Source organism: Nocardia camponoti (genome assembly GCF_014646135.1).
GTDB classification, from domain to species: Bacteria; Actinomycetota; Actinomycetes; order Mycobacteriales; family Mycobacteriaceae; genus Nocardia; species Nocardia camponoti.
Map to the genome: position 1 here is coordinate 285,815 of NZ_BMMW01000004.1, position 57,671 is coordinate 343,485.

At 64.7% G+C, this 57,671-nt stretch carries 53 protein-coding genes and 1 pseudogene (1 of these 54 cut by a window edge); 27 read left to right on the plus strand and 27 right to left on the minus strand.

Annotated elements, in window-relative coordinates:
* Positions 1–659: the 3' portion of a DUF8176 domain-containing protein gene (locus IEX78_RS19880; RefSeq protein ID WP_188830534.1), read on the plus strand. It extends 118 nt beyond the left edge of the window; the window shows 659 of its 777 coding nt (coding positions 119–777); its start codon lies beyond the left edge, outside the window; it ends in the stop codon at positions 657–659.
* Between the two features lie 13 nt (positions 660–672).
* Positions 673–948, plus strand: a complete 276-nt coding sequence (locus IEX78_RS19885) for a hypothetical protein (protein ID WP_188830535.1) — start codon at positions 673–675, stop codon at positions 946–948.
* 204 nt (positions 949–1,152) lie between these two features.
* Here IEX78_RS19885 and IEX78_RS19890 read toward each other — a convergent pair whose 3' ends face one another.
* The 3 genes and pseudogenes from IEX78_RS19890 to IEX78_RS24390 form a co-directional block, all read right to left on the minus strand.
* A complete protein-coding gene (locus tag IEX78_RS19890) occupies positions 1,153–1,746 on the minus strand; it encodes a phosphoribosyltransferase (RefSeq protein WP_188830536.1) in 594 nt (197 codons plus the stop codon).
* A gap of 189 nt (positions 1,747–1,935) precedes the next feature.
* A complete protein-coding gene (locus tag IEX78_RS19895; RefSeq protein WP_188830537.1) occupies positions 1,936–2,910 on the minus strand; it encodes a DNA-processing protein DprA in 975 nt (324 codons plus the stop codon).
* Between the two features lie 202 nt (positions 2,911–3,112).
* A pseudogene (locus tag IEX78_RS24390) lies at positions 3,113–3,214 on the minus strand (polyketide cyclase); the annotation flags it as partial.
* Between the two features lie 294 nt (positions 3,215–3,508).
* Between IEX78_RS24390 and IEX78_RS19900 the strand changes: the two are divergent.
* Positions 3,509–5,419, plus strand: a complete 1,911-nt coding sequence (locus tag IEX78_RS19900; RefSeq protein WP_188830538.1) for a hypothetical protein — start codon at positions 3,509–3,511, stop codon at positions 5,417–5,419.
* 106 nt (positions 5,420–5,525) lie between these two features.
* On the opposite strand, the gene IEX78_RS19905 is transcribed toward IEX78_RS19900, so the two are convergent.
* From IEX78_RS19905 to IEX78_RS19915, 3 genes are read right to left on the minus strand one after another with little or no spacing between them, the layout of a single operon-like run.
* Positions 5,526–7,229 (minus strand): hypothetical protein, encoded by a 1,704-nt coding sequence (locus IEX78_RS19905; RefSeq protein ID WP_188830539.1) that lies wholly within the window; start codon positions 7,227–7,229, stop codon positions 5,526–5,528.
* The gene (locus IEX78_RS19910) at positions 7,226–8,851 is read right to left on the minus strand and encodes a relaxase/mobilization nuclease domain-containing protein (RefSeq protein WP_188830540.1); all 1,626 of its coding nucleotides are present in this window, start codon (positions 8,849–8,851) and stop codon (positions 7,226–7,228) included. Before IEX78_RS19910 ends, IEX78_RS19905 begins: the two co-directional genes overlap by 4 nt.
* Entirely contained in the window at positions 8,848–9,171 is a 324-nt protein-coding gene (locus IEX78_RS19915) for a MobC domain-containing protein (RefSeq protein WP_229684121.1), read from the minus strand. Before IEX78_RS19915 ends, IEX78_RS19910 begins: the two co-directional genes overlap by 4 nt.
* Positions 9,172–9,781: 610 nt before the next feature.
* Here IEX78_RS19915 and IEX78_RS19920 point away from each other — a divergent pair.
* The 5 genes from IEX78_RS19920 to IEX78_RS19940 all read left to right on the plus strand — a co-directional run bounded on the left by IEX78_RS19920 (position 9,782) and on the right by IEX78_RS19940 (position 12,796).
* The gene (locus IEX78_RS19920; protein WP_188830542.1) at positions 9,782–10,312 is read left to right on the plus strand and encodes a hypothetical protein; all 531 of its coding nucleotides are present in this window, start codon (positions 9,782–9,784) and stop codon (positions 10,310–10,312) included.
* Positions 10,313–10,400: 88 nt separating this feature from the next.
* The gene (locus tag IEX78_RS19925; RefSeq protein ID WP_188830543.1) at positions 10,401–10,724 is read left to right on the plus strand and encodes a hypothetical protein; all 324 of its coding nucleotides are present in this window, start codon (positions 10,401–10,403) and stop codon (positions 10,722–10,724) included.
* Positions 10,725–10,987: 263 nt separating this feature from the next.
* Positions 10,988–11,311, plus strand: coding sequence for a hypothetical protein (locus IEX78_RS19930; RefSeq protein WP_188830544.1), 324 nt, complete (start codon positions 10,988–10,990; stop codon positions 11,309–11,311).
* Between the two features lie 203 nt (positions 11,312–11,514).
* The gene (locus IEX78_RS19935; protein WP_188830545.1) at positions 11,515–12,054 is read left to right on the plus strand and encodes a hypothetical protein; all 540 of its coding nucleotides are present in this window, start codon (positions 11,515–11,517) and stop codon (positions 12,052–12,054) included.
* Positions 12,055–12,139: 85 nt separating this feature from the next.
* Positions 12,140–12,796, plus strand: a complete 657-nt coding sequence (locus IEX78_RS19940; protein WP_188830546.1) for a hypothetical protein — start codon at positions 12,140–12,142, stop codon at positions 12,794–12,796.
* Between the two features lie 331 nt (positions 12,797–13,127).
* On the opposite strand, the gene IEX78_RS19945 is transcribed toward IEX78_RS19940, so the two are convergent.
* The gene (locus IEX78_RS19945; RefSeq protein ID WP_188830547.1) at positions 13,128–13,721 is read right to left on the minus strand and encodes a hypothetical protein; all 594 of its coding nucleotides are present in this window, start codon (positions 13,719–13,721) and stop codon (positions 13,128–13,130) included.
* Between the two features lie 638 nt (positions 13,722–14,359).
* Here IEX78_RS19945 and IEX78_RS19950 point away from each other — a divergent pair.
* Positions 14,360–15,964: an ISL3 family transposase gene (locus IEX78_RS19950; RefSeq protein WP_229684122.1), complete on the plus strand. Its 1,605-nt coding sequence runs from the start codon at positions 14,360–14,362 to the stop codon at positions 15,962–15,964.
* 719 nt (positions 15,965–16,683) lie between these two features.
* On the opposite strand, the gene IEX78_RS19955 is transcribed toward IEX78_RS19950, so the two are convergent.
* The 3 genes from IEX78_RS19955 to IEX78_RS19965 form a co-directional block, all read right to left on the minus strand.
* On the minus strand, positions 16,684–17,613 hold the full coding sequence (locus IEX78_RS19955) for a CHAT domain-containing protein (protein ID WP_188830548.1): 930 nt from the start codon (positions 17,611–17,613) through the stop codon (positions 16,684–16,686).
* A gap of 813 nt (positions 17,614–18,426) precedes the next feature.
* The gene (locus IEX78_RS19960; protein ID WP_188830549.1) at positions 18,427–18,795 is read right to left on the minus strand and encodes a hypothetical protein; all 369 of its coding nucleotides are present in this window, start codon (positions 18,793–18,795) and stop codon (positions 18,427–18,429) included.
* Between the two features lie 193 nt (positions 18,796–18,988).
* Positions 18,989–19,261, minus strand: a complete 273-nt coding sequence (locus tag IEX78_RS19965) for a hypothetical protein (protein WP_188830550.1) — start codon at positions 19,259–19,261, stop codon at positions 18,989–18,991.
* A gap of 482 nt (positions 19,262–19,743) precedes the next feature.
* On the opposite strand from IEX78_RS19965, the gene IEX78_RS19970 reads away from it, so the two are divergent.
* The 6 genes from IEX78_RS19970 to IEX78_RS19995 all read left to right on the plus strand — a co-directional run bounded on the left by IEX78_RS19970 (position 19,744) and on the right by IEX78_RS19995 (position 26,558).
* Positions 19,744–21,423, plus strand: a complete 1,680-nt coding sequence (locus IEX78_RS19970) for a DNA cytosine methyltransferase (protein WP_188830551.1) — start codon at positions 19,744–19,746, stop codon at positions 21,421–21,423.
* 420 nt (positions 21,424–21,843) lie between these two features.
* Positions 21,844–22,290: a hypothetical protein gene (locus IEX78_RS19975; RefSeq protein WP_229684123.1), complete on the plus strand. Its 447-nt coding sequence runs from the start codon at positions 21,844–21,846 to the stop codon at positions 22,288–22,290.
* 339 nt (positions 22,291–22,629) lie between these two features.
* Positions 22,630–23,355, plus strand: a complete 726-nt coding sequence (locus IEX78_RS19980) for a hypothetical protein (RefSeq protein ID WP_188830553.1) — start codon at positions 22,630–22,632, stop codon at positions 23,353–23,355.
* Positions 23,356–23,832: 477 nt separating this feature from the next.
* Complete coding sequence (locus IEX78_RS19985) at positions 23,833–24,762, plus strand: DEAD/DEAH box helicase family protein (RefSeq protein ID WP_188830554.1); 930 nt, start codon at positions 23,833–23,835, stop codon at positions 24,760–24,762.
* Entirely contained in the window at positions 24,759–25,295 is a 537-nt protein-coding gene (locus tag IEX78_RS19990) for a restriction endonuclease (protein WP_188830555.1), read from the plus strand. The genes IEX78_RS19985 and IEX78_RS19990 overlap by 4 nt, the downstream gene beginning before the upstream one ends.
* Positions 25,296–26,006: 711 nt before the next feature.
* Positions 26,007–26,558 (plus strand): type II toxin-antitoxin system PemK/MazF family toxin, encoded by a 552-nt coding sequence (locus IEX78_RS19995; RefSeq protein ID WP_188830556.1) that lies wholly within the window; start codon positions 26,007–26,009, stop codon positions 26,556–26,558.
* Positions 26,559–26,579: 21 nt separating this feature from the next.
* Here IEX78_RS19995 and IEX78_RS20000 read toward each other — a convergent pair whose 3' ends face one another.
* The 3 genes from IEX78_RS20000 to IEX78_RS20010 are packed head-to-tail and all read right to left on the minus strand — an operon-like array spanning position 26,580 to position 30,026.
* The gene (locus tag IEX78_RS20000) at positions 26,580–27,422 is read right to left on the minus strand and encodes a transglutaminase family protein (protein ID WP_188830557.1); all 843 of its coding nucleotides are present in this window, start codon (positions 27,420–27,422) and stop codon (positions 26,580–26,582) included.
* The gene (locus IEX78_RS20005; protein WP_188830558.1) at positions 27,419–28,399 is read right to left on the minus strand and encodes an alpha-E domain-containing protein; all 981 of its coding nucleotides are present in this window, start codon (positions 28,397–28,399) and stop codon (positions 27,419–27,421) included. Before IEX78_RS20005 ends, IEX78_RS20000 begins: the two co-directional genes overlap by 4 nt.
* A 4-nt stretch (positions 28,400–28,403) precedes the next feature.
* Positions 28,404–30,026, minus strand: coding sequence for a circularly permuted type 2 ATP-grasp protein (locus IEX78_RS20010; protein WP_188830757.1), 1,623 nt, complete (start codon positions 30,024–30,026; stop codon positions 28,404–28,406).
* Positions 30,027–30,334: 308 nt separating this feature from the next.
* On the opposite strand from IEX78_RS20010, the gene rpsT reads away from it, so the two are divergent.
* Complete coding sequence (gene rpsT / locus IEX78_RS20015; protein ID WP_056821462.1) at positions 30,335–30,595, plus strand: 30S ribosomal protein S20; 261 nt, start codon at positions 30,335–30,337, stop codon at positions 30,593–30,595.
* Between the two features lie 79 nt (positions 30,596–30,674).
* Positions 30,675–30,917: a hypothetical protein gene (locus IEX78_RS20020; protein WP_188830559.1), complete on the plus strand. Its 243-nt coding sequence runs from the start codon at positions 30,675–30,677 to the stop codon at positions 30,915–30,917.
* Here IEX78_RS20020 and IEX78_RS20025 read toward each other — a convergent pair.
* The 4 genes from IEX78_RS20025 to IEX78_RS20040 all read right to left on the minus strand — a co-directional run bounded on the left by IEX78_RS20025 (position 30,914) and on the right by IEX78_RS20040 (position 36,706).
* The gene (locus IEX78_RS20025; RefSeq protein WP_229684124.1) at positions 30,914–32,194 is read right to left on the minus strand and encodes an LCP family protein; all 1,281 of its coding nucleotides are present in this window, start codon (positions 32,192–32,194) and stop codon (positions 30,914–30,916) included. The genes IEX78_RS20020 and IEX78_RS20025 overlap by 4 nt on opposite strands.
* A gap of 95 nt (positions 32,195–32,289) precedes the next feature.
* Entirely contained in the window at positions 32,290–33,261 is a 972-nt protein-coding gene (holA, locus tag IEX78_RS20030; protein ID WP_188830561.1) for a DNA polymerase III subunit delta, read from the minus strand.
* A gap of 9 nt (positions 33,262–33,270) precedes the next feature.
* Positions 33,271–35,769 carry a ComEC/Rec2 family competence protein gene (locus tag IEX78_RS20035; RefSeq protein ID WP_188830562.1) on the minus strand — a complete coding sequence of 833 codons (2,499 nt, stop codon included), beginning with the start codon at positions 35,767–35,769 and terminating at the stop codon, positions 33,271–33,273.
* Between the two features lie 22 nt (positions 35,770–35,791).
* The gene (locus IEX78_RS20040; RefSeq protein WP_188830563.1) at positions 35,792–36,706 is read right to left on the minus strand and encodes a ComEA family DNA-binding protein; all 915 of its coding nucleotides are present in this window, start codon (positions 36,704–36,706) and stop codon (positions 35,792–35,794) included.
* Positions 36,707–36,887: 181 nt separating this feature from the next.
* Here IEX78_RS20040 and IEX78_RS20045 point away from each other — a divergent pair, with 181 nt between their 5' ends.
* On the plus strand, positions 36,888–37,850 hold the full coding sequence (locus IEX78_RS20045) for a DUF2332 domain-containing protein (protein ID WP_188830564.1): 963 nt from the start codon (positions 36,888–36,890) through the stop codon (positions 37,848–37,850).
* Positions 37,851–37,861: 11 nt separating this feature from the next.
* On the opposite strand, the gene lexA is transcribed toward IEX78_RS20045, so the two are convergent.
* From lexA to IEX78_RS20095, 10 genes are all read right to left on the minus strand, one after another.
* Positions 37,862–38,512 (minus strand): transcriptional repressor LexA, encoded by a 651-nt coding sequence (gene lexA / locus IEX78_RS20050; RefSeq protein ID WP_188830565.1) that lies wholly within the window; start codon positions 38,510–38,512, stop codon positions 37,862–37,864.
* 51 nt (positions 38,513–38,563) lie between these two features.
* Positions 38,564–39,406 (minus strand): DegV family protein, encoded by an 843-nt coding sequence (locus IEX78_RS20055; RefSeq protein WP_188830566.1) that lies wholly within the window; start codon positions 39,404–39,406, stop codon positions 38,564–38,566.
* 3 nt (positions 39,407–39,409) lie between these two features.
* On the minus strand, positions 39,410–40,165 hold the full coding sequence (gene octT / locus IEX78_RS24810) for a diglucosylglycerate octanoyltransferase (protein WP_188830758.1): 756 nt from the start codon (positions 40,163–40,165) through the stop codon (positions 39,410–39,412).
* A 1,168-nt stretch (positions 40,166–41,333) separates the two neighbouring features.
* Positions 41,334–42,002: a histidine phosphatase family protein gene (locus IEX78_RS20065; protein ID WP_188830759.1), complete on the minus strand. Its 669-nt coding sequence runs from the start codon at positions 42,000–42,002 to the stop codon at positions 41,334–41,336.
* A 26-nt stretch (positions 42,003–42,028) separates the two neighbouring features.
* Positions 42,029–42,445, minus strand: coding sequence for a ribosome silencing factor (rsfS, locus tag IEX78_RS20070; RefSeq protein WP_188830567.1), 417 nt, complete (start codon positions 42,443–42,445; stop codon positions 42,029–42,031).
* Positions 42,442–43,089, minus strand: coding sequence for a nicotinate-nucleotide adenylyltransferase (gene nadD / locus IEX78_RS20075; RefSeq protein ID WP_188830568.1), 648 nt, complete (start codon positions 43,087–43,089; stop codon positions 42,442–42,444). The genes rsfS and nadD overlap by 4 nt, the downstream gene beginning before the upstream one ends.
* A gap of 11 nt (positions 43,090–43,100) precedes the next feature.
* Entirely contained in the window at positions 43,101–43,979 is an 879-nt protein-coding gene (locus IEX78_RS20080) for a hypothetical protein (protein ID WP_188830569.1), read from the minus strand.
* Between the two features lie 132 nt (positions 43,980–44,111).
* A complete protein-coding gene (locus IEX78_RS20085; RefSeq protein WP_188830570.1) occupies positions 44,112–45,491 on the minus strand; it encodes a vWA domain-containing protein in 1,380 nt (459 codons plus the stop codon).
* Between the two features lie 5 nt (positions 45,492–45,496).
* Positions 45,497–46,369 (minus strand): AAA family ATPase, encoded by an 873-nt coding sequence (locus IEX78_RS20090; protein WP_188830571.1) that lies wholly within the window; start codon positions 46,367–46,369, stop codon positions 45,497–45,499.
* A gap of 4 nt (positions 46,370–46,373) precedes the next feature.
* Complete coding sequence (locus IEX78_RS20095) at positions 46,374–47,639, minus strand: glutamate-5-semialdehyde dehydrogenase (protein ID WP_188830572.1); 1,266 nt, start codon at positions 47,637–47,639, stop codon at positions 46,374–46,376.
* 110 nt (positions 47,640–47,749) lie between these two features.
* On the opposite strand from IEX78_RS20095, the gene IEX78_RS20100 reads away from it, so the two are divergent.
* From IEX78_RS20100 to IEX78_RS24560, 9 genes are all read left to right on the plus strand, one after another.
* Positions 47,750–48,580 carry a ribokinase gene (locus tag IEX78_RS20100; protein WP_188830573.1) on the plus strand — a complete coding sequence of 277 codons (831 nt, stop codon included), beginning with the start codon at positions 47,750–47,752 and terminating at the stop codon, positions 48,578–48,580.
* Between the two features lie 71 nt (positions 48,581–48,651).
* Complete coding sequence (locus IEX78_RS20105) at positions 48,652–49,863, plus strand: RtcB family protein (protein ID WP_188830574.1); 1,212 nt, start codon at positions 48,652–48,654, stop codon at positions 49,861–49,863.
* 39 nt (positions 49,864–49,902) lie between these two features.
* Complete coding sequence (locus tag IEX78_RS20110; RefSeq protein ID WP_188830575.1) at positions 49,903–52,029, plus strand: RecQ family ATP-dependent DNA helicase; 2,127 nt, start codon at positions 49,903–49,905, stop codon at positions 52,027–52,029.
* A gap of 105 nt (positions 52,030–52,134) precedes the next feature.
* A complete protein-coding gene (locus IEX78_RS20115) occupies positions 52,135–52,530 on the plus strand; it encodes a hypothetical protein (protein WP_229684127.1) in 396 nt (131 codons plus the stop codon).
* 65 nt (positions 52,531–52,595) lie between these two features.
* Complete coding sequence (gene ligD / locus IEX78_RS20120; protein WP_229684128.1) at positions 52,596–53,552, plus strand: non-homologous end-joining DNA ligase; 957 nt, start codon at positions 52,596–52,598, stop codon at positions 53,550–53,552.
* 12 nt (positions 53,553–53,564) lie between these two features.
* Positions 53,565–54,515: a D-isomer specific 2-hydroxyacid dehydrogenase family protein gene (locus IEX78_RS20125; RefSeq protein ID WP_188830577.1), complete on the plus strand. Its 951-nt coding sequence runs from the start codon at positions 53,565–53,567 to the stop codon at positions 54,513–54,515.
* An 83-nt stretch (positions 54,516–54,598) separates the two neighbouring features.
* Positions 54,599–55,324 (plus strand): ESX secretion-associated protein EspG, encoded by a 726-nt coding sequence (locus IEX78_RS20130; RefSeq protein ID WP_188830578.1) that lies wholly within the window; start codon positions 54,599–54,601, stop codon positions 55,322–55,324.
* Positions 55,325–55,347: 23 nt separating this feature from the next.
* Positions 55,348–55,713, plus strand: a complete 366-nt coding sequence (locus IEX78_RS20135) for a hypothetical protein (protein WP_188830579.1) — start codon at positions 55,348–55,350, stop codon at positions 55,711–55,713.
* Between the two features lie 29 nt (positions 55,714–55,742).
* Positions 55,743–56,774, plus strand: coding sequence for a hypothetical protein (locus IEX78_RS24560; protein WP_268240918.1), 1,032 nt, complete (start codon positions 55,743–55,745; stop codon positions 56,772–56,774).
* Positions 56,775–57,671: the final 897 nt, after the last annotated feature.

Sequence of the window (57,671 nt, forward strand, 5' to 3'; positions counted from 1 at the left end):
CGCCAGACACCAGCAACACCGACCCCGAGCCGACGCGTCGACCCCGGCACCTGATTCTGGGGGTCTCGGCGGCCGTGGGTGCGCTTGGTCTCGGCGCGCTGGGGTTGGGGCTGAGCGCTGCAGGGCCGACGCACACCGCACTTCCGGTCCTGCCGAGTACTCCCCCACCGGTGGTGACAACGACCCCGGCGAACTTTCTGTCAGGCGGTCCTTGCCCGAATGCCGTGGAGGGCCACATATATCGCGGCAACGGGCCCGGCGGCACGGCTGGTGGGGTTGCGGCGATCTTCGCCTTCCAGCACGCGTACTACGGCGCACGCTCGGGTGATCAGGTCCGGGCCATGGTGCTCCCGGAGTCCCCGGCGTACTCGGCGGCGACGATCCAACAGGGCATCGACACCATCCCCGTCTCCACGGTCTACTGCCTGACAATCACCCAACAGCAGCCCACCCACTACCTTGTCGACGTGTTCGAGCGTAGGCCCTCCGGCGAGACGAAAACCTACCGCCAGAACGTCACGACCATCGACCGTCACGGGCGTACGTTCATCAACACCATCAGCAGCGCCGAAGCCGAGCTCCCCCAGGTGAAGCCGCAACCGATTCCCCTGCTCGAAGCAGCCATGAAGCCCGCTCCGACACCCGTTCCGCGACCTTGAGGATACTGAGATCATGAGCAGCCCGACCTCCCTGCACGACGATGTCATCGCCTACGCGGCCACCCGTACCGTCGACTCACCCGAGAAGATCTCCGAAACCGTCGAAGCCCTCGTCGAGGAATGCCAAGAGCGCGCCCGCACCGCCGCAGCCGAAGAGACCACGCTGACCGGTAGCATCTTCGCCCCCACTGTCGTCGGCATCGATCACACGATCGTGCCGACGCTCGCAACAACGATCGAGTATCTGATCAGTGTCGTGGTGACCATCGAGTTCCGCGCGATCTTGTGACTGCCCTTAGGCACGAGGTCGCACCACGGTCGCCGCGAAATGCCCACCGGATTCTGACAAGTATCCGGTGGGCATCTTTGTGTACTCATTGTCCAAGGGAGACGCACGTCCCGGATTCGCGATGTTGGAGCTCGAGCACATGGTCGTCCTCGCTCACGAGACCGAAGTCGCGGAGCACGAAACTCGCCGCCACCGCGGACGGCACTAGGGGCAAACTCCCCCAGTGACGGGACAGATATGCGGATCATAGTCTGCGGTGAGTCGACTGGCGATGAAGGCGCTATTGTCTGCGTACTTGGGTTCGATCCAGCGAGCCCCGACCATCACCGAGACATGCTCAGCGCCAGCAGCTCTGAGTCGCAGCACGGCGGACTGCGTGCGAGACCCAGTAGTCCAGGTGTCGTCCAGCAGGAGAACGTGTTGTCCGTCAAACCGTGAGGATTCTGGTTCGATGGCGAATCTGTCAATTGTCACCTCGCGAGAGCCAACCGGGATGCCAGTTCGACTCAGGGCAGGGCTCGCGGTCACCGCCTTCAATTCAGAGGCGATGCGGAAGAACGGGTGAACCCCCTGCCGTCCGCCGGACGACGGAATTGTCAGCATTTGAGTAATCGGCTGGCCGACCAGGCGGCTGATGCAGCGCTGGTGCAGGTTGATTCCGACGGCAAGCAGCCACGACAAGATGAGTGCGTGGCGCTCTCGAACAGCGGCACTAGAATCATCCTTGTACTGGCGCATCATCAGACCAGACTGGCTGCCCGCGATGCCATACGTCAGTGGAACGACGATGTCGGCCATTCCGTTTGAACGATTCGCGCAGGCGTAGCACCGCTCATAGCAAGGCTCGATCGGGGTCGTACATGTCGAGCATGTCAACGAGGACTCACGGATGACGTTGCGCAGGAACCCGCCCGCGAGCAAACGAAGAATCCGCACTTGACCATCGACATCCGGTTGCATTGATGCGAGTCTCTGCTCTCAGGCTAGCTAGGCAAGGACAGGTCGGCCAGGCGCGCTCGCGAACGCCGCGAACTTGTCGATCAGCTCCATCACCTGGGCCGTACTCGATGCCTGATAGACCCCTGGCCGGTCAAGCATTTGGCGCCCCCACCGCGTGGCGTTTACTACACGATCGGTGAGGATGACTGGGCGTCCGTGCCCGATAGCGACTCGGGCTTGGATGCGAGCTCCGCTGTGCTCGCCAGCTTCGACAATGACCGAGGCAATACCGAGCCCGGACATGGTCGCGTTACGCATGGGAAAGCTGTGTTTAGTAGGTGGTGCGTCGGGCAGGAACTGGGAGATGAGCGCGCCGTGGCGCGCGACTTCGTCATGCAGTCCCCGGTTGGCGGCTGGGTACACCTTGGTGATTCCGGTGCCGATCACACCCACTGGCCGCCCGCCTGCATCGATGGTCGCGCGATGTGCGGCGGTATCAATGCCTGCGGCCAGGCCAGAGAGGACGGTGATACCGCGGTCTACAAGGCCGCGGGCGATGTTGGCGGCGATGCGTTGACCTTCAGATGTAGCGTCCCGCGACCCGACGACCGATACAGCCGTTTCGCCGTTTTTGAGCTGTCCACGTGTGAACAGCAGGGGCGGGACTTCGTGGATGCTTTTGAGCGCTGCTGGGTAATGCTCATCGAGAACGGTGATGATGTCGAAGTTGCCGCGTTCCGTCCACTGCTTCCATGCCTGCTCGGCGTCTTTTAGGGCGCGGCACTCGGTGGTCTCCAGATTCTCGACTTCGAGCGCCAGAGGGTAGAGCTCGTCCCATAGGGTGCGGGCCGATCCACGGAGGGCGGCTTCGCAGGCGACCTCGGGCCAGCTCATTCCGTTGGGCTTGAGTTTGAGCATGGCGAGCAGTAGTGCGCATTCGGTGTCGTTGGTGTTCATGCGGTGCGCATCCCATTCTCCTCTCGAACGCGTGTTTGATACCATCATCGCATCCGCGTATGACAACTTAGCCCAGGAGCCGCAGGACTGTCATCCTATGCAGCGTGCGCTAAGACCTGCCGATCGCCGCCCTCCAGCGTGTCTTCAGTGCCTGCTGTGTAGCCGGTGACCTTGTCGTAGGCCCGTGCAGCCCACCTGGTATCGCCGATGTGCGGTATGCCGTTCGTCCTCGCTGGGCGGTTCTACGCCGATCAGCCGGGACAGATCATCAGACTGCCCAGGGTGGGGTGATGGCCTTTGCCCGCACCTGACGCAGCTCGTCGTGCAGTTCGGTCCAGTCGTAGGTGTGGGTCACCCGGGTGTGGGCGTCTCGCGGCGATAGATTCGAGGCGACGGGCCTGTCGTGCAAACTAACGCAGATCGGTTCATCGAACGCGCCCGCCGCAGATCACGCGAGACCAACAGCGATCCTGCGTATCGATGCGACTGTGACAGCTACGGATGGCCGCAGGACTTGGGCGTTGGCAGCAGATCGACACTTCTGTTCACTGATGCTTCCCGGAGGAGTCTACGACCTCTGCGTATCGCGCCAGCTCAAGTCTCGGGCGTTGTCGAATCGGTCAACATCGCTGTGGGGGAATGGTTTCGGTGGCAGGCTCCTTCCGTGACCGGGATTGAGGCCGCTGCCGCACGCGTAGCGGCGGGGGCGAGCGTGCCAGTAGCGAAGAGGCTCTATCTATGGTGGCGGCCGAAGTCGGACTGGGCGTCGATAGCAGGGCTTGCCGACGGCCTCGCCGCTGCGGTTGACCAGGCTGAACAACAAGTTCAGCAGGAACTGCGTGCGGGACCGGGCGCATTCATGCCCGTCCGATTCACCACCGCAGCGCATCAGCAGCGAGACGGGATCAATTCGGCCGAGGTCAACGAGATCGCCACATATTTCGACCTGCTCGACCAGCCACGGCGGCTGGTCGTGCTCGGCGAGCCGGGCGCCGGTAAGACCGTGGCCGCTACCTATCTAGTACGCGGCCTGATTCAATGCCGCAGCGAACTGGTCGCCGTAACCCGACGCGCTGCTGAACCGGTACCAGTCCGGGTCAACACGGCCGGATGGGACGGCGGACAGGAGTTCTCTGCCTGGCTGGCCACCCGGTTGGAACTGGACTATGACCTGCCAGGCAAAGTCGCCGCGAAGATGGTCAAGGCCGGGATCATCCTGCCCGTGCTCGACGGCCTCGACGAAATGGACGACGACACCACCAACGGAGAACGCGCCAGAGCGCTGCTGGACAGGCTCAACGAACGCGAATGGGCGCTCCGACCTGTCGTCGTGCTATGCCGCACCAGCCACTTCCACCACCTCACCCAAGCCGGCGACGACAACGGCCTGCACGGTGCGGCTACGGTCGACCTAGACCCGCTCGCCACAGACCAGCCCGCCGACTACCTAGCCCGCTACCAGTGCCGGATCGGCGCCAAACACCCCGCCTGGGACCGGATCACCGCCCACCTGCGCGAGCACACCGACACCTCCATGGCCGTTACCCTGCGCAACCCGTGGATGCTTGGTCTGACATCCACCACCCTGCACCGGACCCCGCACACTGCTGCTGCCCTGCTCGACTGCCGCACTCCCGATAGTGTGCGCACCGAACTGTTCGCCGCGCAGGTTCCCGCCGCGCTCGCTGGCACCGAGGACATCGAGCAGTTCCGCGACTACACCCCCGACAACGTCGAAAAATGGCTTCACACCCTGGCGCAGCACCTAAAACATCGCCGCGATACCGACCGCAATGGCACCGGCATCCGCCTCGACGAAATCTGGGAAATCGCCGGCGCCACCCGAACCCGCCTCCTTCACATCCTGGCTGTAGCACTCATGAGTGGACTCGCGACCGGGCTCGTATTCGGGCTCAGGTTTGGACCTGTACTCGGGCTTAATCTCGGGCTCGTAGGTGCGATCGGGTTCGGCGTCATGTTCGGAGTCATCGTCTGGCTCTCGAAGCCCCCCGGCGCCAGCCGCATCGCCTGGAAAGTACCCACCCGCACGCGGTGGCCTACCGGGCTGATATTCGGGATCATTGCCGGATTCATGTTCGGGATCATGACCGGGACCGGGGCCGGGTTGGTAGCCGGGCTAGGGGTCGGGCTCGGCGTCGCGCTCGTGTTCGGCCTCACGCTTGGACTATCCGCCAGTCGCACCGATCAACTAGCTATGGGAACCAATGCGCGGTGGCTGATTCGCCATGATCTTCGAGCAGCGGCGTTCGGCGGTGCTATGTACGGGCTCGGGTACGGCCTCGCATTCGGCGCATCAGACCGTCTAATCGGGCTCCAGATCGGGCTACTCTCCGGGTTCCTGACCGCGCTGATGTTCGGGCCTGCGAGTGGCCGGTTCTTCGCCTCCACACTCTTGTTCAAGATCACTGCGGACTTCCCCAGCCGCCCTGCAACCTTCCTCAACTGGGCCCGCGAAAGGGGCCTGCTCCGCGTCAACGCCACCGCCTACCAGTTCCGACACCAGACTTACCAACAATGGCTTCTTCACCGTCCCGACACGGCAAACCCGGGGTGAGGCAGGTGCTGGCCCGTTCGTTTGCGCCGATAGGCGCGCCCGCAGACGCCAGCATGCAAGCCTCGCTCCCACTTGACACCCGCCCCGAGTCCTCGACGCGTCCGACCTAGTGCGTCCGGCCTCTGTTGTGGGTGGGCGCCGGAGCAGGCTTGGCTGGCGGTGGGGTGCGCCGATGGGACCTGGCGTTCGCCTTGTCCTGCTCGGGCGGGGTCAGCGGAGCTTGGGCCGCCGCTGGCGCGGCAAGCACCACCTCGTGCTGTTGGTCGTCGATCACGGTGTCTTCCTGCGCGGTACCGGCGCTGTGGTCGGCCGCGTCCTCAGACGTTCCAGCCTGCCGTTTCGGTGCCTCAGCAAACTTAACGGTGATGGCGGCGCCCTCCCTGTCGACGGCGAACACCCTGCTGCCGCTCGCGTCGGCGAGTTGCGGAGCAGTCGCGTCGTGAAGGGAATGCTCGTAATCGTCGGTGGAGGTTGCGTCGTGCTGATCCGCCTCTGCCCGCGCCTGGTCGGCGTCGCCGTCGAGGATGCCTGGATACTTGCGTGCCAGCAGGGCATCGAATTCGTCGTTGATCTCGCCTACCAATTGGGCCGCGCGCGCTCGATCGAACGGAGATTCGGGGTCAGCGGTGGTGAGCCATTCTTCGGCGACCAAACGGCGGGCGTCGTCCTCGGTGCGCGCGTGCGTCCTGGAGGCATTGCCCTTCTTCGCGGCTTCCCGCATCGTCCACGCGGCGAACCCGCTCGGTGCGCGGACCTGTCCGCTGTCGAAGTCGATGGTGGCGACCGACTCGATCAGCATCTCCGGGTCGACCCCGTGCGCGGTGAGCACTGTGTACTGGTCCTCGGCGACGTGCCAGCGTGGGTCATCGAGAATCTGATCGGGCACACGGCCGCGCAGTCGGTCCGCCAGAGGCGTCGCGGTGCGCTGATTCTGCCGATCGCTGTCTTGTTCACCGGACTCGGTCGTCGCCTTGCCGCTGTCGGTTCCGCGCCCGCGGCCCGCAGGAGATTGCGAGCGCCAGCGTCGGACTGCTTCGTCCTCGAGACTGCGGCGGCCGTCGCGGGTGTCGCAGTTCGCATACTCGGTCTCCCAGTTGTGTGCCCATTCGGAGTCGTGCTGTTTGAGCCATCGCCGTGCCACACCCACGGCTGTCCCCGTCCTGCCACCTGTGGCGTCGACCCATTTGCGGATGATCTCGTTCTCATCGAGGCGTCGACCGTCGATGGTGTCGGCAGCGGCGTAACTCTGCTCCCACCAGCGGTACCAGTCCGATTCGTGTTCCTTGGCCCACGTGCGCGCCTGGGCCAGCTCGACATCTCGCAGGGTCTGGTATCGGCGAGGCCGGGAGGTGGCGTGTAGCTCGTCGGCGTTGCGCCGCAGATCGTCGACCGCTTCGGCCGAGCCGGTGTTGCGCAGCCAGTCGACGACTCGGTCGGCGAGTTCTTCGGACCCGAACACGGCCTCGGCGTGGTTGTCCGTCCAGCCGGCCTGGACGCCGAATCGCCCGTGCGAGAGCGAAGAGACCCGGATGGTCATTCCGGTATCGGGGTGACGTTCGGCGCGAATGCGCCCCTCCTTCTCTGCAGTGTTCCATTCGTCGGCGTCGAGGTGGCTGAACTTGGTGACCGCGTGGCGATCGAGGACCGCGGTCTTGCGGGCGACGTTTTCGGCGTCGTCCCACGCGGAGCGGCCACGCTGCTCGCGCAGTTGGCGGAGCACTCCCGACAGCGTGCGTGCTGCCAAGGCAATACGCATGGTGTCCTCGCGGGGGATGCCCATCACAGGCGGTTCAATGACCGGCTGGTTCATCGTCGGTGTTCCTTTCTTGGTGGGTGATGCGGTGATTCACGGACCCCGCGTACTGCGGGATGTTCGGGGCGGGCGCCCGGTCGGGCAGCCGGGCCGGGCTGTGGCGCGGTGGAGGCGTGCGAGGTGCTCGCCGGTACGCGCTGCGGTGGGAGTTGACCGGGGACGGTGCCGGTGGCTTCGCCGTGGGCGCGGACGAGGTCTGCGGCTTGGCGGGCGCTGCGGGCGGCGGTGACGCGCCGGTTCTGTTGATGCCATGCCGCGATCTCGAGCAGCAGGTCGGCGACGGCAAGGCCGAGCTGCACAGTCGGGTCTCGTTGCAGACCACGCCCGGACAACATCCGAACTGCTGCGAGGTCGCGCGAGATCGCACGGAGTTCGGCGGCGAGGCGCCCAGCGGGGACGGCGGTCAACCCATGCCGAGTGCGCGCCGCGCGGTCGAAGGCCCACGTCGCCTGCGAGAGAGGGCCTTGGCGCGCGGCGCCATCGGCGATGGAGGCCCAACTGCCGATGACGTCGTGCAATTCGCGGGCCACCGTCGCGATATCGGATCGCTCGCCGCGCACGGCAGTAGCGACCTCTCGCACGCGTTCGGCGCTGTCGGTGAGCACCGTGTGCGCCTCGCGGGCTGTCTCGGTGATGGTTGCGCCGTCTGCGATGCCGGAGGGTGCGGGCGGGGTCGTCGACCAGCGGGCGGTGACTCGTGGCCAGGACATGTCGGCACCGAGGTGTCGGCTCGGTGCGAAGTAGATGGGCTGCCCGGTCTTGGCCGACACGTCGCCGGGAGCCGCGACGGCCCATCCCGTGATCTGCCCGGTGCCGTCGTGCTTGAGGTCGACGAGCACGCCCGCGTCGCGGAGCCGGGCGAGGAACTCGTCGGAGGTGGTCGCGACAGCGGCCGACTCGGTGATCAACTGGCGTAACTGGGTCCGCGCCGCGGCACCAGGTGTCGCGCGCAGCATGCCCTCGTCGCCGGCGGCCTGACGACGCTGGGCCTTCTCCTGTTCGCCGCGCGTCGGGGTCGGTACCGCCATCGGATCGTTGATGGCGGTCAGCCGCAACCCGAGCGCTTCTTCCCAGCGACGGGCGACTCGGCGTACGGCTTTCCAGTCGTTGTCGGGATAGAACCGTTTGCCGGTGTCGGCTCTGACCATCACGGCCGCGATATGGATGTGGTCGTTGCCGTCGACGGATTTGCCGTGGTGCACCGCGATCCACCGGCACGCCCCGGCGTCGCCCGCTTTCGCGATCCCGGTCTCGTGCAGCATGTCCTCGGCGATACGACGCCAGGTCTGTTGGTCGAGTTCGCCGTCCTCGGCACCGATGGCGACAGGAAGGTGCCAGATGTAGCCGTGCTTGGTGTAGCCCGATTGGCCGGGCTCGGGCTGTTGGGTGGGCAGCCCGATCGCCTCCGAGAGCGCGGTGACCTGTCCGGCGAGCTTGCCGATCTCGCCCGGCGCGAAGTCGCAGTCGCCGGGCCCGACCCACAACGGTTGTAGGGCGTCGGGGTCGGACTGCCACGCCGCGATCACCCGGGGATTGGTGTGCTCGTTGTGCGTGCCCGGTGAGAACAGATACCGGACAAGTCGCCGCCCGTCCCATCCCCGGATCGCTTTGCCGATCACACCGCACCGTGCCGAAGTTGTTCAACCAACCAGACATCGATGCGGCTGTTGATCTTGCGGGTGTAGGTCAGCACGGCGTCGGCGTTGTCGCCGAGTTCGCCGGTGGAGTTTGCGTGGCGGGCGACATCGTTCACGTTGCCCGCGACGTTGCCGAGCAACCGGCGTAGCTCGCGCACCTCGGCGATGAGGATCTCCACTTGGCCGCTGGTGCGAACTGTCGCTCCGTTGCGCTGCGCGGCGAATGCCCGCGCCGCGCCGACGGCAGCCTTGGCGATGAACGCGCCGGGCCGCAGTCCGACCGTGGCCGCCGCGGCGGTCACCAGCGCCCATTCGGCCGGCGCGTACGTCGACCGTCGACTGATCGATCGCGGCTTCGCCGCGTGGGGCCGGTGGCCCTGCCCACTCTTCGGAGGCACTTCTCGTCCCTTCGCCTACCGAGCGCCCAGCGGCGCTCTCCGGTCCGGCAGCCCCCTGCCGGACCCGCCGATGTCTCCACCCCGCAGGGATGGAGACATCAGAGCCTCTAGATCCTCTAGAGGCTCTCGATACATTCGAACCACTTCGAGTGTGTCTTGCGCCCACCCCTGGGCGCAACCCAAAAGTGGCCACTTTTGGGATATCTTGCTCACCCGAATCGCTGGCCATCGGCCCAGCGGCTCACGATGAACGCCCCAGCGAACACACCGACACTCGCGGGCGGGAACGGTGCGCGACAGGACTGCCTGCCTGAGCACCTCGGCCAGGTCAACCCACGCCGCCCGGTTTCGACTGCACACCAGCCCCCCAACCAAACAGGCGGCAAGACCGGCCGTCGACGCACACCCTCCGGGCCACTTTTCGCCTGTGACATCCAGCTTTCATCTTTCGATACTTTCGATACACTAGGGGTCATCGGTCCATTAGCGATCACCGAGCAAGGAGGCACCGCCCATGGTGAAGAAGACAGCCACCCACGCCTTGACCGCGTATCGACGCGTGGTCATCGACGACGACATGGAGACCCGCATCGGCGAACTCGCGGTAAAGGTCGGCGAATGGCAGCGCGCATCCGAGAACCGCGAGGCCGAGACGGCACGGCTGATCGCCGACGAGGAGTCCGCCGAAGCCGCCGTGGCAGCCGCCTACGCGGCGGCTACAAACGCTGGCGCCGAACCGGACGCCCTGGAACGGATCGGCCTCAAGCCCACCGCCGCCATCCGCGCAGTATCCAAGCGAGCGAAGACCAGACCTCAACCCCGCCCGTCTCAGACATCAACCACCGCCGCCAAGGCGCCCTTGACTCCGCCATCGACAGAGAACGTCGACACCGGGACCGTCTCGCTAGAGGTTTCGGCCGCACCCCGCGCCACACCGCAATCCGATCCGCCCCCCAGCGGTTCCGGGGGTCGGTCCGCCGACACCAAGCCGACGCGGGCTGCTGCCGACACGAATACACCGTCCGGCACCCGGACACGGAGTTGACGAATGCGCCGTACCGGCAACCGCTCCCAGGCGGTCCGGTACGGCGCATTCGAGCGCTCGACACTCACCAAGAAGGAGAACCCTCATCATGGCGCGCATCACCTACACCCACTACACCGACGACGGAACCAAGCTGTTCGGGATGTTCAACAGCGAGGCCGCCGACGAGTTCGAAGCGCTCGCACCGCTCGTGGATGGCCGAACCCACCCCGAGTGCCTGTATCACAATGACACCGTCGGCTGGATTCTGAATCGCGTTCTGACCGACGAAGGTGGCGCGGACCACAGCGTCTACGAAACCGTCTCCGAGGGTTTCGCGCGCCGGTGGCTCGCCGACAACAATTTCCGCGACGAAGCGATGCGCTGGTTCGGCCCCTCACCGAAGGACGATCCTCAGTCGTTCCCTCGATGAGAAGGTCAGCCTCCCCCTTCCCGATCCGCGCTAGCACTCCGCCTCACACGGCGACACCGCGGCGCTCTCGATCGACGGCATTCGGTATCCAACCGTGCAGCAGCCCGACTACCCACCTTGCATCCGCCAGCAAATCAGGTAATATATGACATAGAAGGGTTCGGGCCCGGACACCCCGACCTCTTCGATCCCACTCGCACAGCATGAAAGGCATTCCGATGTACCCACCCCTGGCAGCAGTCGCAAATCACGATCGCTTCTACGTGAACTTTTCCTACGTCCCGCCCGCCTCGAGCCGTGAGCTGCTCGATGAGCTCGGCTTCACCTCCGAGGACAACGCGCGTGACTGGGCGGCAGAAGAGGTCACCTCCTCGGCACAGGAGTGCGGCTCTGCGTGGGACTTCCGCGCCGAACTCTGGCTCATCCCGGCGGGCGTTCGCCTCGACAAGAACGACGAAAAGGAGCGCGTGCGAGGTCTCGCGCACGCGACCTGGGACCACCGCGCCAATGCCGTGGTGTGGGCCGATGGCGTCCCCGACGACTGGGACAACGACGACGAGGCAGACGAGCCCGAGACCGGTCACTGACCTCGCGCACATCACCACGCCGGGACGGCAACCGGATACTTCCGTACCGGCGTTTTCCGACTCGCAGCCCTGGAGGGCTTTGCCTGCTTTCATCACCCGCAACAATCTGATCCCCGCCGCCGTCGCCGTGCTCAACGTCGGGCTGTATGCCTACGGATTCGTCGACACCGTGCAACGCGGCGACTGGCTCGCGGCGGCGGGGAATGGCACGGCGTTGTGCGTGCTGTACTTCCCCTTCCGCTGGTGGCGGCGCGCGCCGGGCGTGGTGGTGGTCACCGGAATATCAAACTCGGCACACCGATTTCGTCGATCGACTGACCCGACTCACCAGCAGCGGCCCCTACATCGCCTGGAACATCCGCACCCGACAGTGGATCGCTGTCATCGCGCGTACCCCGCCGTGGGCTAAGCCTGGATCGGGTCGCTGGTACTTCGAGGTCCTCGTCGAAGACTCCTCGGAACCATCATTCGCACCTGGACGAGGCACCGAGTTCGACTTCGTCACCACAAGGCGGTACGGGGTTTACCGCAACAGTCCTCGCGTCGACATCGACGTCACCGCTGAACTCGTGGACCCCCACACCGGCGACAGACATCCGATGACCGACGCCCAACAGAACTCGAACCTGCGCGCCTTGCTCCGCCACCTACGAACACCAGCCGCCGCACGACTGGCGGGCACCAGGGATATCGACGCTCTGCTCGACCTGCTCGATGAGGCCGAACCACGCGGGGGCAGATGATCGCCGCAACACCGTGAAGTCCCGGCGGGACCGGACGCCCCGCCGCTTCACTCCCACTCGCAACCCCAAGAGGAAGGGAACAGCTATGCCCTCCGCCAACTTCGACGCCCTCGTCGCCGAAGCACAGACACGATACGCACCCAAGTTGATCGCCTTGGCCGAGCTCGGCTACGACGCACAGATCCGCGTGGTCGGCCACGTGAATATCTACCTGCCCGGCGGCGAAGTGCGGGGCGTGCCCGTGGAACTGCTCGTGTGCAACGGCGACGGCCTGGCGCTCGGCGAGGACTGCTGCGCTGACACCACCGACTGGTGCGCCGCGGTCTACTCCCGTCTCGACGGCTCTCCGCTCGACATCTTCTGCTACGGCGATACCGCCGTAGCAGCCGTGCAGGCCGCCACCGCGCTGTTGGACGATCCAGTCCGCATCGCGGCTCGTTCCCTCATCGGCAGCTGGCACTTCGCGATGCTGCCTGCCGCAGCGCTGGGCGACCCGAACCGCGAGGCGGCCTTGCTCGCACCGCTCACCTCCGACCGACTGATACCGACCAACGTGATAATTCTCGAGGACACGCCCGCTTGGACTCAGGGCTGCTCGACACATTCAGGCTGCTACCCGATCGAACGCGAGGCGGCAGCTTTCACTCATCGTGATTGCGCGCACGACCGACTCGCGCACTGGAGCGAGTACGGTCTCGGCGGCGACTGGTGGGCCAGCTGGACCAGTGGAGGGCCGGTGTGATGTCCGGCAACACCGGTGGTGCGCGGGCGTGGTTGTCCCTGCCCGATGGTCACTAGCGCGGTGAGCACCGAACGCGCCCGGAGCCGATGACCGGCCCTGGGGCGAGTGCGGCTCTGCGCACACAGTTGGCCGCAAACGAACCCGCACCGAGAGTGGTGCTGTCCTATGGATCGCGGATGCGGTCACCGTTCCAGCCAACACCATTCGGTCAGCGGCTGTCGGACCACATCCGGGACCGGCGAGAAATGACACGGGACCGGCGATGCGGTGACGCAGCAAGAGACCCTCGGCACTGGGATCCAGTTTCGAGGGTCTCTCTATCTGCCAAGGGCTATTCGGCGTTCAGGTACGCAATCGGGCCGCCACTGGAGACCGAGATGCGGCTCGACATGATCTGCTCGGTGCGCTCTTTCAGGCGCGGGTCGATATCCGGTGTCAGCGGCTCGCCCCAGCGGGCCAGTAGGTCGCCGGTGAACCTATGACGCGTCTCGACGTCGCCCTGCTCTTGGTAAGGATCTCCCAGTGCCGAGATGGCGTAGACCGCGACAGGTATCGTTGCGACAGTTACCGCGAACAACTCGTTGTCGAGGACGCGCTCCGGATCGCATCGCCACCAGCGCAGTGCCGCTGCCGCAAGCACGGCGTCACTAAAACCGACGGAGAAGCCGATCCAGTCGCGGTCTGGCTCATGCGAAGCGGCCGGGGCCGCAGTCCTCAGCACCGTCAGCTCGCCGGCGGCGACGCCGAGCCGCGGGCGGTTCGCCAGCGAACCGATCTGGTCGACATCGATCGGTGTTGGAACCACTCCGCAGGCGATGAGCTTCTCGAAGGAGCCTCGCGAGATCTTCAGGGCAGCGGCAGCAGCATTTATGTTCATCGATCGAGGTGTCGCAGGCGGTTGTTGCGCGAAGGTGGGCAGAGGCATGTTTTGCATCCCATCGGTTGGGTTAGGCCGTTGCGGCCCTTCGAGTTCCACCAGACCGAATCCGGTCCCGTGCATTGAACCGTGCGTTGGTTCAACGCATGGTAACTCTACACGCTTGGCCGGTCAACAACAATGCGTGTCAATCTGGATACCGCACAAGCCAGTCCGAAAGCAGGTCCGTGCTTTCACAACCTAGGTACTCACATGCGGCTTGCGCGCCGATACACACCAGCGACATCGAGGTGCGCACGAGCTGTCCCCATTCGCCGACATTGGCCCGATAGCGGATTTCAACATGGTCACCGCAGTTGACGCGCTCAGACAGAGACGACACCGCGACGATATTGGGATCCGAGTGCAGCGACAGCGCGCCGTACAAGCCAGACGTGCCGGTGGTCTCATGCGCGGTGAAGGCTTTGAATGTCTTCCCTAGTCCCGCATACGGTTCGCCCCCTACCGTCCAATCCGGCTCGTGGGCAGGGTCGTCCCAGGTCGTGTCAGCGCCGGGAAAGCGTTCTAAAAGATCCGTGTCGACGCTCTTCGAAAACCGGTTCTGGCACAGTCTTCGTGATTGACCCAGCTCGGGATCTGCTGGGGCGCTTGATAGTTGACGAGATGCCGGGTGCTCTGATCTTGGAGTGCTGAGGATCTTGTTTCCGCACCTCGACGGGCTGGAGATCGGTGCGGTTCGTGCTGCCGGTTCCACGGTCCGGATCGACGCGGCCACTGCCGAGGAACTGGCGAGGTGTCCTGGCTGCTCGACGCCGTCGCGGCGTGTTCACAGCCGGTATCAGCGGCGGTTGTCCGACACCTCGATCACGGGCCGGGAGGTCGTGATCGTACTGCGGGTCCGCCGGTTGTTCTGCGACAACTCCGACTGCGGGAAGAGGACTTTCGCCGAGCAGGTTCCGCAGCTCGCCGCCCGCTACGGGCGGCGGACGCTGCTGTTACAACGGATGTTGTGCGCGGTCGCGCTGGCACTGGGAGGTCGACCTGGCGCCAGACTGACTGGACACCTTGCCGCGAAGGTGAGTCGGATGACCCTGCTCCGGCAGATCCGAGCGCTACCCGACCCGGAACAGGTCACGCCCAGCGTGCTGGGTGTCGACGACTTCGCGCTGCGCCGCGGACACAACTACGGAACGATCCTGATCGACATGACCACCCGGCGGCCGGTCGACGTGCTCACTGACCGCACCGCCGACACCCTCGCGGCTTGGCTCCGCCAGCATCCGGGTATCGAGATCGTATGCCGCGATCGCGCCGGCGCCTACGCCGAAGCTGCCGCGAAAGGCGCACCGCAAGCGATCCAGGTCGCGGATCGATGGCACATCTGGCACAACCTCGGCGAAGCCGTCGAACGCACCGTTGCCCGGCACCGAGCCTGCTTGACCGTCGCGGTCGACCTCGATCACGAGCCGAAACTTCCTGACATCGCAGACGTCGCGGCCGGTCTGCGCCACGGGCCGAGCGAACCGCCGCTGCGGCAGGACCGCACTGCGGTCCGCACCCGCCAGCGCTACACCAACGTCCATGCGCTGCTTGCCGAAGGCGAGACCATCCGGGGCATCGGCATCCGGCTCGGGCTGGCGCGCGGCACGGTCCGCCGGTTCGCCCGCGCCGATTCCCCGGAGGAATTGCTGGTCAACAACCGAACCGGCTACCGCGCAGGTCTGCTCGACGAATTCAAGCCCTACCTGCACCAACGGTGGAACGAGGGCTGCACCAACGCCGCCAAGCTGTTCGAGGAGATCCGCTCACGCGGCTACCAGGGCCAAGCGAACATGGTCCGCGCCTACCTCCAGCCATTCCGGACGACCGCGCACATCCCGGCACCGCCACCGAAACCTCCGACAGTCCGGAAGGTCACCGCATGGATCATGACCGATCCCGCCAGCATCGACCCCGACGATCAACGACGGCTCGACGCGATCCTGGCCTACAGTCCCGAAATGGAATCGCTGACCGGCCACGTCCGAGGGTTCGCCGCGATCATGACCGAGCGCCGCGGCCGGGAACTTGAACAATGGATGAGCAGCGTCGACGCCGACGATCAGCCGGCACTGCACTCCTTCGTTCGCGGCTTGCGCCGCGATCAGGATGCGGTCACAGCTGGCCTCACCATGAGCTGGAGCAGCGGAGCGGTCGAGGGGCACGTCAATCGGATAAAGATGCTGAAGCGGCAGATGTTCGGCCGCGCCAAGCCGGACTTGCTGAGGAAGCGAATCCTGTTGAGTAGCTGACTGACACGGCGATCGGGCTCACGAAATTTGGGCTAGAACCGGTTTTCAACGAACGCTGACAATCCGCGCGATACTGTTCGCGGATCATCTTGACAGTCTTGATATTTGGCTTGCTCGCCGTCCACCGAGCGCGATGGGCTGCGGCTAACCTTGCCATCCATCGCCGCGCCATTCGGGCTTGCGGGGTAATTCCTGGCTCGATCAGCCACGCCGCGTGCGCGATGTGCTCGGCGAGCGCACGCGTGAGCGGCCACGGAGCCAGCGTCATCGTCCGACTGTCCACCAGCGCCTTCAAACCAAGCAGATACTGTGCGCCAGCGTCGATCATCTGCACCGCGTCGAACCCGGCGCCGCTCCCTTCGGGCCGGGTGAGGTTCGGGCACTCAGCGGCGAGAACTGCATCCCCTGTGCAGCAGGCGAATTCGGCCGGGCTCCACCCGTGAACTGCCGGTTCGTTGTCGTCCACGCGATATACAGGTCGCCCAGTTCGGCACTCCACTGTTCGAAAACGGCCACGGCTGCGTCGGCGATTGCCATGGACGCAGGCTATCTCGCCACGGGCAAAGCAACCGCAGCGGCGAACCGAACTCTGACTTCGGCCCTGTCCGCGAGCGCGCGGCATCCAAGTCAGCCAACGACTTGGCGACCAGTCGGGGCACTCAGGGATTTGCTAGTGCTCGGGGCCCTACCCCCGCAGCTGCGCACCGAGCTGGGGCCGCTCAGCCACGCTTGTCAGGAACGGCCACGAGTTTCATCGACCTCGGCTCGATACCCACCGCAGCCGCCAGACAGGGAGCTTCGTGATCGCCGCCCTGCATCTCTACGCCCGCCCGGCCAGCCGAGAACGCGGCCCAAACCGAGTGACCGTTAGCTACCGACGAATAGAAGCTGGTGGCAAATATCATCGCATCGACATCATCCACGCTGCCCTGCATCCCTATTGCCATGGGGGCGAAATGCTCAACGAGTGCCGCTGCTGTCGCATCCGAGTCACAAGCGTTGAGTACTATCAGTTTCGGCGGCTCGTCGGTCGCCGCACACGCCGCCGCAAATGCACTTTCGGTAACCGCAACTCCCTCGTGTTGCTCGTCCAAGTCTCGTTCGAGCGCGACTAGCTTCTCTCCGCCGTGTCCAGCGAAGTGCACTACGTGCGGGCGGAATTTTGCGATTCCTTCCTGGAGGTCCGAAGCCGTCGCGGAAAGCCTTACGTCGAACTCGATGAGGTCACGGTGCAAGGCGGTTTCCACTGCCTTGCGGATCCGGGTATGTTCTCGCGTAATCCGCAGGTCTCCCTCGGGGGAAGCGCCCAGCATCAGGATTCGGAGCTTCTCGACTTGAGGTTCGGATGATCTGAAGGCGGGGGTGGTCTTGCCTGAGATCACGTCGTACTTCGCGCCAGTGTGATCGAGTGTGCTACTGCCGAAGGGACTTTGAAGTACGTGGACCTCCCGTAGACGCATTGTCTTCAGCTTGCCGTTCGGCAACGTGTCCGTCACCTCGTCGCCGTCTTCGACGTCGGCATCTACCCTGAAAGTGATTCCATGCTGGGGGCCGAGGTCCATGGCCTCGATTTCGAACACGGTTGCAGTGCCGTCGTCTGCGACGCGGCGTAGCTTCATCTTCTTGCCCTGCTTGTTCCGCGGAACCATCCGAGCGAGCCCCTTCTACGTCGCCTTCAGCTGCCAGCAGTGTAGCCATGGACCTGGCGGTTGTTGGAGAAGTTACGACCCACGCGGCCATCGGATTTCGGTAACAGCAGCTTGAGAAGTTCCCACTGGTTGTCCTCAGAATCTGATGCCGATCACCGGCAGGCTCCGCCTCGGCGAACATGATGCCCGACCCGACGGCCTACCGGTCGTGACCGGAAATCCGATTGGGAGACATGACCTAGTGCGGAGGCCGTCTGGTCGTGCAGGATTAGGCCTACGCCCTACCGCGTCTCACTCGGTGCATGCCTCCTGCCCCAATTCCGGTATCACGCTCACGCTGGGCGGCGCTGCTGCACGCTTTGCTGCAGTACACCTTCCGGCGTCCGCTCCGCCGTGGCTGCTCAAACCTGCACGGGCACATCTGGCACTGTGTCCACGAACGCAATCCGGCAAGCCTTCCATGCTTTGTACACCAATCCGAATCGAGTTCTGGCGATTCGGTTCCGTCTCCCTCCTCGCGGAACGCCTCAATACGTGCGAAGTCGCGATCAACGAACTCCTCCAGCCCACGCACATTGCGGAGCAGATGTATCGCCTCGTTGTAGATCTGGCGAGTTCCGCTCTCTGAGTAGCCCACTTGTTGGGCGATGACGGCGAAACTTTCGTCATCGAACAATCGTCTGCGCACGACGGCGGCGGCCGTAGGACCCAGGAACTTCAGCATCCGCTTCAACTCCCGTGAGAATTCCTGGTCGATCAGGTGGTCCATGACCAATCGCGACACAGGATCCGGTGTCGAGCCTCGTCGACGGCTCATGCCTCCTCCTTCTCCTCAATCGGAGCGATAGGGTCCTCGCCTGCCAGTTCAGCAGAACCAGCTTCTGCGGAAATAGCCTCCACATCGCCTGGCGGATCATCCTTGGCGCAGTTACGGCCGTGGTGAATGCCGAACGCTGCGGCGTACGCGGCGAACACCACAGGAACATGCTCGGGCTTGGCACGCAGCAAGGCGACGACTGTCACCGCGCCAATCAGCCATACACCCGAGGTCAACAACGACCCGACATCCATCGAATTCTCCTTCTGGGCAACAAAAAAGCCCCCAGCGCTGTGCGCTGGGGGCTTCGAGAACGACAACTGGCGTGGAAACGAGAAAAACCCCAGCCGGTTGGCCAGGGTCACTCGGAGACACAACTGTCCCCTCGATCGGCGAGCTTATCACAAAGATTCAGACCGCCAGTAAAAGGCAGGTCTGCGCAGGTCAGCCCAGCGATCGCCCGAACCACGCCACCGTATCGCAGTCGCGTCGCCCCCTCGAAAACCTGGACCCCAACATTGTCTCCGCAGGTCACAAGCGTGAATTATCGGACGTCAATCAGCGGGATTTCGCCCCGCGCGCCCCGGTCATCCAGCGCTTCGGCCGCCGAGGCGGTTTGGCACTGATGTCGAGCGCCAGCGAGGAATCGAACGCAACCGCACCCGAGCCGCGATCTCGCGGGTGCGGCTGCAAAAGCTCACAGGCGGCGAGTTTCGGCGCGGCCATGACCTGCGAGCCATCCGCGATCTGATCAGCAACATGTCCGCCGGATCGCCGCAGGCCCTGATCGACTACGTCGCGTCCATGGCTGCGCAGCACGGCGTCCCGCACTCTGTCACAGGCGAGCTACAACCCTGGCCGCGACGACTGATCGACACCCTTCCCACCCTTGAACTCTGACGCCCACAGGGCCGATCCCGAAGACAGCAGCGACCCGATTTCGCGAGATGGGGTAGGGCCGGACCTCTGAAATGCGCGGGCGTGGCGATACTTAGAAAGCCCTCACCTGCCATCGCGGCGGGTGAGGGCTTTCTGGGTATCGGAAGGCTCGACGTTGGTTGATTGCTTCCAACGCGGAGTGTACGGGAGCCGGGACATGGAGCTCCCGGCCGACCGCATTCACGTCCCCACCGCCAGAACCAAGTGCACACAATTCAGAACCGAAAGCCGTTGAAATCTGGTGCTGCACAGTGGTTTTCACTTCATCCGCCTTGACCCTGAACCAATTATCGGGTAATATATGATATAGAAGATCGCGGGACCGGACACCCCGCCCTCTTCGACCCCACTCGCAAGTCACGAAGGGATTTCCCATGCTCGAATTAATGGATTGGTTCTGCGGCGCTGGCGGCTCTACGCAGGGCGCGGCGAAGGTGCCCGGTGTGCGCATCACCCGTGCGGCGAATCACTGGGGCAAGGCTGTCGAGACCCACATGGCCAACTACCCCGATGCCGATCACTTTCTCGGCGACCTGAGCACTGAAGAGGCCAAAGAGAAGATCGCGAAATGGCCTGCCGCCGACCTGTTCTGGGCCAGCCCGGAATGTCCCCAGTGGTCCTCGGCGCGTGGCAAGAAGCGCGACTTCCACAACACCATGCAAGGCGACCTGCTCGACCTCCAGCGCGACGAGGAAGCCGACCGCAGCAGGGCTCTTATGGAGGAAGTCCCGATGTACCTGCGCGGTGTGATCGAGCGCGGGGGCCGGGTCCGCGCCGGGGTCGTGGAGAACGTGGTCGAGGTCCGCCAGTGGGACCAGTGGAACCGTTGGATCGGCGAGATCCGAGCCCTGGGCTACGGGATCAAGGTCATCGCCCTGAACTCCAGCCACGCCCAGCCGGTTCGCACTCCGGTAGCCCCGCAATCCAGGGATCGGTTGTACGTCGCCTACTGGGATCTCAAGCTCGGCCGCGAGCCCAACTGGAACAAGTGGTTGCGCCCACGCGCCTTCTGCTTGGCCTGCGACGAATGGATCAACGCCCTTCAGGTCTTCAAGAAACCCAACGCCGACATGGGCCGCTACCGCACCCAGTACGTGTACCGCTGCCCGCGGGTCAGCTGCCGCAACTCGATCGTCGAGCCGCCCGTGCTCCCGGCAGCCGCCGCGATCGACTGGACCCTTCCAGGCACCCGTATCGGCGACCGAGACAAGCCCCTGGCCGACAAGACCATGGAGCGCATCCGCGTCGGCATGCGCCGCTACGCCTCAGCCATGCCGATGATGGTTCCCGCCGGAGGTACCTGGCGCGACGACGCCACCCAGGTCACCGGGCCGATGGCCGCCCGCACCACCCGCGAGAACGACGGCCTGGCGATCCCGCAGCCGTTTCACGCACAACTGCGCTCAGACCGGCCCCGCACGATCGGTCTGCACGAGCCCCGGGCCACCATCGTCGCCAACGGCTCCAACCACGGCCTCGCCGTTCCACCGCCGCTGATGGTCCCAATGGAGGGCCGCGACGGCAAAGAAGCCCAACTGGCCTCACAGCCTTTACGCACTCAGACCACCCGCAACGAGACGGCCGTGGCATTCATACCTTTCGTCGCCGAGATGCGCGGCGGTTCCTCAGACGCACGTGCTGTGACCAACCCCCTCGCCACTGTCACCGCCAGCGGCAACCACCACGGCCTGGTCACCCCGCCGACTGGGATGTCGACGCAGCTGTGGAACTCGATGCTGCTGCCCTACTACGGCACTGGCACCGCGCGCCCGGTCGCGGACCCGATCGGCGCGCTCACCACCCGCGATCGGTTCGCTTTCGTCGACACGATCACCGAGCGCGACATCGACGCCGTGCGCTTCCGCATGCTGGAGCCAGAGGAAATCCAGAACGCCATGGCATTCCGTTCCGACTACATCGTCCTAGGCAACAAACGCCAGCGAGTGCGGCAACTCGGCAACGCAGTTACCCCGCCTGCCGCCGAAATCCTCATCTCCGCGCTGGTAGAGGCCATCACCGGCGAAGGGCTCGACCGCTGCGGGCTGGCTGCCTAGTCGGACGGGGAGGGCTTGACGTCCTCGGTCCTCCCCTGCCACCTCCGTTTCGTCCGCTTACGCAGCCGCTTCCCGAGCCGACCGCCGACGTAACCAGCAGCCATCCCAACGGAGTCCAAACGGCCTCGCGGCCAGCCGAGCGGGAACGCTCAGTACAGCGCTCCCTATTTCTGTAGCGGGGCGTCACAAACAGAGGTCGGGCGGCTTGGCGAAGCCACAGTCGTGAGGCCGCAGCTCGGACACGCCAGGCCGCCCGAAAGTGCCCCACTCGCAAAAGGAAGGGCAGGAACGAGTCTAGCAACCCAGCACCGCCCGGCGCGCCCTGTCCGACCACTCGCCTCGGAAAGAGGTCATTCATGATGCCCGCCCGTACCCGAAGCCGGCTTGGGCTCTACGGGAGGAACCAGCCACAATCAAGGTGTGGGAACCCTGATCACACTGAAGGAATGGGCTGCGCTACACGGACGCAGCTACGGCTCCATCCGCAACACCTGGGTTGGCGACCCCGACTTCCCAAAGCCGAAAAAGCCCCGCTCAAGAACAGGCCTGGGCGCAGGCACCCCTGCCCTTGAGTACGACCGCGACGAACTTGACGACTTCGCAGAACGCTGGGAAGCCGCCAAGCGCCCGGCATCGTTGCCCATGCCTGACGGACCCGAGGAATACCGAACCCTCGGCGCGATAGCCCGATTGCTCGGCGTCGATGGCAAGACCGTGACCCAGTACCGCAAGACCCTCAACGAACAAGTTGACCATGCCGACCGCGGCGCACGCACCGTCTACCACACCCGAGGCGTAGTAGAGGTGCTCAACAAGCGACACGGCATGGGCATGGCTCGCCCGCGCAATGCCCGGCCTCCCGAGTAGCAACTCTCCTACCTACCCAGACAGCGGGTCACAACGCCTTCGACGAGGGGTTACTAGGAGCTTTTGAATTGCATCCCCGTCAGAGGCGAACGCCTGTCCCAACTGGGTTGGTGGTGGAACAGGCCCGAACGCGGTGTGCATGCACAGAGCAATCCCCAGGCCGCACAGTCAGCAAAAGCAAGGCTCCTGGACAAGTTTGGTTTCACCCGCCCCAGGGCGACCTACAGGCTCTTCGATCAACCATCGACTGGGGTGCTACGGAAGTAGGCCACCACCAGACCGAACACAACGCTACCGAGCGGCCTACAGTTTCCTCAAGTCACCACGGACGGGGGAACCATGAACATCGACGGCCAGGCGGAGTTCGAACGCACCGGAAACACCTACCTGCGCGTACGGGACTGCCTGCACACAATGAGCAAGCAGCCCTACATCGAGCGGCACTGGTACGAACGCGTGCTGGGCAAGGACCTGGAAAACTCGAACACAGTTTTCGACATCCTCATCGAGCACGGCTACATGCAGGCGAACGGAACGGTCACAGTCGATGTCTGGAATCGCGAAACCTGGCAGCTCGACAACATCATTGAGCCGAGCTACCTGCTGACAAACAAGGGGTGCGCGTTGGCCAATGCCAGTGCGGCCAAACCCGTGCACCGTGCCACAGCAGAAAAGGCACTCGCGGGATTCCTGGACAGAGTAGAGCAGGCCGCGGCCGATCCGATGTACTTGTGGGTGGTCGAACGCGTCGTGCTGTTCGGTTCGATGCTGGACACAACTCGGGATCGCGTGAGCGATGTCGACTTGGCTCTCAGAATCGTGCAGAACGAGTCGGTCTACGAGGCCGCAGGCGGCCACCAACTGGCGGGTTCGGTCTTCCTTTCGGAGCTGAACGGTGAGCGGCACCCATCCGGGTACCAAGGAGAAGCCGGCGTGAGAAAGTTCCTCAAGAGCCGGTCGCGAGTATTGAGCCTGGCCAGCCTGTCCGACGACGGTGCGATAGCTGGACTGCCGCCTGAAACCACCCCACATCGAGTCATCTACGAACGCGGACGTGAGAGTTAGCCACGCCAGACCTACGCGCCGACAAATCGCTGCCGACAGGTTCGTGGGCAGTCGAATGGGGCGGCGCATCTCCGGGCCATAGGCTCGGTTTGTTGTGCAGGTATGCAGGTAGAGCTGGTGCGTCCCGCTGGTGCGGCGTGGCCGCTCCAGCGGGACTGCGACGCCTGTGGTCGTCTCGGTGAACATCACCTCCGGCAAGGTAGTCGGCACCACCCACGAACCCGCGCATTGCGTGTTTACTAAGAACTTCTACCAGGTTCTGTCTGGTAGTGGCGAGTCCTGTTGCAGTGCAGGATATTTCGTCGTGGCAGCGCCGTAAATCGTGGACGACCAGATGCGGGCAGTGATCGAACCGCGACTACCGGTCAAAGCCCCGGGAACACCGGCACCAGAGCGGATGTACGATCGGCTTGTCCTACAAGGCAGCCGTCCTCTCCCCAGGCATCGCTCGCCCCGGGGCGACTATGCTCAGCGCCTGTGGAATCCCTTGTGATGGCACCGACATTTCTAGACCTCGCAGTCCTACGGGAAGCCTTGGATGAGCAGAATGTCGGTGTCCGGACGAGCAACGAACTCGGCGCGGGCCTGACCCTGGCGGAAACGCCGCTTCAGAAATTCGACCTCGGTGTTGTCGTTGTACCTACCGATGACTCCGACGGCACATCGGAGTCACGAGCTGCGATTCTGATCGAAGCCGGAATTGCCTATGCTCGCGGGCTACCTCTCCTCTTCATTGTCGACCCGTCGGACCGGGCGTCGCTGCAAGTCCTGTCCGGAACAAAAGCATGGACCGTGAGGGCACGCATCGACAACAGAGAGGCTATCCGACTCCACTTACGACTACTCATCCAATCGATAACCCGGAATCCTGATTCAGACTTTCCGCCAGTAATCGTCCACGGACCACCGGGTAAAGGCAAGTCGGAGTTAATTGCACGCCTTGTCAAGGATTCGCTGGAAGCTGGAAATACCGTCATCGCAACTTCAACCCGGTCTAGGCCACCGGTAGAGCCGAACGTGGCGGAACGACTTGAGCAGTTGCTTCATGACCGCGGGATTGCAGCTCAGCGGGAGGTGCGGACCACACGCCACGGCAACTCCGGTCGAATTGACCTAATTTTCAGTCATCCGCAGATTGACACTCCGGTCTTCGTGGAGCTGCTCAGCGGTCTCCAAGATAAGCCAAAGGCTCATGCCGAAGCGCAACTCGCCCAATACATAAGGAACGAGTCAGGCACGATCGGCCTCGTGCTGTATTATAACCTGCCGCCATCCGCTCCCGAAATGTCAGCGGTTGATGCACGGGTGTGGTCGGTGAGCATGGTCGATTTCCTCCACAAGATCGACACCGGCGAACTGGGCTCGTTCCTGCGAAGGATCCGCAACGAGACGGTGCATGGCCGATGACCAGCCTCGACTCAACGGAGATCCAGCGCATCCTCCAACTGGCTGCTGACGCAACCAATACTGACGCACAAGGAAAGGCATACGAAGAGCTGGCTCAGTACCTCTTCGAATTGATACCAGGATGCCTCGTGGAGCGAAATGGCATCAGCTACTTCGGGACAGAGCAAGTAGACCTCGGCGTATGCAACGGGAAACACCAGAACGGCCTGCACGCGCTACCGCATGTCATCCTGATCGAGTGCAAAGACTGGAGTCGACCGGTCGACAGCGCCACCCTTGGCTATTTCATCAACATACTCGCCAATCGCAGCGTCGAAGCTGGCATCTTGATCGCGGCCAACGGGGTCACGGGTGAGGTGCGGGAGCAATCTCACGCCCACGCCCTCGGCATCGGAGCAATCGCGCGCGGGATGAAGGTTCTCGTGATAACGACCCAGGAGATCAGTCGGCTTACATGCATTGAGGAGCTGGTCGATCTCCTCCTGCGAAGGTTTCTCTTGGCCCATATGCGTGGCGGACTCGGGGTGCCGTAACCCGACTTAGGCCAAGCGGCTGTCCACAGGGCACCGCCGGGCAAGCGCGTGGGTCTCGGCGAGCTGAGCGAGGGGGTACGGCGCTCTCGCGGGCACCAGCCCCTTCGATCCGCGGCGAGTCGCAGCTGGATCCGACGGCTCACGGGCAGCCCGAGCCGTCAGAGGTCGCACACCAGCTGCGGTTGGCCTGCAGCTCATCTGCACGAGCCGACAGGCTACGGCGTGAGCACCGACACAGATAACCATTAGCCAATAAGTTGCTATCCCAAAAAAAACCCGTCGGCGTGTCGGATTTCGACACGCCGACGGCTCTCAGTCCCCGGCTCGATGCCGTGAGCTGGATACTCACACACGGGTAGCCGAAACTCATCCCATTCTCATCCCATCGCCCAAGAAACCACTACGGGAAACACCAGGCCACAGTAGGAAGCGATGGGAAGTATGAAAATAGGTTACTACCTGGCAAAACAGGCCTCTACTGGGCGATCGCGAAGTTGCACTGCGCGATGATGCAGAAGTTCCTGATCCGGGCAGGATCGGTGAACGTCGTATCGGCAAAACTGGAAGCCACTCCACTCCTTGAGGGGTATCGGCGAACTGGGTCTATCGTCCCATGCGCGCGAATGGGAGCGGCTCACCGGTGCGCCAAAACGCCCACCGCGGCCCGAACGTGAGCGAGCCCCTGAACTAATCCGGCGCTATATTCCAAACATGGCAGGCAGTTGGAACACTCTTGGCAAGCAGCTGGCCGAGATCGCCAAGGAGCAAGGTCCCAAGGTGGTTCGTTCGCAGGGGCCGAAGTTGTTGGAGAGGTTGGCGTCGGCGTTAGCCGCGAAGCCGGCACGTCCGGTTCCGGTTCGCCCGACCGCGTCGACGCCCGTGCCAACAGCGCATCGCGCCCGGCAGATCGTCTATTCCCCGCAGCTAGATGGGCGCGCTGACCCGGGCGAAGTGGTGTGGACGTGGGTGCCTTACGAAGAGGACCCGAGCAACGGTAAGGACCGGCCGGTGTTGGTCGTCGGCCGTGACCGCAAGACGCTGCTTGGTCTGATGCTGTCGTCGAAACCCGAACGCGCCCATGACCGCAACTGGATCGGCATCGGCGCTGGCCCGTGGGACCACGACGGCCGACCCAGTTGGGTTCGCCTTGATCGGGTGCTTGATGTGCCCGAGGACGGCATCCGTCGCGAGGGCGCCATCCTTGAGCGCAAGTCGTTCGATCTCGTCGCGTTCCGCCTGGTCAGCGACTACAACTGGAGTTAGTCGGGGTCACCCGACTCGCGATTACGCGAGTCGGGTGATCTCGACCACAACTTCTAGATCGGTTGAACCGGAACCGGAGAACACACCTTTGAGCGGCGGCACATCGGCGTAATCGCGACCGACGCCCACCGAGACGTGCTGTTCGTTGATGGCGATGTTGTTGGTTGGGTCATAACCCCACCACTGCCCGGTCCACGCCTCGATCCACGCGTGCGACTGGCCTGCCACGGTCTCCCCCAGCTCAGCGCCAGGTTTGGGGTGGAGGTAACCCGACACGTATCGACTGGGGATTCCCATGCTGCGCAACAACACAAGCGTCAGGTGCGCGTAGTCCTGGCACACGCCACGACGTTCGGCGAAGGCTTGCAACGCCGAAGTGTGCACCGAGGTGGTACCCGCGATGTAGTCCATCTCCTTGTGCACCCATTCCGCGGCCCGCACCACAGCTTTGGCTGGCGGTTCGCCACGCGAAAGTTGTTTGGCGACGCTGGCGAGTTTGCGGTCCCGCGGTACGTAATTGGTTGGGCTGAGCATTTCGTCGAAGCGGTCGATGACCCGGTCCTCATGCAGTTCGTCGAACGACAACTCGTCGGCGGGCCCAGAAAACGGTTCGGTTTCGACCACCGACGACCCAGTCACCTCAAGCTCGGTATGCGGCGCGTGGAGGTCGAAAGCGGTGACCGCGGTGCCCCAGTAATCGGTGTAGCGATACGACCTGGTTGCGGGGACGGTTTCGACGCGATTGAGAATCACGTTTTGTCGAGAATCGGCGCGCGGGGTAAGGCGCGCCTCGTTGAACGAGCGCGTTACCGGCGCGTCGTAAACATATCCGGTGGTGTGGACCACCCTGATTCGCCAGCTCACAGCTCTCCCTCTACAGGCACACGACCGCCATCGGCGGCACTGCGCACATCGGTCCACGCGACCCAGGGAGCGGCGTGAAAATACTGGCGTGAGACCGCCTCACTTACCTCGCGGCAGGATTTCTGCAACGCGAGCAGTCGAGCCTGGAGGTCTTCCAAGAGTACTCCCGGCGGCAGAAACTCGAGTTCGCTTCTCGCCCTGCCCAATACGCGCTGCGCCTCGTGTCGAGCGCCGACGCGACTGCCTGGCCGCTGGTCAAGCTCGGTGAGGCACGTTTCGGCAACGCGCAGCGTGTGGAAAACCGAGCGCGGGAAAAGGCGGTCAATGAGGATGAATTCCGCGACACGGGCGGCGTCGAGCGCGCCGCGATGGGTGCGCAGGTAGGTGTCGTGCGCGCCCGCCGACCGGAGCACGGTGACCCACGCTGGCGACGACGTGCGGTCGCCAGCGCGCGAAAGCAGCAGGCGAACCATCATGTCGATGCGCTCAACGGAACGGCCGAGCAGCAGGAATCGGTAGCCGTCATCGCGCGACAGAGTCGAGTCGGTGAGTCCGGTGAACATCGCGGCGCGATCTTTGACGTAGGAGAAAAACTCATGTGGCCCGAGCGCGCGCGCCGCTCTTTCCGCCGTCGCCATGCCGTTGTAGGTGGCGTTGAGGCACTCCCACATCTCACTTGACGTGACTTCCCTTGCGCCGCGCGCATTTTCGCGTGCCTTGGCGACGGAATCGCTAATCGAGACACCGTGGGCGTGACTGAACGCGACAAGGTCGGTCACCGACCACACATCGAGTTCAAGCCCCTCTGGCGGCTCAATGCCCAAGACCTTCAACAACACTCGCGAGGTGCGGTCAGCGTCGACGGTGGCGTCTTCGAGCAGTTGATGCACGGCGACGTCCAAAATGCGCGCGGTGTCGTCGGCGCGCTCGACGTATCTGCCGATCCAATAAAGGGATTCGGCGTTTCGAGCAAGCATGTAGTCAGTCCCCGATCAGCCGCTGCGTTTGTTGTTGTTGCTGTTGTTGCTGGTTTGCCTGCGGCGTGCTGAGTTCACGACCGATTTCGAACGAATCCGCTTGCGGCCGTTCGGCTACCAACTCTGGCCCAGCCAGTTCCCGATCGCCACCCGCGCGACCGGCGAGCACCCAGGTGTCCTTGCTGCCGCCGCCTTGGCTTGAGTTCACGACAAGCGAACCGTCGGGCAGTGCGACGCGCGTGAGGCCGCCGGGCAGCACCCAGATGTCGTCGCCGTCGTTGACCGCGAAGGGGCGTAGGTCGACGTGACGTGGGGCCAGGTCGTTGCCGATCTTGGTCGGCACGGTCGACAACTGCACGACCGGTTGCGCGATCCAGCCGCGCGGGTCGGCCTTGATCTTGCGACGCGTCGCTTCCAGCTCGCGCGGACTGGCGTCGGGACCGATCACGATGCCGTAGCCGCCCGACCCTTCAACCGGTTTCACGACCAGCTCAGCGACGCGGTCGAGCACCTCGGCGCGTTCCTCGTCGAGCCAGCAACGGAAGGTGTCGACATTCGGCAGAATCGGCCGTTCACCCAGGTAATACTCGATGATCGCGGGCACGTAGGTGTAGATGAGCTTGTCGTCGCCAACGCCGTTGCCGACCGCGCTGGAGATCACGACGTTGCCGGCGCGGGCGGCGTTGAGCACGCCCGCGACGCCGAGCACCGAATCGGGCCGGAAGTGCATCGGGTCGAGGAAGGTGTCGTCGATGCGGCGATAGATCACGTCGACTTGACGCTCCCCGGCCGTCGTCCGCATGTAGACGACATTGTCGCGGCAGAACAGGTCGCGGCCCTCGACCAGTTCGACACCCATCTGCCGCGCGAGCAGCGAATGTTCGAAGTAGGCGGAGTTGTGGACGCCGGGCGTGAGCACGACGACGGTCGGATCGGCTTCGTTAGGCGCGGCCGACGCCCGCAACGCGCGCAGGAGGTGGCTCGGGTAGTCGCCAACCGCACGTACCTTGTGTGACGAGAACAGGTCGGGGAACACCCGCGCCATCGTGCGGCGGTTCTCCATCACGTAGGAGACGCCCGACGGTGAGCGCAGGTTGTCTTCGAGGACGCGGAAGTCGCCTTTTTCGTCGCGCACGAGGTCGATGCCGGAAACATGGATGCGCACCCCGTTCGGCGGGACGAGCCCGGCCGCCTCCCGGTGAAAGTGCTCACACGACGTCACGAGCCGCTTCGGGATGATCTGGTCGCGCAGGATGTTCTGCTCGCCGTAGATATCCGCAAGAAACAATTCGAGGGCGGTGACGCGCTGCTTGATCCCGCGCTCAAGCTTGGCCCATTCGGCCGCCGCGATTACCCGAGGAACCAGGTCCAGGGGGAACGGGCGCTCCTGGCCCGATAGCGAGAAGGTGATGCCTTGGTCGATGAAAGCGCGGTCGAGAGCGGCGGCGCGCGCGGCTAAATCGTCTACATCGTTGGCCGCCATCGCGGCATGAATGCCCTTGTAGGGGGCCCGAACTCGGCCCGCCGCGTCGAACATCTCGTCAAACGCGTCGGCGAATCGACCGGGCCCATATCCATCAAACAAACCCGGTTTGCCAGTTGGAGCGTGACCGTTCGATCTCACCATCGCCGGTGAAGCCGATCGAGCCGAACGCGGCGCTGTGGTTGAGGTCATGAAAAAACTGTGCACCACCCAACTGCGGGGTCGTGTGAGACACAGGTAAATTCTTTGCATCACCTGAAACGGGTGAAACCGGTACGGAGCCCTTCCGCGACCGGCAGCCCGATTTCGTCAGGCTGCGGCCAACTGGTAACCTCGACATTCGGCGCGGTGTTACCCGTAGTTAAGCACTCGATGCTGCACCATCGTGGGCACGCGCCCGACGAACTTTTCAAGAAATACCACCCAGCGACAGGAAACCAGAGGATACAGGCGTGGCCAACATCAAGTCTCAGATGAAGCGGATCCGTACCAACGAGGAAGCGCGCAAGCGTAACCAGTCGGTCAAGTCCGCGCTGCGCACCGCGATCCGCAACTTCCGTGAAGCTGCTTCCAGCGGTGACAAGGAAAAGGCTGCTGAGCAGCTGCAGTTCGCGAGCCGCAAGCTCGACAAGGCTGCCTCGAAGGGCGTCATCCACGCCAACCAGGCTGCCAACAAGAAGTCGGCCCTCGCGCTGGCGCTCAACAAGATCTAAGTTCGCTTTACCCGTTTGACGCAGCCGCCGTGGCCTCGATGACCACGGCGGCTTTGTGCGTCGGCTAGCATTTGCGCCCATGTTGACGGTGTATGCAAATCAGACAGTCGTTCGTGGCGAAGACCTTCCCGAAGTCATCCGGGCAGCCGAGATCCTCGGCTTCGGTATCAAGATCGAAAACGTGATGGTTCCCGACGATGACGCCTACACCTCGGTGTGGATCGTCACTCGTGAGGACGAGGTCCCTCTGCACGAAGAGTGGGACGGCCGCTACGACGACGAGGACGAAGACGTCGTCATCGAAGAAGAAGTCGTTCTTTAATTCACGCAGGGCACAACGCCGCCGGTGAGGTCGGTACGCACGGGTTTACCCGCGTCCGGCGTCTCCGTTGCGGTCCCCGCCGCTGCGGTCGCGGGTCGGTAGGAACTGCCGCCGCCCTCGGCTAGCTGGTCTAGCCGAGGACCGAGCCCCCGCGTTGTCGTTGTGACCGAGGGCGGAACTGGCAAGTCGAACGCCGTCGCGACTTCGCGGCGAATCGCGTTCTTGTCGACGATATTCACGTCTTGACCATTGATTACGTCGTAGCCAACGACCGGAAGCGTGCGAAATTCCACCACCGGGTCGTTCGCGGTGCTCAACGTGCGCACGAAGTCGGTCATGCTCCAGCCATCCGACAGCACGATGTTGCGATGCGCCACGTCCATCAACGCCGACAATTTGCCTGGGTCGGTGAGCGTCCCCGCGCTGTGTAGTTGACCGGCGACTGAGGTGAGAAACGCCTGCTGGCGGTGGGTGCGGTCCAGGTCGCCGTTGTCGAGCCCGTGGCGTTGTCGCACGAACGCGAGCGCCTGCGCCGGATCAAGTCGCTGCTTGCCAGCTGGGAAGTCCGCGCCCGAATACTCCAAATCTTGGACCGCATGGTTCAGACACACCTCGACGCCACCGAGCGCTTCGGCCACGTCGTAGAAACCCGCGATGGTGATCTCGGCGAAGCGGTCGATGGGGACGCCGGTCAGATCCCGCACCGCTTTCACCGTCGACGCGCGCCCCGCCTCGCGTCCGGCCTGCTCAAGTTCGGTTTTATCGGTCATACCCTGCGCGATCAGTTGATCTTGTACCGCCGCTTTCTTCAGTCCGTACGCCTCTTTGATCTTGGCGTGCGTGTGGCCCGGGATGCCGCTGACAGCCACGTAGTCGTCGCGTGGGATCGACACCGCGACAATTTTGCTCAGGTCAGCGGGGATGTGGACCAAGATCAGGGTGTTGGCGTTGTAGCCGCCTTGTTCGCCGTCGCCCGCATGGAGTGGCTCAAGGACCTCAGGCGGAAGTTCGTCGCCGTTCTGGTCGCGACGGGTGTCAAGGCCGATCAGCAGCAGGTTGAGGTCGCCATCGAGCGAATGCGGGTCGTCACCGGTTATTGCGTGTGAACGCAAAAAGCCGGTGTCGAAGGTGCCCGCCGTTGACCAGCCGTACGCGGTGACCGTAACGACGGTCGCCGACAGCACGGCGGCGGACACCTTCGCGGTGCGCGTCGCGAGCTGACGCCATGATCGTCGGGGGGTACCCGCTGCGCTGCGTGCCGCCGGCTGTTGTTTCATCATGATCAACTGTGCCGTGGCCGGGTCCCCTCTCAATCGCGGTTGGATTGCGATCGAGAATCGGGGCCGACGTGCTGGGATTATCGCTGCGGCGCCTAGTTAGCCGACCGAAGATCGAGGATGCGGGCGACGGCGTGCTCGACCGCGTACGTAGCGTCTGCGGCCCCGCCCTTGACGTCGGCGTTGAGCGTGGCGACGATGCCGAGCGCGGTGCCGATGCTTGCCGGATTCCACGCGCGTGCCTGAGCCTGTGCCTTTTTCACCTTCCACGGTGGCATGCCGAGTTGCTGAGCGAGCTTGAACGGGTCGCCGCGTCCTGCTGATCCAACACGCGCGATGGTGTGCACCGAATCCGCGAGCGCGTCGGCGAGCAACACGTGTGGAACCCCGCGATCGGTTGCCCACCGCAGCGCTTCCATCGCGGCGGCACGGTCACCAGATACGGCCAGTTCAGCCACATCGAAGCCGGTGACCTCCGCGCGGCCCGAGTAATAGCGACGGACCGCGCCAACGTCGACCTTGCCGCCAGTGTCGGCAACCAATTGTGAACAGGCAGCGGCTAATTCGCGCAAATCTGAGCCAACCGAGTCGATCAACGCCTGCACGACGTCCGCGCTCACTCTGATCCCACCAGCACGAAACTCGCTGCGAACGAATTCCGCCCGCTCGCTCGCCTTGGTGAGCTTCGCGCAGTCGTGGACGACCGCACCCACCTTCTGCAATGCGGGAACCAGCGCTTTAGCGCGCCCGCCACCCGAGTGCAGGACCATGAGCACGACACCTTCGGGCGGGTCACTAACCGCTGCGGTGATCACCGCGACCGCGTCCTTACCCGCTTCAGCAGCGGATTCGAGCACGATCACCCGATCCTCAGCGAACAGCGAGGGACTCAGCAGTTCGGCGAGCTCCGCGGTACTGGCGTCACCAGCCCGCATACGGTCGACGGGTACCGAGTCAGGGTCGGGCGCAACCGCCCGCGGCTGACTGGTGACCTGCGCGACCGCGCGCTCAACAAGGAGTTCCTCGTCACCGAGAACCAGATGCACCGCAGCAGGGCGTTCGCTCACGGGGCAATCCTACGGAGGGCGACTGACACGTTCTGCGGTCCGGCGGGCGGTGATGGTCCGCAGCGCACGCGGGTTGCCGAAGATGAGGATGTCGCCGCTGTTGTCGGTGCGGGCGATGGTGGCGCCCATGGAACGCAGCGTCGACAGGACGTCGGGATGAGGGTGGCCGAAGGTGTTGTCCTTCCCTGAGCTGATGAGAGCTAAGCGTGGTCGGGTTGCGCGGAGGAATTCGGGAGTTGTCGTGCGCGAACCGTGGTGCGGGACTTTGAGGATGTCGATTGCGCCGATGCTCGCTGTTGCTATCAGCTCACGTTGCACGGGCGTTTCGATGTCGCCGGTGAGCAGAATCGTTCCTGCGGGTGTGTGCGCTCGAAGCACGATCGAGCGGTCGTTCGCGGTGTCGCCGGGGAACGACGACGGCGGTCGCGGGCCGGGCGCGAGCACGGCGACGGTCGTAGTGCCGAAAGTGAACTCAAGTCCAGAGTGCAACTCAAGCAACGGGATTCGCGCGCGGGTCGCTGCTTCCTTCACCGCGTGTGCTCCCGACGATCCTGCCGAAACATGGCCATCTGCTGATGCTCGCGCTTGATCGGCTGTCGAAATGAAGGACGTTGCTGCCGTTGTTAATTCGCCCGGCGCCGTGCCAATCGCATCGACGGTTCGGCCTGCGAGCACGCCAGCCAGGCCATCGATGTGATCGGCATGCGGGTGGGTGAGCACCAGCAGCGGTACCCGCTCGACGTCGAGTCGGTCCAGGCAGCGACGTATCGCACGCGGGTCGGGTCCAGCATCGACGACCACCGCGGACCCTGATGCCACCGACAGCGCGAATCCGTCGCCTTGGCCAACGTCGCACATGGCCAAGACCCAGCCGTCGACCGGCCACCCCGGGTGCCAACACCGCACGGGTATCAGCACCAAGCAGATGCCCAGCGCGGTTGCTGCCAGCAGTCGGCGCACCCGACTCCACCGCAGTACGGCGATAAGCACGACCACCACTCCGGTCGCCATGAATCCGCCGACCGCCCCGCCCGGCACCGTAACGACCGCGCCAGGCAGGCCTGCCGACCATTCCGCAACGGTAAGTAACCACCACATGGGCAGGCGAGCGCACCACAGGAGCCATACCGCCGCGTCGCCCCAGCACCAGGCAACAAGCGCGCCCGCCGCGCCGACGACCGTAATCACCCCGATTGTCGGCGCGACGAGGGCGTTCGCGAGTACCGCGACGAGACTGACCTGCCCTGATAGCGCGACCGTCAACGGAAGCGTGACGACGAACGCCGCGCTCGCGACCGCGACAACCTCGGCGGGTCCACGCCACCACCCACGCTCGCGTAGCCAGTCGGCCCACCTCGGTGCGAGCAGAATGAGCCCCGCCGTGGCGAGCACCGACAGTGCGAAGCCAGCGCTTACCGCCAATTGCGGTGCGACAACGAGCAATCCGAGCACGGCTCCGCACAGCGCTGGTATCGCTTGGCGGCGGCGGCCCGTGAGCAGCGCGAGCACAGTTACCGAACCCATTGCGGCAGCGCGTAATACGCTCGGATCGGGTCGCGCGACGACGATGAACAGCACAACCGCAATAGCGGCAACGCTCGCTCGCCATCGCGGGCCGAGCGCGACGAGCCGGGCCAACGCGAGCAGCGCCGTGAGCAAAATACTGAGGTTCGCGCCCGACACGACCGTGAGGTGTTGTAAGCCAGCGATCGCGAAGTCATCGCGCACGCGGTCGGACAGCGCGGACGTGTCGCCGACAACGAGCGCGGGCAACAGTCCCGCCGCATCGGGCGGCAGCGACCGACTCGCCGCCGCAACCAAATCCGCGCGCAGAGCGCCTGCCGCGCGTTGCCACCACGGCGGCGCGCCGAGTAGGTCTGGCGGACCGTTGGCGTGCAAGGCGGCAACGGTCAGATCGGCACGCGCGGGCGCTGCGACTTCGGCGCGCACTCGCACGGTTTGTCCTGGCGACACTCGCGCCCACGGCCCGTCGCCCGCGAGCACAATGATGGTGCCCGAAGCCTCGGTACCTGACCCAGGCCCGATGCTGAAGCTGCGCAACTCAGCACGCACAATGAGACGCCGTTGACCACCAAAGCCCTTGGTATGCATCGGCTTTGGATCATCGGAAATAACCGCGACAACGGTGGCCGTGCGGCCGAAAGCGCTGCGCAGCGGATGGTGGGCGACTTCATGCGCCCGCCACGCGCCCGCCAACGAGAAGCCGGTGGCGACAACCATCGTCGCGATCCCCGCCGCCGCGACGACCCGCCACCGTTCCCGTCGATGTGCCATCGACCACAACAGCATCACCCACAGCGCGATCGCCCCTAGAACCGCGCCGACCGCGATGGCGACACCCACTTTTGGACCCAAAGTGACCGCCGCGATCGTGGCCAGCCAGCAGCCGAGCGCCGCGGGCACCAGCCGCAGGTCGAGCACTGATGGCTGTGACTGCTCCACAGCCGGACTCGCGCCTGCATCGTTGTTGGTGCGCGCCTCGCTCATGCGCTGAGCCTGGCTGAGCTGCTCATATTGTCACCTGGTCGCGCAGTCGTGCCAATCGGGCGGGACCAATGCCGTCGACGTCACCCAGCTGCGTAATATCGGTGAATTTTCCATGTGCCGATCGCCAGGCGACAATCGCTTTCGCTGTTACCGGACCGACTCCCGGTAGCGCGTCCAATTGCGCCTCGGTCGCGGTGTTGAGGTTCACTTTGCCCTTGGGCGCGCCGACGGCAGCTCCCGCAGGACCAGGCGCGCCGTCACCGGCAACTGCCCCGCCGCTGAGTACCGTGCTTGCTGTTCCAGCACCCCCGGTCGGGGCGCGCGCCGTTCCAACAACCACCTGGTCGCCGTCGGTGAGTCGTTGCGCCAAGTTCAACCCTGCCAGGTCGATGCCCGACAGCGTCCCGCCCGCGGCCTCGATCGCATCAGCGACGCGCGCTCCAGCGGGCAGGTGGTGAATTCCGCCCCGTTCCACCGCGCCAACCACGCTGACCACGATCTCGGCAGCGGTTTCGCCAACGCGGGGGTGCGCGGGAGGCGAATCACCGACCGAGGCAACGGGGACCACTTCGTCGTGGCGCGCTTCGGCAGCGTCGCTGCGCGACGACGGCACCGGCGGCACGGACTGCGCGCTCGGCCGCTGCCACAGGATCATGATGGCGGTGACGACAATGGCGGCACAGGCGACAGCGGCAAGGGCTAGTACGCCGCGTTTTCCTGGATCGATCCGCTTGCGCGATGCTGGCCCGTCATCGAGCCAAGCCGGCGAGCGCACATCGCCCGCCGACGATTCTTCGTCGTCCCATTTGCCTTGCTGGCCGGGGGTATTCGTGGAGCGGAGCGCGCTCACCGCGCGTTCCCACGGTGCGGGTGCGACTGTCGCGGTCAAACCGCCCAGCCGTTCGCGTACTCGGTGGTGAATGTCGTGTGGTGTCATGCGGCTGACGCTAGACACACTCGCCGATCTGCCACCTCCGTTCACCTGGGCTTTTAATTGCCCTGTGGATAACTCTTTTCCTGTGGATAACTCGCCGAGTTAAGGCGTTTTTCGGGCGTGTCGGTGTCTAGCCCGCCACATACTCTGTCGCCCATGACCGCAACCAAGTACGCCTATAGCTATGTCGCTCGCCCAACGTTTCGACGACTTCGCTCAGCAGGAAGCCCGGGGCAATTCGTCGTACTACGAACATCTAGCGCACGCTATCGCCGACGATCCGGCGCTGCTCACCCTGTTCGAGCAGCTGCCGGAGCCCAAGCGCCAACCCAACCTGCTCTTAGCCGCAGCCCGCTTCCATGTCGGAACCACCCTGCCTTACACCGACTTTCGTGCCGGTGTCCATGCGAAATGGCAGGCGATCGCGCAGACCGCGCTTACCCGCGCGACCCAGACCAACGAGTGCGGCCGTGCTGCCACGTTGCTGCCGGTCTTGGCGAGCCTTCCCTGGCCGCTCACGCTGATCGAGGTGGGTGCGTCGGCCGGACTGTGCCTGTATCCGGACCGATTCAGCTACCGGTACAACAATGTCGAGTTGCATCCGAAGTCCGGTGTGTCAACAGTCATTTTGGAATGCGCGACCACCGGCCCTGTGCCGCTCCCTGTCGAGTTGCCGGAAGTGGTTGGTCGCTTCGGGATCGACCTGAATCCGTTGAATGTCCGCGATCGCAACGACATGGACTGGCTGGCGACGTTGGTGTGGCCAGGTCAGGACGAACGTCTCGCGCGGCTGCGTGCGGCGGCGAAACTTGCTGCGGCCGAGCCACCTTCGCTGCGAGGCGACCTGAACGAGACGATTTCCGACCTGGTTACCTCCGCAGCGGGCGACAGCACCGTCGTGGTTTTCCACAGCGCGGTCATGAACTACCTCACCGTCGATGCACGGAACACGTTCCGCGAGAGAGTGCGCTCGCTCCCCTGCCACTGGATCTCGCAGGAAGGCCCCCGTGTACTGCCCCAACTGAGCACGCGGATTCCGCCCTACGATCCCGCTCAGGCACGCTTCGTGCTCGCGCTCAACGAGCAGCCTCTTGCCTTCGCGGGACCGCATGGGCAGTCACTCGACTGGTTCGGTCAAATCGGCTGAGCCACACCGCGTCACATGCGGCGCATCACCGAGACAACCCTGCCCAAGATCACTGCTTCGTCGCCGTCAAGTACTCCGTAGGCGGGGTTGCGCGGTTCCAGGTAGGTGTGACCGTTGCGACGGCGGTACACCTTCACCGTCGCCTCATCGCCGATCATCGCAGCGACGATGTCACCCGAAACCGCTTCGGTTTGGCTGCGAACGACGACGAGGTCGCCGTCGCAGATCGCGGCGTCGATCATCGAGTCGCCACGGACACGCAGCGCGAAAACTGTGCCGCGCCCGACCAATTCGCGCGGAAGCGTCAGTTGTTCATCGGTGTGCTGTTCGGCCAGGATCGGCGTGCCGGCCGCGATGTCACCGACCACTGGAACCGAGACGGCAGTGTCGGAACCTTCGGCGGGAATGCCGCGCAAGAAGCGGCGCACGTCGATCGCACGTGTAACGGCACTGCCGCGTCGCAGGAAGCCGTCCTCCTCAAGGGCTTTCAGGTGTCGCGATACCGTCGATGCCGAGCGCAGACCAACCGCGTCGGCGATCTCGCGAGCGCCGGGCGCGTACCCGTGCGCGAGCACCGAGTCCCGAATCGCCGCGAGAATCTGTTGCCGACGCTGCGGCAGATGGCTCACATCGAAGTGGTCAAACTCGTCGTATCCGGTCACCCGAGAATCGTAGAACCAGTACCGGTTACGTCAACGCCGCAGGTGGGGTGTTTAGGAACAGCCGCCTGGCAAGACCACGACGCCGAGCGCGCCGATGCCCAAGTGCACACCCAGGGTCGGGCCCAACTCAGCAACGTAAAAGTCGGCAATGTCCGGTACTTGCTCGCGCAGTTGAGCCGCAACGGCGTCGGCGGCCTCTGGCGCGCCAAGGTGTTGCACCGCGACCGCCGCCGGACGCCTGCCCGCAGCGTCGACAGCGGCGGCGACAAGACGCGCGTACGCCCGCGACCGGGTGCGCACCTTCTCACGCAACTCAAGCTTGCCGCCAACCAGGTGCAGCAGTGGTTTCGTCACCAGTTCACTGCCGAAAAACGCGGCGGCACTGCTGAGTCTGCCGCCTCTGCGCAACTGCTCGGTTCGGTTGACGAGCAAGAAAGTCTGGGCGTTGTTCGCCGCGTCAACAGCGCGCTCGTAGACCTCGTCAAGGACGGCACCGCCGTGAGCCAAGCGAGCGGCGGCGAGAGCCGGCATGCCGGTGCCCATGCCCGCGCCCAACGAGTCGACAATCCGCACGCGCGCGTCGGTGCCCATGTCGTCGACGGCTTGTCGCCCAGCTTCCCAGGTGGCCGACAGGCGACGCGAAAGATGAACGGCGACAACACCATCGCCGCCACTGCGATCGAGGGCCGCGCTGTAAATCTCGCGCAGTTCCCCTGGCGATGCCGCCGATGTGCTCACCGAATCGGACCCGTAGTCGATGTCGATCGCGTCGACGCCTTCCCGGATTTCGCGGTCGCCTACCAAAACATGCAGCGGGACGACCTCGATGCCGAGTTCAGTGACGACGTCGGCAGGCAGACTCGCCGCCGAGTCGGTGACCACAACGACCGGCACGGACTACCGGACCTCCTGCAACGCTTTGAGCATCGCCGTAGCCACCGCGTTGTGTCCGTCCCAACCCCAGTGGATGCCATCGGGATTCGCCGATCCCGACTCGATGTTGTCGCGCACTGCCTCGCCAAGGTCGACGAGGGGCACGGAGGTACGGCCGGACCACGCCTGCAACGCTTTCACCGCGCGGGTACGGCCGCGATGCACTTTGCCGTAAGCCGCGCACTGGTGCACCGAAGGCAACACGCCAACGACGGGCAGTTCAGGCCGCAGGTGGTTGAGCGCTACCCGCGAGTCTTCGAGGTAGCTCACACTTACCTTGGGCGGCAACGCAACTGGGCGACCCAGCTTCGACAGCTTGGGCTGGAGCCAGTTGTAGGTCGCGCGCACGCCGCGCCGAAGCCGAGGCGGGCGAATGTAGCGGATCGTCTCGCGCAGTGCGGTTGGCAGTGGCGAAGGCAGGGTGTCCATGCCGCCGACGGCGAAAACGACAGCGCCCGCGCGGGGCACAGCCGCCCAGATGCGGGGGTCGCCAATGAGTGCCCAGTAGGCGTCGCGAGTGGTCCAGCCGATCCGTGCGACCAGTTCGACATCCCAATCGAGCTCGGCCGCAACAAGATTCGGCCAGATTCGCGGGTCGTCGGCGGGCAGGCCACCTTTGGGACCGTAGTAGGAAAGCGAATCGGCGATCACCAGGAGCACTGGACGTGGCGCTGCCGGTTCGACTGGGACGTCGAGCGCCGCGGGCTCGGCCGTCGCGATGGCGGCTGGCTCAGTAACAACGCTCGCGCCGAGGAGGGCGGAGTCAGCCTGCGCGGCAACTGGTTCCGCGAGAGCGACAACAGATTCCGTACCGGGGGTCGCTGGCGTGATCGAATCACGTTGGGGAGCGACGGTTTCCGTGTGATCGAGCTCGGTACCCGACGCCAGTTCTTGCTGAACGGTGGATATGGCGGCGGGAAGCTCGCTGCCGTCGCCCGTCGCGCCAACTCCGGCCACTTCGACAGCACTGGTTGCCGCGACCTCGTGGCCAGTTGCATCAGAGCTATTCGCTGCGGCGGGAACCGTTTGCGCGGCTGCTTGGTCGGCCACGCCGAAACCAGTCGTCACCTGGGTCGGCGCCGCGACATCGTCGACCTCTGCGACGGACCCGTTCGCGACCGTGTTTGCTGGCGCGACAGCCTCGGCCCCTGCGACGGAACCGTCCGCGACCGAATTCGTAGGCGCGACACCCTCGGCCGCTGCGACCGGGCCGTCCGCGACCGAATTCGTTGCCGCGACAGCTTCGCTCGCGTTGCCAATGGCGTTCGTGACGGCACCGGCAGACTGCGCGACCTCGCCGTCAGTTGCCTCGAAACTGCCGACAGCAGCCGAAACCGCCGCCTCGGTCGAATTACCCAGCGCGGCAACGCTGTTCGCAGCGGGCACATCGGCGGCAGCTTTCGCGACATCGGCGACGGCGTCGAGCCCCGGCACTGCCGAATTCTGCTCGCTGCCCGCATGAGCGACGGTGGTCGACTCGTCTTCTCGGCCACCGTCGGCAGCCGCATCACGATCGACAGCAGCTTCGACGTCATCGGCAACCGCGACGTCCGCCGCTTCGCCAACGCCCGAAGAACCGGACTCCGCACCCTCGGTCGCATCTACGGCCGCGTCGTCGGCCGCTGCATCGGACTGTTCCACCGACTCCGCGTGCGCGGGCCCGATGATCGGCGGGGCCACCGCGCCGAAAAGCGCATCCGGCAGCGAGCGCGTGCTGCGCGCGGTGACCTGCTTGAAGAGCTCGTCGGGGACCGAGCGAATGGGCTCCTCGCGATCGAGGCGCTGCCGTGGGGCCGCGGGTGGGCCAAACAGCTCATCCGGCAATTGCCGGCCAGCTTTGGCCGTCACCTGCTGGAACAATTCATCCGGTACCGACCGTACGGGCTCTTCAGAGGACATCGGGAGCTACCTTCGCCGCTGCGTTCCAAACATCGAGTCGCCAACCGGGGTTGTCGATGTCTGGGCCGTGGCTGGACAGCTGCACCCAACTGGTGTTGGCGAGACCGCCTAGGGCGGGCCAGTTTTGAGGAGGCAAGTCCAGCAGCGCGGCCGTGAGAGCAGCGATCAACCCACCGTGCGCAACCAGGATGATAGTCCGGCCGGGCCAATCCTGTCGGTCGTTGTACAGTTCGCGCACCACGGGCAGTGCTCGCGCGCCCACCTCAAGTTTGCTTTCGCCGCCGGGCGGGCGATAGGTGGGATCCATCCGCCACTGCACCCGCGCTCCCGGGTAGTCGGCGTCAACCTCAAGGTGGGTCAGGCCTTCCCAGTCGCCAAGGCTGGTTTCGCGCAGGCGTGGGTCAGTAATGACCGGGATGTTGCTCACGTCGCCCAGCGCCTGCGCGGTGTCGCGCGCACGCCGAAGATCGGACGCGTGGACGGCGATGGCGTTACGCGAGACTAGTTCACGCGCAGCCTCTTTCGCCTGTTGTCTGCCGAGATCGCTGAGGTCAGTATCGATTTGACCTTGCATGCGGTCGGCAGCGTTCCATTCGGTCTGCCCGTGCCGAAGGAGCAGGAGGTTGCGCACGTTGGCGTATTTGTTCACTCGAGGCATATCGGTGGTACGCGGGGTCTCGCCACTCACTCGTTGTCGCCCTCGGACTCCGCGTCATCGAAAGCAGGAGGGGTGGGCACAGAGGCGATGCCTTCGACGGGCACCGCGGGGCAGTCGCGCCACAGCCGCTCAAGCGCGTAGAAGTTGCGCTCGTCGTTGTGCTGGATATGGACGACAACGTCGACGTAGTCGAGCAGGGCCCAGCGACCTTCGCGGGTGCCTTCACGGCGAACCGGCTTGTGGCCTGCCTCGCGCAGCTTCTCTTCAACGTTGTCAACGATCGCCGAAACCTGACGCTCGTTGGGCGCGGACGCGATGATGAAACAGTCCGTGATGACCAACTGCTCCGACACGTCGAGGACAACCACGTCGGTTGCTAATTTGTCGTCGGCCGCGCGCGCGGCGATCTCGGCCATCGCAATGGCTTCGGGGGTGGCGCTCATGCGTCAGCAACCTTTCGTTCCTGCGGCTCGTACAGGTGCCGCTTCGATATGTACTGGACCACCCCGTCTGGGACGAGGTACCAGACCGGCCGACCTTCGGCGGCGCGGCGACGGCATTCACTCGACGAGATGGCCAACGCGGGAATCTCGATCATGGTGACCGCGTCGGCGGGAAGGTCCCGCAGATGCTCCGCTAGATGATCGGTATTCAGTTCATACCCCGGTCGACTAACCCCGACGAACTTCGCCAGTTCGAACAGTTCGGTCCAATCCTGCCATGTCAGGATGTTCGCCAACGCGTCCGCACCGGTGATGAAGTACAGCTCGTCGTCGGGGTGCGCGCGACGCATCTCGCGGAGCGTGTCGACGGTGTAGGTGACCTTGTCGCGTTCGATGTCGGCACGCGACACTGAGAAGCGCGGATTTGACGCGGTCGCGATCACCGTCATGAGGTAGCGATCTTCGGCGGGGCTGACGACCTTGCCCGCCTTCTGCCACGGCTGGCCAGTGGGGACAAAGATGACCTCGTCGAGGTCGAATCGGTTGGCTACCTCGCTCGCCGCAACCAAGTGACCGTGATGGATGGGGTCAAACGTGCCACCCATGACGCCCAGTTTGCGTCGCGGCCGAGCTGTCTCGTGCATGAGGAGTGAGCTTAATCCGACGCGCCGCCGATTCGCGGACCGAGGATCGGTGGTGCCGCGCTCGCCCAGCTCGGGCCCGACGCTTGGGAACACATTTGCGCGAACTGGTTGCGAGTGCGTTTGAGTTCTTCGGCCAGATGCGGGCCGGGCACACGCGCGATGTGCTCGTTCAACTCGACAAGCAGCACGTCGATCGTCAGCCACCACGGACCGCGAATGCGCCCGTTTGGTCCACGCAGTTGCAGCCACGCTGCCGCGCGCAAACAACGGGCACGCGGGACGATCTTGCCGAGTTCGCCCCACAGTCCTGCCGCGCGCAGATAGCCGCCAAGCGCCGCCGTTTCCTGCCCGCAGCACTCCCTGGCTACCGCCGCCGACCACACCCAATCGGCGTGGCGACGCCGGTCGGCACCTGAGCCGACGACAAGGCGGGCCGCCTCGGTGAACTGCCACGCCGCCTGCCGATATCGACCAAGTTGGTTCAGCGATTCGGCGAACTCGGCGCGCACCCGAGCGAGTTCGGAGTCTGGATACGCCAGGTCCGGGCCGGAAAGCGGACGTTCTAAGGCGGCGACCGCATCGGCGTGCGCGCCCGCGCGATGCCACGCGCGACCGGCAACGACCCACTGGTGCGCGCAATCGGCGGCGGAAAGGTCGTGCCACGCGAGCGCCGCCGCGGTTGCCGCTTGCGCGAGTTCCGTCGGCGGTCCCCCGCTGGCGGCGACGGCCCCCACGACTTGCGAGCGCAACAACGCCGTTTCCCGCAGTTCAAGCACGCCTAGCCCGATCGCCTCGGTGAGTACGTCAACGGCGCGCGCTGGCTCGCTGATCAGCAGTGCACTGCCTGCTTCGGCCATGCGACGCGCTTGTTCGACGCGCGCGAGTGTCACCGAGCGCGCCGCGCGACATCAAAACCCACCCACGCACTTCGTCGACGGCCTGTCGACACCCCAGAAAGCATGCGCGCGATCTTGGTCGCAGCCACATTTCAATGGCTTAACGTCGGCTGAAACGCGGCGCGCTCAGCTCACTGGCAGCAACCGCGCGACTACCTCGGTGAGTTGACGCGCCGACCTGCACTCGTGCATCTCGATTTCCGCTTCGTAAGCTTCGGTCGCGGAATCGCCTGTCGCCCACAGCTTTCGCGGTTCCGGATTGAGCCAATGCGCGTGGCGCGCGGTCTCGACGAGCCCGCGCAGCACGTCCGCGCGGGGGTCGCGGTAGTTGGTTCGGCCGTCGCCAAGTACGAGCAACGAACTCCGGCTGGTGACCGCGTCGCCGTAGTTGTCGGCGAAAGTTCGTAAGGCGTTGCCGTAATCGGAGTGGCCGTCGGCGCTCAACACGTTCGATTCAGCGAAGATGGTGACCATCACGTCGTCGAGGCCAGTCGCGGGGCTGAAATAGTCGGTGACCTCGTCAGCCGCGTCGACGAACGCGAAAATCCGTACCCTCGAAAACTGTTCGCGCAACGCGCTCACCAGCAACAAGGTGAAATTGCTAAAACCGGCGACCGAACCGGAAATGTCGCACAGCAGGACCAATTCCGGCCGACCAATGCGTGGTTTCCGATTGATGAGGTCGATCGGCACGCCGCCGGTCGACATCGAGCCGCGCAGCGTCTTGCGTAAATCAATCTCGCCGCGTCGCGCGCGCTTCCGACGCACCGCGAGCCGCGAAGCAAGCACCCGAGCCAACCGCTGTGTGCCCGTACGCAATTCGACTAGTTCACTCTCGGTTGCCCGCAGGAAGTCGGCGTCCTCGGCTTGTCGCGCGACCCCGTATTCGGCGACGCGCTCGCGGCCGACCTTTTCCGCGACGCGACGGTTCGTCTCGCTGGTGACCGCCGTCTGAAAGTCCGCGATCCGTGCCCGCGCGGTGCGACGTGCCACCTCCAAGTCGCGCTCGCTAGCGTCGGGCGGCAGCGCCATACCAGCGAGGATCTTCGACAAAAGTGATTGGGGCGAAAGCTCTTTCATCACCTGATAAGCGGAAAATGAAGGGCCACGCACAGATTCGAACTGCCCGAACTGCTGCACGAGTTGCCCGGTGAACTCGCGCAATCGCGTGCCCGGATCGTCGAGCGCGAGCAACTCGGCCAGTTCATCGCGCACCGCCGCGATGTCCACTTCCCCATCCGCGCGACGTGGCAGCTCATGCGCGACTGACCCTTGGCCCAGCGCGACCGGAAACCACAGGTCAAAGAGGCTGTCGAACGTGCGGCGATGCGCACTTTTGCGCAACACCGCGCACGCGAGCCCTTCGCGGACCACCTCGCGGTCAAGCAGGTCGAGGACCGTGAGCACTCGGCCCGCATCGACGGTCTCCGACGGCCCCACCGGCACGCCTCGTGCCCGCAACGCGGCAACGAAGCCCGCGACGTGGGCACCGAGTCCGTGCGTCATGACGATCAGGCCAGCTTCAACTCAGCAAGCGCGCGCTCGTGGTCGCTTCGATGCTTGAGCACAACGCCGAGCGTTGCCCGCACGGTCGCGTCGTCCAGGTCGGCCGCACCCAGCGCGAGCAGGGTGTTGCCCCAGTCGATGGTCTCGGCGACTGACGGCAACTTCTTGAGTCGCAACCCACGCAATACCGCGACAACGCGAACTAATTGGGCGGCAACCGCTTCCGGAAGTTCGGGCACCCGACTGGCGAGAATGCGCCGTTCAAGTTCTTCGTCAGGAAAATCTAGATGCAGGTACAAGCAACGACGCTTGAGCGCCTCAGACAACTCGCGAGTGGCGTTCGAGGTGAGCACGACGAACGGTTTGCGCGTCGCGGTGATGGTGCCCAACTCCGGCACCGTGACCGCGAAGTCGCTGAGCACTTCGAGCAGCAGTCCCTCGATTTCGACGTCGGCCTTATCCGTCTCGTCGATGAGCAACACGGTCGGCTCGGTGCGCCGAATCGCGGTCAGCAGGGGCCGCGCAAGCAGAAACTCCTCGGTGAAAACGTCGGCTTTGGTTTCAGCCCAATCATTTTCGCTCGACGCCTGAATCCGCAGAATCTGCTTGGCGTGGTTCCACTCGTAGAGCGCCCGCGCCTCGTCGACACCCTCGTAGCACTGCAACCGCACCAGCTCAGCGCCCGCGACCCGCGCGACCGCACGCGACAACTCGGTCTTACCAACACCGGCAGGACCTTCGATCAGAAGCGGTTTGCCAAGCCGGTCCGCGAGGAAAACCGAGGTGGCCGTTGCCTTGTCGGCCAAGTACCCGGTGGTAGCCAGCCGTGCGATGACGTCATCGACCGAGGAGAAGATTGGTTCTGTAATGAGCGACATGAAATTACACCGGCCGAGTCTGGCCGTCGCCCCACACGATCCACTTCGTGGACGTGAGCTCCGGCAACGCCATCGGCCCGCGCGCGTGCAGTTTCTGCGTCGAAATGCCGATCTCGGCACCAAAGCCGAACTGCTCGCCGTCGGTGAACGCGGTCGACGCGTTGACCATCACAGCGGCCGCGTCGACACGGGAGGTGAACTCGCGCGCGACCGCGAAATCGCCCGTGACGATGGCCTCGGTATGACCAGTGCCCCACGTGTTGATGTGGTCGACGGCAGCGTCGAGGTTGTCGACCACCTTCAGCGCGATGTCGAGGGTGAGGTACTCCTCGCCCCAATCGACGTCGGTCGCGGGCACCTGACCGGGCAGGTCGCCGTGAATCGTGACGCCGGCGGCTTCCAACGCGGTGGTAAGCCTCGGCAGCGCGGTATCGGCGATCGCCGCGTCGATCAGCACCGTCTCGGCCGCATTGCACACGCTGGGACGACGGGTCTTCGCGTTGAGCAGGATGGCCTCGGCCATGTCGAGGTCGGCGGCCGAATGCACGTACACGTGGCAGTTGCCGGTGCCGGTCTCAATGGTCGGCACCTGGGCATCGCGCACGACCGCGTTGATGAGGCCAGCGCCACCGCGCGGAATGACAACGTCGACCAGCCCGCGCGCCTGAATCAGGTGCGTGACGCTCGACCGGTCGTGGCTGGGGAGCAACTGCACAGCGTCGGCGGGCAGTCCCTGCGCGGTGAGCGCTTCGCGCAACACGTCGACAAGCACGGCGTTGGAATTGGCTGCCGACGACGAACCGCGCAACAAGGCGGCGTTGCCCGACTTCAGCGCCAGACCAAACGCGTCGACCGTGACGTTGGGACGCGCCTCGTACACCATGCCGACGACGCCGAGCGGCACCCGCGTCTGCCGGATTTCCAGCCCGTTCGGCAGCGTGGAACCGCGAACAACGACACCAACCGGGTCGGGCAGCGTCGCGACCTGGCGCAAACCGGAGGCGATGCCGTCGATGCGCGCGCTGGTGAGGCGCAGCCGGTCAAGCAGGTTTTCCTCGGTGCCCGCTTCCCGCGCGACGTCGATATCGGCGGCATTGGCGGCGAGCACGCGATCGGCCGCCGCGAGCAGCGCATCGGCCGCCGCGTTGAGTGCATCGTTCTTTTGCGCCGTGGTCAGCTGGGCCAGCACACGGGACGCGACGCGAGCCCTGCGGGCGGCGTCGTGCACCGCTGCGCGGATGTCGAGCTCGGGGGTCACTTCTACCGTCATGGGTATCAGAGTACGCAGCCGCCGAATGTGGCTCCGACCGGCGGCGCGAGGACGTTACCCACCGGGTCAACATGGCCGATTCACGGAAAAGCGCCAGTACGATTTCGCACATGAGCGACTCCGCGGCACCGACTGTTGTTGTCGTTGGCAGCGTCAATATGGACCTCGTAACGACAACAGCGAGTCGCCCGCAGCCGGGAGAGACCGTGCGTGGCGTCGCTTTCGCGACCATTCCGGGTGGCAAAGGCGCCAATCAGGCGATCGCCGCAGCGCGTGCTGGTGCGCGGGTCCGCTTCATCGGGGCGGTCGGGTCTGACGCGTTCGGGACCACGTTGCGGGCGAACCTGGACCAATCAGGAGTCGACACGTCGCTGTTGCGGACGGTAGAAGGGCCAAGCGGAATCGCGACGATCGTCGTTGATGCGGCGGGCGAGAACAGCATCATCGTGGTCACCGGGGCGAATGGCCGGCTGACCGAGCTGACTGCCGAAGATCGCGCGGCCATCGCCGAGGCGGACGTCCTGCTCTGCCAGCTTGAGATTCCGCTAGATGCCGTCGCGGAAGCGGCGCGTTACGCACACGAATCGGGGACGTTAGTCGCGCTGAACCCTTCGCCGGTCGCCCCGCTGCCAGCTGCACTGTGGGCCGACGTCGACTTAGCGATCGTGAATTCGCTTGAGGCTGAACACTATTCGACACAGTTGGCTGAGGTTCCCCACGTGGTGCGCACGCTGGGTGCCGACGGTGCCGTCTACCAAGGTGAGGGCGAATTCGCAGTCGCAGGTGAAGATGTTGACGTGGTCGACACGACCGGTGCGGGCGATGCGTTCGCGGGCACGCTCGTCGCCACCTGGGGCTTGGGCCCGCGAGTGGCTTTAGGCCGTGCGAACCTCGCTGGCGCCGTCGCGACCACGCACCGCGGCGCTACCCAGCCGAGCTAGCCACCGAAAATCAGGTGCGCGGGACCTGCTCGCCGTCCTACCGTTGGCAACTCCCAACGAAAGGACCGACCATGTTTCCCGTCGAGCTGCGCGGCACGCGAGCGCAGACACTCATGTGGGCCAACGAGCACGACATCGAACAGTCCGCGCTGCGCCAACTCCGCAACATCGCCGAGTTGGAGTGGGTGCACGGACTGCGTGTCATGCCGGACGTCCACCTGGGTAAAGGCGCGACGGTGGGGTCGGTCATCGCGATGCGCGATGCGGTTGCCCCGGCTGCCGTCGGCGTCGACATCGGTTGCGGCATGGAAAGCGTGCGAACGAGCCTCACCGCCGCCGACTTGCCCGATAGTCTCCGCTCGCTGCGTTCACGTATCGAAGCGGCGATTCCGGTGGGTTTCAACTCCCACAAGGAAGCGGTGAACGTCACCGCTCTTCATGCGGGTTCGCATGGGCAGTCCGCGCGCACGAAGGGGTGGGATCGGTTCTGGCGCGAGTTCGGCGACCTACATCCGGGTGTTTCATCGTTGGAGTCGAAGGCGCACAAGCAGATCGGCACTCTTGGCAGTGGCAATCATTTTCAGGAACTGTGCCTCGATGAAAACGACTCCGTCTGGATCCTGCTGCACTCCGGTTCACGCAATATCGGCAAGGAACTCGCCGAACGACACATGGCCATCGCACGCAAGCTGCCGCACAATCAGTCGCTGCCCGATCGCGACCTCGCGGTATTCCTCGCTGGCACCTCGGAAATGGCGGCCTACCGGCGTGACCTCACCTGGGCGCAGGAGTACGCGGCGCGCAATCGCGCGGTGATGCTCGCGCTTGTGTGCCGTGCCGTGCGTGATGAATTCGCCGGGCTCGACGTGCGTTTCGATGAACCGATCTCGTGCCACCACAACTACGTGGCCGAGGAAATCATCGACGGCGTGCCGATGCTGGTGACGCGCAAGGGCGCGGTGCGGGCGGGCGCGGGGGAACTCGCGTTGATCCCCGGTTCGATGGGCACGCGCTCGTATGTCGTTCGCGGCAAAGGCAATCCGGCCTCGTTCCAGTCCGCTTCGCACGGGGCCGGACGGCGGATGAGTCGGTCGGCGGCTAAGAAGACCTACACCGTTGCCGACCTCGTCGCCCAAACCGCTGGCGTCGAATCGCGCAAAGATCAGGGCATTGTCGACGAGATTCCGGGTGCTTACAAAGACATCGATCAGGTGATCGCGGCCCAGGCTGACCTGGTCGATGTGGTCGCCGTCTTGCGGCAGGTGCTGTGCGTGAAGGGCTGACGAAGCGAACTTGTCGTACCCCGGTGGCACGATAGCGACATGCCATCATCGCCGCCGCTCGATGCCCCGCTCGACCTGGCCGCTCCCGACTTGCGGGAGCGTGCCGAGGAGCTGCTACGCGAACTCGCGGGCAAGGGCGCCGCGCTGCGCGAAGATCAATGGGCCGCGATCAAGGCGCTCGTTGTTGACCGCAGGCGGGCGCTCGTTGTGCAGCGCACCGGCTGGGGTAAGTCGGCGGTGTATTTCATCGCCGCGAAGTTGCTGCGGCGTGCTGGGCGCGGGCCAACGGTCATTGTTTCGCCGTTGCTCGCGCTCATGCGCAACCAGGTGAGTTCGGCCGAGCGTGCTGGCGTTGTCGCCGCCACGATCAACTCGGGCAACGTCACCGAGTGGGACGAGATTCACGAGCAGGTCGCGAACGGCGACGTCGACGTGCTGCTCGTCAGCCCCGAACGCCTCAATAACCCGGATTTCCGCGATCAGGTACTCCCCCGGCTCGCCGCCGACGCTGGCCTCGTCGTCATTGATGAAGCCCATTGCGTTTCCGACTGGGGTCACGATTTCCGGCCCGATTATCGACGTATCCGCACGCTCATCGCCGACCTAGGCAGCGACGTGCCGGTGCTAGCCACGACGGCAACCGCGAACGACCGCGTTGTCACCGACGTCGCCGGGCAGATCGGGCACGACACGCTGGTCCTACGCGGGTCGCTCGATCGCGAATCGCTGCATCTCAACGTGGTGCGGTTCGACGACGCGGTCGCGCGCACAGCGTGGCTTGGCAGCAAACTCGACGAGCTGCCCGGCTCCGGCATCATCTACTGCCTCACCGTCGCCGCCGCGAACGACCTTGCCGACGTGCTTTCCTCGCGCGGCCACACTGTCGCCGCGTATACCGGCCAAACCGATCCAGCCGAACGCGAAGCTCTCGAGGCGGCGCTGCTCAACAACGAGGTCAAAGCGCTCATCGCCACGTCCGCGCTCGGAATGGGTTTCGACAAACCGGATTTAGGTTTCGTCGTCCACGTCGGCGCGCCTTCGTCGCCGATCGCGTACTACCAACAGGTCGGGCGTGCGGGGCGTGGCACCGATCGCGCGGAAGTGTTGCTGCTGCCCGGTGCCGAAGACGCGCGGATCTGGAGTTATTTCGCGTCGGTGTCGTTTCCGCGCGAACACCTTGTGCGCGAGGTGCTTTCCGCGCTCGACACCGATCGGGCGATGTCGACGGCCGCGCTTGAGCCGCTCGTCGACTTGAATCGGTCGCGCCTCGAAATGGTGCTCAAGGTACTCGATGTCGACGGCGCGGTCCGACGCGTGCGCGGCGGCTGGGTATCGACCGGGCAACCGTGGACTTACGACGCTGACCGCTATGAGCGGCTAGCCGTTGCCCGCGATGCCGAGCAACAGGCGATGCTCGACTATCAGACGACAACCGACTGTCGAATGACCTTTCTGCGCCGGCAACTCGACGACCCCGGCCTCGCCGGACTGGCTATGAGCGAACTCGACTGCGGCCGTTGCGATAACTGCACGGGCGTGCGTCCCGACACCTCCATTTCCGACGAAGCAGTTGCCGCGACGCGCACCCGGATCGCACGGCCAGGACTAGATCTAGCGCCGCGTAAGCAGTGGCCGACGGGATTGGCGAAAATCGGAATCTCCTTGTCGGGCAAGATCACTCAGGGTGCAGAGGTGGGCCGCGTTGTCGGTCGTCTCACCGATCTGGGCTGGGGTCAACGCCTGCGCGCGTTGCTCGACGGGCCGGACGCGCCGATTCCTGATGCGGTTTTTGACGCGTGTGTCACGGTGTTACGCGAATGGGATTGGCACGAACGTCCCACTTCAGTGCTCGCGCTTGAGTCGCGCACCCACCCCCAACTCGTCGCCAGCATGGCAACGCGGCTCGCCGAAATTGGGCGACTCACCAACCTGGGCACGATGCACAACCGACCAGACCGACCGCCGGTGTCAGCGGCCAACTCAGCCCATCGCGTCGCCGGACTAGTCGATTCGTGGGAGGTACCCGACCTATCGACCGTCAGCGGCCCCATTCTGCTTGTCGACGCCCTCAGCGATTCGGGCTGGACGATGACCGTCGCCGCCCACACGCTCCGAAAGGCAGGTGCCGACGCTGTGCTACCCCTAGCCCTTGCAACCCCGACCTAGGTTTGCCGGGAATATCGGATTTGCCCGGGCGCTCCGCTTTTGCGAACGGCACGACACGCCGCGCGCTTTGCCGGACCCGCGACTCAGTGATGTTTCAATGCGGCTATGACCGCTATGACCTCTTCGATAGCTCGAACCGTGATGGCCGTTGCTGTGGGCTGCGCGGCCGGTTTTAGTCTCTTCGCCGCCCCCGCTAACGCGAGCAATGCCAATCCGCTCGACTGCGCTGGTGTGCCCGGTGCCCAGGCCGCCGCCGATCGCGAAAGCGCCCATCGCGGCATCGCGATCACTCCGCTGTGCTTTAGCGGGGGCCTCTACAGCGACATTCACGCGGGGATCCCGCTCGCGGTGTTCAACCCGTTGACCATGCCGGGCACCAACTCGGTGTGCGTTGCCGAACGCGAAACCGTGGAAGCCGCGGCGAAGTTCGAATGGACCGAACGGGTGCACGTGGTTCCGATGTGTATTCAGAACCGGGCGTTTGGCGTTTACGAACTCTAAAAATCGGTGCGGCGGTGCCCTCAGCAGCGCCGCCGCTCGCCTGCCTTGCGACTATCGTTGCTCACGTGGCTCCCGCAGCAGCGCCCGCGATCGAAGTGCCGGTCGGTGAACACACCGTACGGGTGACCAATCCCGACCGGGTGTATTTTCCTGAGCTCGGGGCAACCAAGCTCGACGTCGTCCAGTACTACCTGAGCGTCGGCGACGGGATCGTCAACGCGCTGCGGGACCGCCCGTGCATGCTGCATCGCTTTCCCAAAGGTTTGCCCGGCGGGAAAGTGCATCAAAAACGGCTGCCCGCAGGCGCGCCGGATTGGATTTCGACAGTGCGCGTGCATTTTCCCCGCTACGGCCGCCACGCCGACGAGTTGCGCGTGCAAGAACTCGCGCAGGTGGCGTGGGCCGCGCAGATGTCGACCATCGAATTTCATCCGTGGAACTCGCGAGCGGCCGACACTGAGTCGCCTGATGAGTGGCGCATCGACCTCGACCCCATGCCCGATTGTCCGTGGTCACGAGTGCAGCGAGTGGCCGGTGTCGTCGAGGAAACGCTCGCGGATTTCGGTGCGACCGGGTGGCCGAAAACCTCCGGCGGTAGCGGGCTCCACGTTTATGTGCGGATCGCGCCCGAGCATGGTTTCGCCGACGTGCGTCGCGCCGCACTTGCTTTCGCGCAAGAAGTCGAACGTCGGGCACCTGAGGACGTGACAACGCAGTGGTGGCGACGCGACCGCGACCCCGCGAAACTGTTCATCGACTACAACCAAAACGCGCGCGACCACACCATTGCCGCCGCGTATTCGCTGCGCGGCGTGCCGGAAGCAACGGTTTCGACCCCGCTGACCTGGGCCGAAATCGGCGACGCGCACCCACTCGATTTCACCATCAACACCGTTCCTGCCCGCTTCGCTGAACTCGGCGACCTGCACGCTGGCATCGACGAAGCAATTTTCGATATCGCACCCTTGCTCGAACTTGCCGACCGACATGGCGTCGAACCCGTCGACTTGGACGAGCAGTAAGGAGATTCGTTCGTGCCATCTTCGGTCACCACCATCGCGATCGGCCCCGACCCAACCGCGCCGAAGTTGTTGGAAAAAGCCATCGCCGACGCGGGCGCGCGTCTCGGCGACATGGCCGAAGCGGACGCGCTTATCTGGACGGGTCGGCCCGACGCGTTCCCCGCTGAGCTGCCCGCTTCCGTGCGATGGGTCCAGCTTCCGGCCGCCGGTGTCGAGGATTTTTTCGCGGCTGATGTTTTCGGTCAGCATCCCGGGGTCGAATTCACTTCGGCGGCAGGGGCGTTTTCGGCGAGCGTCGCTGAACACGCGCTGATGATGTTGCTCGCTGGCGTGCGTTATTTGCCCGAACAATTGCGTGCGCGGTCGTGGCAGCAGGCTGAGTTTTTTCCGCACGTTGGTTCGTTGCGGGGCAAAACCGTCACGATTGTCGGCGCGGGTGGGATTGGGCGAGCGCTGATTCCGATGCTCGCGCCGCTTGGCGCGCATGTGATCGCGGTGAATCGGTCGGGGCGGACGGTGCGCGGGCCGGGCATTCCCGCCGACGTCGAAACCGTGCCCGCCGACCAGTTAGGCAAGGTGTGGTCGCATACCGACCACGTTGTCGTCGCCGCGCCCGCGACAGCGGCGACCCGGCACCTCATCGGGGCTGACGAACTCGCGCGACTTAAGCCGTCGTCATGGGTGATCAACGTAGCGCGCGGCAGCCTGATCGACACTGACGCCCTGGTCACCGCCCTGAACGACGGGGTCATCGGTGGTGCTGGCCTCGACGTGACCGACCCCGAACCGCTGCCCGATGGGCATCCGCTGTGGGAGTTGCCGAACGCGATCATCACGCCGCACGACTCCAATCCCCCGCAGCTGCGACTTGCCGCGTTCGCCGACCATGTCGGAGCTAACGCGCGGAAGTTTGTCGCGGGTGAAGCGCTCAACGCGGTGATCGATCCGACCATCGGGTACTGACTCGCTGCCCGAAATGCCATGCCCGAATCAGACAATGCGGGTTACGCTGGCCTCGTCCTGGTTCGGTAAGGATGGGATCGGCAATGGCATGGACGTTTTCGGCGGACGAATTCGCGCAGCTCTGGCGGGAATCGGGCCACGACCGCCTGCCCTTTCCGATTCGCGTGCTTGAGTCGCCACACACCGAGGACGAGGCGAGTCGGCTATATGAGAACTTCGACGATCGACTACTCAACGACCCCGACCTAGCCGCCTGCCTGCGTATTCTCGCCGCGCCGCATGCGCGGATGGTGCTGGTTGGCGGTGGGCATACGCCGGGGACTGAGGTGCGACTACTCGCGTGCACGGTGTTCGACCGGGCCGTTTTGGTGACGCAGGAAGCTGGCACTCGGCCGGATTATGGTGGGCGCGTTCAGCTTTCGATCGGACATAGCGCTGGGATCGGAGTGCGCGTCGCTGGCTGCCTGCCGCCGACGCCACCTGGTCGCGAACCCGCGCGCGAAGCCTACGCCGACGCGGTGCGCGACGAAGAAACCGTGCTCGCCGCGCATCCTGCCGTGCCGCGCATTCAGCGACTGCTGCGCCGAACGCACACCGCGGAAGGCCACATTCGAATTGAGACCGGACTCGACTCGCCGGTCGCACAGCCAGCGGTGCATTACAGCTGGATCGACGTGGCAGGCGACGGGCGCTACCTGCTGCGCGCGGGCGAGACAGTGCATGTTGTGCCGACGTCGACGAGTCAGCTTGCCGCTCAACTTCAACGCAAACTCGCGCCCGCGCACAGGTCACATCGACGATCTGGTTAACCGATTTTCGAAGGGGGTATGTGATGTCGATCGAAAGTAGTACAGCCGAGATCGCCCGGTTCCGCACTGCGGCAACGGCCGGTTCGGTGCGCTTCGACGCCGACGCCGCGCGGCAATGCGCGCAGCTTTACCAAGACCAAGCCGATCGGCTGATCCAGTTGAAATCGCGTCTCGAATATGCCGCTGACGCGGGCGGATTCGGTGGTTTTGTTTCCGCTGACCAACTGCGCGATGGGTTCGCCAATAAAGCACGTGATGCCGCCGAACTGCTCGATCGCTACGTCGAGGCGGCTTATCGGCTCAAAGAAGCATTCCTGTTGAGCGCTGGACTGTACGAGGAAGCCGACGCGGCTGGCGCTGCGGCGATGCGGACGGCGGTACAGGTATGAGCGGCGTTGATCCCGCTTACATTTCGGCGATGGAGCATTTCGAATCCATGCCGCACGAACAGATTTATCAGCGTGCACAGCGTATTGACGCGGCCGCGATTCTGGGCAGCTCGTTTGCGTGGTTGGAAGTGGCTGCGGGCGTGAGTAGTTCGGCGCCAACGGCGCAAAAAGGCGCTGCGCAGGTGATTGACGAGGCGGGCTGGTCGGGCGCTGCCGCCGACGCCGCAGCGGCGAGCATGCGAGTTTTCGCCGATTCCGTTGACGATTTGGCCGCTGTTTGCGCGGAAGTTGGCGCGCGACTGGGCGGTGTTGCCGCGGCGGCGGAAGCCGTGAAGATCGCGGTGGTGCCACCGGGTGATTCGGGGCCGATCGGCACAATCGCGCGAATCCTTGAGGCGGCCAAGGTGATTGACGCGCAGATGGCGGCGGAGGCATTGCGGCAGGAAGCACTGCTGGCGATGAATATGATTTATAAGCCTGCGTATGGGTTGGCGGGGACGAATGTGCCTGGGCTGCCTGAGGTTTCGGTGGGGAGTGGTGCGGGGGTGCCAGATTCGGGCGCGAAGCCCACCGATCACGATGCGCCGAGCGCGCTTGCTGATGTACCGAAACCCGTGGAGCCGCTTGGCAATCCTGGTGCGGCGGACCTGCCCCCATCAGCGACCGCGCCGCCCGCCCCTGGGTCGTCCGTGCCGCCTGACACTGGTGGGGAGTCCGCGCCTCCGACGGCAGGACAGCCGGTCGCGCCACCCGCTAGTGGGGTGTCTCCCACGACAGGCCCACCGGTCCCGCCGCAGCCCGTTCCGTCAGCGGATCCGCCGGTGCCAAACAATCCGGGAGCGCCCGTGCAGCCAACTGCACCACCGCCCGCACCGTCGTCGGGAGAACCGGTCGAACCTCCTGCGCCCGGTCCTGCGGCACCACAGCCGCCCGGCGCTGGAGCCCTCACCGACCCGGGCGGTCAACCCGGCGTGACGGGGCCCATTCCTGACGCGCCGAAACCACCTGCCCAGGCACCAACCGGGCTGGACCAGCCGGGGGTGATCGGGCCGGCTCGATGAGCGGCGTGTGATGTGCGCTAAGTGGTGCTTGCTTCGGGAGCAGGGCCCGCGCGGTGAGTTTGAGGTAGATGGGACGTCGTGGTGTGGGTTGGGTCTCTCATCAGGGCACCAGTTAGAAGAAAGTGCACGTCAACTGTGTTTTTGGCGCGCTGGCGCGCGCGTGTCGCGGCCCTGAGGTCCGTCCGTTCAGGCACCGTTGCTTGCTCCTTCGTCGCCTACGCAACGGCACCTGAACGGACGGACGGCCGCGACCGGCCCCTTCGGGGCCGCCGCTCCTCAAGGTCGCGGGTGCGGGGCTGAGTTTCCGCGAACGTGTCGATTGCAGGGGCGCGGTCCCTCGCTCCGCATCGGGGCCTGCGCGCAACCGTCAAGATTCGAATGCTCGACCGTGCACGTTCGAATGTCGCGAACGTTCGTGCGGGGCGCGTTCCCGCAAACGTGTCGATTGCAGGGCACGTCCCTCGCTACGCATCGGGAACTGCGCACAACCGCCAAGATCCGAATGCTCGACCGTGCACATCCGAATGCCGCAAACATTCGTGCGGGGCGCGTTCCCGCAAACGTGTCGATTGCAGGGCACGTCCCTCGCTACGCATCGGGAACTACGCACAACCGCCAAGATCCGAATGCTCGACCGTGCACATCCGAATGCCGCGAACCCTCGTGCTAGGCGCGTTCCCACAAACGTGGCGATGGCTGGGGACACGTCCCTCGCTACGCATCGAGCTGCGCGCAACCGTCAAGATCCGATTGCTCGACCATGCACATTCGAGGGCCGCGAACCCCCTGGCTAAGCGCGTTCTCACGGATGTGGCGACAGCAGGCGCGCACGTCCCTCGCTACGCATCGGGACTGCGCAACCCTCAAATATCAACTACGTCCGCGTCTGCGACTGCA

Excerpts from the sequence above, each read along its gene's own strand:
- IEX78_RS19885 (WP_188830535.1), top strand. The coding sequence starts at position 673 with ATGAGCAGCCCGACCTCCCTGCACGACGATGTCATCGCCTACGCGGCC.
- IEX78_RS19890 (WP_188830536.1), bottom strand. The coding sequence starts at position 1,746 with ATGGCCGACATCGTCGTTCCACTGACGTATGGCATCGCGGGCAGCCAG.
- IEX78_RS19905 (WP_188830539.1), bottom strand. The coding sequence starts at position 7,229 with ATGAACCAGCCGGTCATTGAACCGCCTGTGATGGGCATCCCCCGCGAG.
- IEX78_RS19920 (WP_188830542.1), top strand. The coding sequence starts at position 9,782 with ATGGTGAAGAAGACAGCCACCCACGCCTTGACCGCGTATCGACGCGTG.
- IEX78_RS19925 (WP_188830543.1), top strand. The coding sequence starts at position 10,401 with ATGGCGCGCATCACCTACACCCACTACACCGACGACGGAACCAAGCTG.
- IEX78_RS19935 (WP_188830545.1), top strand. The coding sequence starts at position 11,515 with ATGGCACGGCGTTGTGCGTGCTGTACTTCCCCTTCCGCTGGTGGCGGC.
- IEX78_RS19940 (WP_188830546.1), top strand. The coding sequence starts at position 12,140 with ATGCCCTCCGCCAACTTCGACGCCCTCGTCGCCGAAGCACAGACACGA.
- IEX78_RS19945 (WP_188830547.1), bottom strand. The coding sequence starts at position 13,721 with ATGCCTCTGCCCACCTTCGCGCAACAACCGCCTGCGACACCTCGATCG.
- IEX78_RS19955 (WP_188830548.1), bottom strand. The coding sequence starts at position 17,613 with ATGGTTCCGCGGAACAAGCAGGGCAAGAAGATGAAGCTACGCCGCGTC.
- IEX78_RS19970 (WP_188830551.1), top strand. The coding sequence starts at position 19,744 with ATGCTCGAATTAATGGATTGGTTCTGCGGCGCTGGCGGCTCTACGCAG.
- IEX78_RS19980 (WP_188830553.1), top strand. The coding sequence starts at position 22,630 with ATGAACATCGACGGCCAGGCGGAGTTCGAACGCACCGGAAACACCTAC.
- IEX78_RS19990 (WP_188830555.1), top strand. The coding sequence starts at position 24,759 with ATGACCAGCCTCGACTCAACGGAGATCCAGCGCATCCTCCAACTGGCT.
- IEX78_RS19995 (WP_188830556.1), top strand. The coding sequence starts at position 26,007 with ATGGCAGGCAGTTGGAACACTCTTGGCAAGCAGCTGGCCGAGATCGCC.
- IEX78_RS20005 (WP_188830558.1), bottom strand. The coding sequence starts at position 28,399 with ATGCTTGCTCGAAACGCCGAATCCCTTTATTGGATCGGCAGATACGTC.
- IEX78_RS20010 (WP_188830757.1), bottom strand. The coding sequence starts at position 30,026 with ATGGTGAGATCGAACGGTCACGCTCCAACTGGCAAACCGGGTTTGTTT.
- IEX78_RS20020 (WP_188830559.1), top strand. The coding sequence starts at position 30,675 with ATGTTGACGGTGTATGCAAATCAGACAGTCGTTCGTGGCGAAGACCTT.
- IEX78_RS20025 (WP_229684124.1), bottom strand. The coding sequence starts at position 32,194 with ATGAAACAACAGCCGGCGGCACGCAGCGCAGCGGGTACCCCCCGACGA.
- IEX78_RS20035 (WP_188830562.1), bottom strand. The coding sequence starts at position 35,769 with ATGAGCGAGGCGCGCACCAACAACGATGCAGGCGCGAGTCCGGCTGTG.
- IEX78_RS20040 (WP_188830563.1), bottom strand. The coding sequence starts at position 36,706 with ATGACACCACACGACATTCACCACCGAGTACGCGAACGGCTGGGCGGT.
- IEX78_RS20045 (WP_188830564.1), top strand. The coding sequence starts at position 36,888 with ATGTCGCTCGCCCAACGTTTCGACGACTTCGCTCAGCAGGAAGCCCGG.
- IEX78_RS20065 (WP_188830759.1), bottom strand. The coding sequence starts at position 42,002 with ATGCCTCGAGTGAACAAATACGCCAACGTGCGCAACCTCCTGCTCCTT.
- rsfS (WP_188830567.1), bottom strand. The coding sequence starts at position 42,445 with ATGAGCGCCACCCCCGAAGCCATTGCGATGGCCGAGATCGCCGCGCGC.
- nadD (WP_188830568.1), bottom strand. The coding sequence starts at position 43,089 with ATGCACGAGACAGCTCGGCCGCGACGCAAACTGGGCGTCATGGGTGGC.
- IEX78_RS20085 (WP_188830570.1), bottom strand. The coding sequence starts at position 45,491 with ATGACGCACGGACTCGGTGCCCACGTCGCGGGCTTCGTTGCCGCGTTG.
- IEX78_RS20090 (WP_188830571.1), bottom strand. The coding sequence starts at position 46,369 with ATGTCGCTCATTACAGAACCAATCTTCTCCTCGGTCGATGACGTCATC.
- IEX78_RS20095 (WP_188830572.1), bottom strand. The coding sequence starts at position 47,639 with ATGACGGTAGAAGTGACCCCCGAGCTCGACATCCGCGCAGCGGTGCAC.
- IEX78_RS20100 (WP_188830573.1), top strand. The coding sequence starts at position 47,750 with ATGAGCGACTCCGCGGCACCGACTGTTGTTGTCGTTGGCAGCGTCAAT.
- IEX78_RS20105 (WP_188830574.1), top strand. The coding sequence starts at position 48,652 with ATGTTTCCCGTCGAGCTGCGCGGCACGCGAGCGCAGACACTCATGTGG.
- IEX78_RS20110 (WP_188830575.1), top strand. The coding sequence starts at position 49,903 with ATGCCATCATCGCCGCCGCTCGATGCCCCGCTCGACCTGGCCGCTCCC.
- IEX78_RS20115 (WP_229684127.1), top strand. The coding sequence starts at position 52,135 with ATGACCGCTATGACCTCTTCGATAGCTCGAACCGTGATGGCCGTTGCT.
- IEX78_RS20130 (WP_188830578.1), top strand. The coding sequence starts at position 54,599 with ATGGCATGGACGTTTTCGGCGGACGAATTCGCGCAGCTCTGGCGGGAA.
- IEX78_RS20135 (WP_188830579.1), top strand. The coding sequence starts at position 55,348 with ATGTCGATCGAAAGTAGTACAGCCGAGATCGCCCGGTTCCGCACTGCG.
- IEX78_RS24560 (WP_268240918.1), top strand. The coding sequence starts at position 55,743 with ATGGAGCATTTCGAATCCATGCCGCACGAACAGATTTATCAGCGTGCA.